The sequence below is a fragment of the Bacillus sp. TE9106W genome (assembly GCF_054062215.1).
This window is the reverse complement of the sequence record NZ_JBSSFA010000007.1, coordinates 1-57,671: the sequence shown is the minus strand read 5'-3', so window position 1 is coordinate 57,671 and position 57,671 is coordinate 1. Positions and strand designations below refer to the sequence as shown.

Sequence of the window (57,671 nt, the reverse complement as noted above, 5' to 3'; positions counted from 1 at the left end):
GTATTCCTTTGATAGTTTAGAAAAACAGATATCAAGTATGATTAAAACCGCGCAAGTAAACGATGACTTTGATGATATAGATGACGAAAAATGGCAATCATCACAAAAACAATTTGTTAATATTGATGGTGATAATAAAGAAGATCGAATTAATTGTGTTCGGAGTAAGCTATTCAAAACAATGATGGATGAATATTGTACTTTCTTAATTGAAAACCAGGACAAAATAGAAAAAAATTTAACTTTAGCAAGGGCTTATTTTTTAGGTGGGAAAGAAAAAACGAATCTTGATTCTCAAATTAATGAAAAGCAAAGGGAAGACTTCATCCAAGCGATGTTTGATACTATATTCCTACTTACACCTATAATTTCTTCAACATTTGCTTCTGTTCCAAGATTTTTAAGGGATTTGAAAACGGAAGATATTGGTTGGCTGTTTATTGATGAGGCAGGTCAAGCTACACCACAATCTGCAATTGGAGCCATTTGGCGTTCCAGAAATGTTGTAGTGGTAGGTGATCCATTACAAATACCTCCGGTTGTAACGTTGAGTGATGATCAGCTCAAATTAATAGCAAATGAAAGTGCTGGAATTACGAGTGAAAGCTCATTTTTCTATCATTTAACTAGAAGTGAAGTAAGTGTACAAGAATTTGCTGATCTTAATAACAAATTTGGCGGAACAATGAGTGACTCCAAAAATAACACAAAGTGGTTGGGCTCACCGCTTCGTGTACATAGACGTTGTGACAGCCCTATGTTTGAGATATGTAATAAAACAACATATCAAGACAAGATGTTACATGCGACTAAGAACAAAGATATGGTAGAGGATCCAATGTACATGAGTCAATGGTTTAATATTGGAGGAAGAACTACTGGTTCAGGAAACCACTATATTCCTGAGCAAGGAAAAAAAGCGATTGAGATCGCTAATAAGTTTACGCAAAATAATCCAGGGAAAGATTGCTACATTATTTCACCTTTTGTAAGTGTAGTTCAAAAATTAAAGCAGATAAACAAAAATGCAGTAGAAAACAAAAAAATAGAAATCGGAACGGTTCATACTTTCCAAGGAAAGGAAGCTCCATTAGTCATTTTAGTTTTGGGAGTAGATGATCAGCGAACAGGACCGTTAGATTGGGCGTCCAGTACTCCAAATCTATTAAACGTTGCAGCAAGCAGAGCAAAGAAATACTTTGTAGTAATAGGGAATTCAGATACTTGGGGGAAAAAGGAATATTTTGATACAGCTTTTAAATACTTATCGAAAGAAACTGTAAAGATAGAATAAGAGTAGTATCTATTTTTATTTTTAACATAGTAGGGTTACAGTCAGCATTTTTTTGGAAAAGGCTAAGAGGATGCAAGATTTTATACAGTTATTCGGTTCATTCAGTAACAAATGCGAAACCTAAAACCGCGCCATAATAGGAATGCATAAAAAGATGAATAGCTTTATGGAAAATAAAAAAGGGGATCACTTTTGTGAGTAAGGAATCCCCTTTTTCATTGCTACAGATAATGAGACGTTATGTTAACTGAGGATGTATAGGATATACAAGAAAAACTTCTTTACTATCGTATTATTAAGATGGTAAAATTTAGGGAAAGGAGGCGGGAATTATTTCGACCTTAATTAATAAAGTTATATTTAAAAGAGCTATTAACTTTTTCATATTAGGGGTAACACTAACAGTTATTGCAACCATAATAACTTTTATAATCAATCCAGATCTAAAAGAAATAATGGAAGGGGTAGGAAATAGACTACCCGATCAAGTAAAGAAATCAACAGGTATAGAAAAGGTATGGTCATTTATTGTTAATAATGGTTTTATAGTACCTTTACAAATGTTTATATTAGCCTTGATTCCAATACAATTTTTATATGTTATAAATATAATTTTAACTGTTTCACTTCCTGGGATTCTTTTTGGAATTGGATTACAAGCTGATTTTCAAAAAGGTTTTGGGATAATAATTTCTTCTATCCCTCATTACCTTTTTGAAATTTTTGCTTTTTGTTTATTTGCGGCCATTCTTTTTGAATTAAATAAATGTATTAGAATCAAATTAAAAAATTTATTCAAAAAGGATAAAGAAAGAATATCTCTTAGTAAAAAGATTTTAGAAGTAATAAAAATTTATGTTTTTTTAACTTTACCTATAATTATCATTGCTGCATTCTTAGAAACTTATATAGCTGATATCATACTTGATTTATTTTAGGAACTTTATATGCTTGATGAAGATTTAGATTTACCTAAACATAATATAAACTGTTCTTATAACTTCCAATAACGGAAATTATGAAAATGAGCAGTCCAAATGGATAGTTTATTTTATTTTTTGCTTAGTGTGTTTTCTTTAAATGCTGTTAGTGCCTTGGCTTAAAAAATGTTAGGAGTGAAACTCATGTATTGTGAAAAAGATAAAGATCTTCCACCAATGAAGTTCCAATTAGGTGAAAAAGTTTCATTTAAATTCGGAAATAAGATGCTCGTCGGAATAATTGACATTAGAGATTTTGGCGGGTCGATTGAACACGACTATCATTCCTATGATATTCTTGTCAAAGAAGAAAACATGCTATATAAACACATTCCAGAGCGTGATGTTTTCAAACTTACACATTCGGAAAATTCCCACTAGGAAAATGGATATTATAAATGGGGTTACAGAAAGAAAAGGTGTTTTCACATATAGAAAACACCTTTTCTTTCTACAACTATTTTTTAATAGGTTAATACTTTTTTCTACAGTCTAAAACATTTTTTAAATCAAACACTAGAATTATAACTTAACTCTGTATTTTTATTAGGAACAGCAAAATGTTGCTTTTCTAAGAGAGCTTTTTGGAATATAAACTTTATCGTTTTCAATTTTGTATTCAATATCATTCTCTTTTAATATTTCAGTGTTAACAGTATGTATACTATCGCCCCATCTAACGAATTCTTCATTTTGATTTTTTTGATAAAAATAATATGCTATTAACAAGCTGAAAATTAACAAGCATAAAAGAACAATAAATTTCTTTTTCAAATCTATCCCCCCAATTGATTTAAATTATAACATCGTTTATTAAATTAAACTGCCAGTTAGCGGAAGAAGGAAAACTGACATAATAACATTTTGATTCAACTTTTTTATAAACGGTACGGCTTTATTTCAATTTTACATTAAGGGGTACCAACGTAAAAACGCGGTTTTTATACGCTAAGATATTTTTATAAGTAAAAACCCTAACATAAAAAATAATTATTTTCGCCGCCTTCTCTTTGCTTTTTTTTGCCGATTTGTTTGACTATATTTTTTTATAGGAGTGCTTTTATTTTTCTTATAATCGGGTAACTTGAGTATAAGAACAGAAATCGCAGTAAAAATGCAAAATATAAGCATTGCAATGATCCAAAGGTTAATGTCATAGTCATATAACTTACTAAAATACTTTTTGTGATGAGTAATATAGCTTACATTACTGTCAATTGCTTCAAGGGTGTAGGGAATAACCCAAACGTAACCAATTATCATAACAAAGGTGCCAAGTAGGAAACTAGCTATATGTCTTATCATGTTCAGTTCTCCTTTAATTATGTCTTCTATATAAATTCATATAGAATATAACGTATTTCTGCAAAGGTTATCTTTATTTAAAACAATAATATAAATTTCTATTAAGTTGATAGTGCATGTGGTGATTTCATGAAAATGAATATCTAAATTGAATATTTTAAAAAGTGTAGAAAGATTCAATTTCTACGCTTTTTCTTCTTAATAAATATTTATCGTTGTTCTAAATCTCTTATATAAGATTTTACAGCTTGTAATAAAAATTCTTCCTGTCCCATAATTTTAATTGTATTTTTGATAAGTGTTATTGAGAGTCTTTGAGACTAATAATATCAAGGAAAGGGATTACTTCTCAATAGGGTACACTCTATTGAGAAGTAAAATATGCAATTATGTATATTTATATTTTTTTATTCTAATAGCAATAAAATCTAATATATAATTAAAAGGTTTTTTACAAGTTGATAAGGAGATGCGAGTATGAAGAAAATCATAGGACTTATATTATCATTATTTTAATTATTTTCTATCTATGCACCAATGTTTACAGAGGAAGTCGAAGTTTTAAATCAAATAGGCCGCGTCAAAGAGAAAGGGGATTGGTATCATAATGCGGATTTTACACTAAGGGATTTTTAAATAAAAAAACTTGGTTTTACTATATATTAAGAAGGTTCCATAAACGGGCTACTACATTAAAAAATGAAACACCTTATGAATTAATTATTGTTTAGAGAGAATGACTTAGGTTGTACTTATGCGAAATATCGGCATGAATAGAATTTTGATAATTATATAAAACGCCGTAAATGAAGGATAAAAAAAGTGCTGAATTTTGCAATTATATTTTTAACAATTGAATAGGAGCTATTATGAATACAATTAAGAAATTATTTTTAAGTTTTATGGTATGTATTTTATTATTCAGTACAGTAGGAACAGCGTATGCAGAACAAAATGATCAAACGAATTCATCATCTTTTATTGACGTTCCTAAAACACACTGGGCGTATAAAGAAATGATGTATATGGCAGAAAATAAGATTATAACAGGATACGGAAATGGGTATTTCGGTGCAGCCGATCCTATTACTCGCGAACATCTCGCTGCTTTCTTGTATCGGTATTTAAAACCGCAAGATAGTACAAATAATCCCTTTGTTGATATTGGTGACAGCAATTTCAAAAAGGAAATTTTGGCACTAACAGCACGTGGCATTTTCAGTGTAAATGCTGAAAAAAATTCAATCCGAAAAATAATATGACACGTGCCGAAATGGCAACTATGCTTGTCAAAACATTTGATTTAAAACCGCAAGGCAATGTTGAATTTACGGATATGAAAGGTCACTGGGCCAACGAATATGTCAAAATATTAGCCGGTAACAACATAACAAGTGGTACAGGTGACGGCAATTTTAATCCAAATGGAATTGTTACTAGAGAGCAATTTTCTATGTTCTTATATAGGACGATTATGAAAGTAACAGATATGCAAAATGATGAATCAGTTGGCTAGGTGAAGGAGAACGAGAATTGGTACTATTACAATAAAGATGGGAGTAAGCAAAGGGATAACATTACGTTAGATGGAATAGAGTACTCCTTTTTTAAAGATGGAAGGCTATTCCAAGGGAGTAAGCAGGTAGGGAAAGATACTTTATATTAGATTGGCGATCTTGAAAAGAAAGGAAAGGCACTAGAAGCAGCTGCTAAAGGTGTTCGTTCAGGAGAGATTGTTCTTGATAAGGTTCAATCATATGAACAAGCAAGAAATAAAGCAATGAGCTTATTGGGGGATTTTGGGGCAGATTCACAACCATTTATAGGAACAATGGAAAAAAGCGCTGGTTAGGGTAAAATTGTTGGCAGAGAGACAGCTGATCATAAAGCGAGATGGCGATTAGATTATGATCCTAGTAAAGGGATGCATATCAATGTAGAAGATTTTAGAAATGGAAAAAAAGATAAAGCAATTAAATATGCAATTCCTTTTGAAGGAGACGAAGAAACGTTTAAATCTTTATTAAAATATCTAAATAAATGAGGTAATAAAATGGCAACATTGTTGGAGGAGTGTATTGAGGCATTAGGTAAAGACATTGAAATTTTAGAAAATACTCAAGGGAAAATGATAGTAAAAAACTTTGAAAATGCATTTCCTATTACACAATGGGGGAGAGTAGATTGGTCCAACATTGAAAACTATGGTGATTTATATAATGAGGATGAAATAAAATTATATCTACAGAACTTTTTTGGAACATACTCTAAGACCGTATATATTATTTGGGATAATGCCAGAGTACCAGTAATTAAAACAAATTTACATCAAGTTTTAAAAGTAATATATGATGTTACAGCTGTTAGTTTTGATACGTGGATATATTCACCAGATATGGGGTTTGTTATTGAGTATCATCATGATGGTGATATACGTATTGGAGACGTGAAAAATATTATTAAATGAATAGATTTTTATAAACAAACGATAGAAGAAAATATTTTACTTACGTATAAATATCATAATTAAGCATATGTTATATACAAATATAGTGGAGGTGCAATTATGAATATTCAAAGACACGAAAGTAATACAAATCAAATTCTTATTTCAGCTGCAGCAAGTGCTATTGAGCAAATGAAGTATGAAATTGCCCGTGAATTAGGAGTCACACTAGGACCTGATACATCGTCACGTGCAAATGGATCTGTCGGTGGAGAAATTACAAAACGCTTAGTTCGAATGGCTGAAGAGCAGTTAACAGGACAATATAGATTACACTAAGTTAAAATAACAAAAGGAAAAAGGGTCCATAAAATGGATCTTTTTTCCTTTTTTACACAAAATCTGAAAACTAGTTTTTATAACTTAAGAACGACCTTTCAGATTAATTTATAAGAAGTTTTATTCAATAAGGTAATACGATAAGGGCTAAATTTAAAATAATCCATTACAAGTAGATTAAGAGCTATTTAACATATTATTATTATTATTATTATATTTTGTTATTTTTTTACTAGTTTATTAAAAACTTATAATTAGTGAAGTCATCTTTTTAATTAACCATTGATATTGATCGATAAATAGGGGTCTCCATTTCCTACAAGGTTGCCTTTAGAAAAAAGAAGCAACCTCTACTATGATTGATGTTGTATGAGCTTAGCTTGATAGCGGTGTGGCGCTACCACATTAAGAAAAGAAATAGGAGAGAGAACAACCTATTATCTCTCCGTCTCAAAAAACTCAATCCATTCCCCATCAGGACCCGCAAAGAATATGTAACGTGTTCCATCCGGTAATGTTTCGATTTCTTCTCCTAGTAAAAATGTTACGCCATGTTTCTTGAGTCTTTCGATTTCTTCTTTTAATGAATCTACTTTAAAGCAAATGTGATGTACTTTTCCTTCTGCTGGAAGAGAGGAGTTGTAACCTTCAATGAGTTCCAGTATCGTTTCCTTCGATTCTTCCACACCTAAAAAAGCGAGTTTTAAGTCTGGGTTTGGATGTCCCATTCGTTTAATAAGCTGTAAGCCAACTACTTTTTCATAAAAAGTAATAGATGTTTCTAAGTTTGCAACCATAAGTCCAACGTGTTCAATTCTTCTAACAGGCATGTAGATTCCTTCTTTCTGAAAATTATATACAATATAATATTGAAAATTAAGAAAATAAGCAAGATAAAAACCTTACAAATTTTAGCGTGTTATATGGTATAGTGAGAAAGTATGTTTGGGGAGAAGGAAGGAGATTATACGATGAATACACCTACTCAAACTCCTTCATTATCGGAAACGATGAAAGAGTGGCATTATGCATTAGCATATGAAATTAAACATTGGAAAACGATAGGTGGTAGTAAAATTTCTATCATGAACGGTCGTTTTTTATATACAGATTATGAAAGTACAGTATATGTATTTCAGCTTATTTCAGAAGTAAGCTTACCTGAAGGTTCACCGATTGGAATTGAGTTCGATGGTGAGGAAGCGACAGGGGAAGTATTATCTGTACATGGATTAGAAATAGAACTGAAATTAAATGATTATATACAAGGTGAAATACGGGAAGCTGTTTTATATAGTGAACCGTGGCAGCTTTTAGAGCAACTACAAGAGAGGTTGAAGGAAGCGCGTAAAGATAAGCTAAAACGTAATCGTATAAAGCGTCTTGTTAATGGGACGAGCAGTCCGAAACATATTGAGAAGATGAAAAACCCGAAAAATGAATTGGCGTATCGTGCGTTTTACAATCCGACAACGTACGTATGGGGACCACCTGGAACAGGGAAGTCTTACAATTTATCACGTATTATTTCGGCTCATTATCAAAAAGGAAAGTCGGTACTTGTGTTAGCTCATAGTAACGCCGCAGTGGACGTATTAATGAGTGAAGTAACGAAGCAAATTGAAAAGAAAAAGAAATGGACGCCTGGTGAAATTGTTCGTTACGGTTATAGTCAACATGAACATATACGAAATCATGAAACGTTACTTGCGTCGAAGTTAGTTGAAACGACGAACGGATCTTGGGGCGAGGAAAGACTCTATTTAGAAGAGGCACGACAAGATCTTCGTGAAAAAATCTTATCGTATAAAGCAACATCTGCTGATAAGAAACGTATGCAGGAAATTGAAAGTGACCTTCGAAAACAGAGGGCGAAAATTAAAGAAGTAGAAAAAGAATACATTGAAAATGCGAAAGTAATTGGCGCAACTTTATCAAAATGCGCCATTGATTCACTTATTTATGAGCGTACATTTGATTTAGTTGTCGTAGATGAAGTGAGTATGGCGTTCGTTCCGCAAATCGCATTAGCTGCTTCACTTGGAAAACGTATCGTCGTTTGTGGTGACTTTTTACAGTTACCTCCAATTGCGATGGCAAACCATGAACTCGTTCGAAAATGGCTCGGCGAAGATATGTTTTACCATGCCGGAATTGTTGAGTCTGTCAATAAATCAGAAGCACATCCGAACCTATTTATGTTGCAGGAACAAAGACGTATGCATGCGGATATATCGAAGTTTACGAATTCGTTTATTTATAAAAATAGGGTATATGATCATCCATCAGTTTCAGAACGTAAAGAACTTGCGCAATTGCAGCCGTTCGCAAATGAAGCGAGTGTTTTATTCGATACGAGCCAAATGGGAGCTTTTTCGTTAAAAGATGCTGCTTCAGGATCTCGTTTTAACATTATGTCTGGTTTAATAGCAATGCAAATGATGTTAATCGGACTGTTAGATGGTGTGCAATCAATTGGTATTGTGACGCCTTACAGAGCGCAGTCTCGCTTTTTATCAACGTGTATTAGAGAGATGTTACAGAGAACGAAATACCAAAACATACCAGTTTTAGCGGCGACAGTTCATAAGTTCCAAGGATCTGAAAGGGATATGATGATCTTTGATACGGTTGACAGTTATCCGCAAGAACGACCTGGTGTATTATTCTTTGATCACAAAAACCATCGCCTCGTCAATGTAGCAGTGACAAGGGCGAGAGGGAAGTTCATTCAATTATCAGATTGTCATTATATGCGTAAAAACCTTTCGAGAAAACAAGCGTTGTCACAATTAACGGCTCATATAGAACGCCACGGAGATGTGTATGATCGCACGACATCAAGACAATTGTGGGAGCGAAAAATATCGAAACGATTACGTTGGTTTATGGAAATGAATCTGGAAGAGCCGAAAGGGCTATTAAAAGATATTTTAGCTGCAAAACGAAAAATCGTGATTTCACTTCCAAGTACAAAACAAGTGGATAAACGAGTATGGCAAGCGTTAATGCGTACAAATGCGCAAATAACGGTGTATAGTGATGGACCAGTTCCACTGAAAAATGTAAAGTTACAAAGACAAAATAAAGCATTCCCGTTTATCGTAATTGATGATGAAATCTTCTGGGCAGGCGCACCGCTCACATCTCAAATGATATTTGAAGGTAGTACGGAATTTCCGTACGTATGTGCAAGACTACAAGCACCTGAGACAATTGGTGTATTAAAAGGATTTTTAGATATTCGGTAAATTCGGATAGGAATTCCTTGACTTTTATTTGGAATGAACTTAGAATGAATGTAATTTAATATAATTTTATGAAAATTCTTATCACGAGAGGTGGAGGGACTGGCCCTATGATACCTCGGCAGCGGATTCGTTATGAATACTGTGCCAATTCCAGCAAGGTAACTTGAAAGATAAGAAAGAAGCTCATTTTGACTGTATATACAGAAGCCTCTTTCTATCTTTTAGAAAGAGGCTTTTTTACGTGAAAATAAAAGGAGGAAGAAAAATGGGAGCGACAGGAGTAGCGTCACAAAGAAAAACAATTGAAGAGAGTATCGAAAGAAATAAGGAAAAGTACATAGAAACAAGTCATGATATTCATGCGAATCCGGAGATTGGTAATCAAGAGTTTTATGCATCTAGAACGTTAAGTTTATTACTAGGTAGTGCAGGATTTCAGTTGCAGCACAATATAGCTGGACACGAAACAGGATTTATCGCGCGAAAAAGTTCAGGAAAACAGGGTCCAGCAATCGCATTTTTAGCTGAGTATGACGCTTTACCAGGACTAGGTCATGCGTGTGGTCACAATTTAATTGGCACCATTAGCGTTGCAGCAGCGATTGCATTATCAGAAACACTCGAAGAAATCGGCGGAGAAGTTGTCGTATTCGGAACACCAGCAGAAGAAGGCGGGCCAAATGGTAGCGCAAAATCAAGTTATGTAAAAGCAGGTTTATTTAAAAATATTGATGCGGCGCTTATGATTCATCCGAGCGGAAAAACAGCGACAACGAGCCCTTCACTAGCAGTCGATCCACTTGATTTTTATTTTTACGGAAAAACAGCTCACGCGGCAGCGTCACCTGAAGAAGGAATTAATGCATTAGATGCGGTGATTCAGCTGTACAACAGCATTAACGCACTTCGCCAACAACTTCCGTCAGACGTGAAAATTCATGGCGTTATTACAGAAGGCGGAAAAGCACCTAACATTATTCCTGACTACGCCGCAGCAAGATTCTTCATCCGTGCAGCAACGCGAAAAAGATGTGCAGAAGTAACAGAAAAAGTAAAAAACATTGCACAGGGAGCAGCGTTAGCAACAGGCACAAAAGTAAAAATCCATCAATTCCAAAATGAAATCGATGAACTACTCGTAACAAAAACATATAACGACCTCGTAGCTGAAGAACTAGAATTACTCGGGGAAGACGTAAATCGTAAAGAAAGATTTGGTATTGGTTCAACCGATGCAGGAAACGTTAGCCAAGTTGTACCGACAATCCACCCGTACATTAAAATCGGCCCAGATGATTTAATTGCACATACGAATGAATTTAGAGAAGCAGCACGTTCAGAATTAGGAGACAAAGCTCTAATTACATCAGCAAAAGCACTAGCAAATACCGCGTATCGATTAATTACGGAAGAAGGGTTGTTAGAGAAGGTGAAGGAAGAGTTTAGAGAGGCGCAGAGAAATCAGGGGTAGGTGGTTAAAGGGAGTGGATAATCCACTCCTTTTCCTTTTTTGGAAAGCTGGTGCCTATCACTTTATTAGAACGACAATTTCTCCTCAAACTCACTCTTTAAAACAATTAAAGGAGATGATAATCCGAATTGCATTAAAGAGTCTAAAAATGCAGCGAGGGAATCCATCGAATCGCTCATGACCTTCATCATATAATTAAATTCTCCGCTAATTCGATATAAATCAGTTACTTCAGGAGTGGCATTACAATATTGGATAAAATCAGTGCATTGGCTTGTTTTAAACATGATGAATGCTTAAATGTTTTTATTAATTATAGAAGGAAAACAGCTTATGACCATCAAGCGACTGAATTGAGATATCCCAAAAAACAGATTCTTATAAATAACTAGGAAATTTATTGTAATCAAAGTTTAGATTTCTATATTAATTTGTAAAATAAATTCACTTTATGTTATTATTTTTTCTTTGGACTGACAGTTTATCGAATAAATAGTGAATAGAAGACAAGTTAAAATAGGGGATGTATTACGTTGAAATGGTTATACTGGGAGAGAAATTTAAAAACTAGATTGATTGGCGAAACTATGTTCAATACATTGTTTTGGATGTACTTTCCGTTTATGGCAATATACTATAGCGATGCTTTTGGTAAAACAATCGGCGGAATTTTAATGGCAATTATACCGCTTGTAGGCATAATAGGTAATTTATTAGGTGGATATTTAGCTGATCGATTAGGACGACGCCCGGTCATGCTACTCGGCACCATTATACAGGTAGCAATGTTTGCGGTTTTTGCTTTATCCCATTCACATTGGATTAATTATTTAGCCTATATCGGGATTGGAATTAGCGGGGCACTATACAGTCCGGCAAGTTCTGCAATGATAGCTGATATAGTGCCAGAAAAGGATAGAAGGGTCGTCTTTGCCACTTTTGTTACAGCAAATAATATCGGTGCTGTATTTGGACCAGTGTTAGGTTCATTCTTCTTCTTTCATTATCGAAGTGAACTGTTATGGACTTGTACAATTGTTACATTTATTTATTTTATAGCAATCTATTTCATAATTAGAGAAACGTTGCCAGAAGCTTCTAAAAATGATGGGGACAACAATCCAATCTCTAAAATCTTTAAAGAACAATGGAATAATTATACGAAAATCTTTAGCGATAAAATTTTCGCTCTTTATATAGTTGCGGGAGTTTTGATTATGATAGCTTTTATGCAACTCGATCTTTACCTTGCGCTATATGTAAAAGAATTTGTACCAACACAATCTCTTTTCTCATGGAATACTGGTTCATTCTCTTTGAGTAATACTCAAATTTTCGGATGGATGATGGGATTGAATGGAATCTTATTTGTTTTATGTTCTTTACCTGTTGCAAAATACTTTGAGAATTGGAGCGATCGAAATGTTTTACTTGTCTCTAATGTTTTATTTGGAATAGGTATGTTTTTAATAGGGCTAACGACGAATATATGGCTATTGTTTGGCTTTATGGCAATATTAACAATTGGCGAATTGATTCGTTCGCCAGTTGTACATAGTTTTGTCAGTAAATATGCACCTGAAAATGCTAGAGGACAATATATGGCAGCATCTAATTTACAATTTACCATCGGGCGCTTTATTGCACCTATTATGATTGTATTTTCTACATGGTTATCTCCAAGCGTTGTGTTCGGAATTATACTACTTTGTGCCCTTGTTAGTGCAGTTTTCTATGTGAAAGTATTTCGTATGATTTCAAACACAACTATGCATAATGAATGATGAATTAGTAAAGAAGCTTGTAAATTAATAACAAGCTAATAAAATACTATTTAAAAACGCTATTTTTTTCCGTTGAATCATAGGAGAGAATAGCGTTTTTGTATGTGTAATTTTGTAGAAGTGATAAAGTTCAGGATGGAATTATTTCAGGAAGGGGATTTAACGTACACATTGCTTTTAGAGTGTACCTTATATGTTTATTTGCAAATGAAATTTGAGCAAGTAGCGGTTACCCTCGTTTTTTATGAGCATAGAGCGGGAGGAAGGTTAAGGAATTGATTAGGAATAAAATTACACTTTGGGTCAAACTAAAAAATTTTGATGATTGATATTTTTAAACGATCTTATTATAAAATGAACATCGTTTTTATAATTTAACATATTATTTCAATTAACTACGTTAAAATAGGTTTTTTATATTATGAAAGTTTAGTATTATTAGTTTCTTACATACTTTTCCTATTTATAATGGTATAGTAAAATATAGTAAAAAGAGAGGGGATTAGTATGGCGATAATTGGAATTGATTTAGGGACAACTAATAGTTTAGTAGCAACATGGTCGGAAGATGGTGCAACGCTTATTCCAAATGTTTTAGGTGAATTTCTCACACCATCGGTAGTTAGCGTTGATGAAACGGGTGAAATTTTAGTTGGGCGTATTGCGAAAGAGCGACTAATTACTCATCCACAACTGACAGCAGCAACTTTTAAACGTTTTATAGGAACAGAGAAAAAATATGAGCTGGGTACATATACTTTTTCATCTGAAGAGTTATCATCTTTTGTTATTAAATCTTTGAAACAAGACGCAGAAGCGTATTTAAATGAAGAGGTTACCGGTGCTGTAATTAGTGTCCCTGCCTATTTCAACGATACGCAGAGAAAGTCAACGAAACGTGCAGCGGAAATAGCAGGATTAACAGTAGAACGTCTTATTAGCGAACCAACGGCTGCGGCAATTGCTTATGGCTTATACCAAGAAGAATCGGAAACAAAATTTCTTGTATTTGATTTAGGTGGAGGAACTTTTGATGTTTCCATTTTGGAATTGTTTGAAGGGATAATGGATGTAAAATCTATTGCTGGTGATAATTATCTTGGTGGTGAAGATTTCACAAGAAGTTTAATGACCTTCTTCCTAGAATCGCATCAACTGGATCCAGATTCACTGGATTCAAAAACATTATCATTAATTTATACACAAGCAGAACGTTGTAAGCTTACTTTGTGTAATGAATCAGCTGCGACTATGAATGTTGTGATTCAAAATCAAACATATGAAACGAGTATAAATAGGGGAGAATTCGAAAAAATTGTAACTCCACTACTGTTACGTCTTCGTTATCCAATTGAACGTGCTCTTCGCGATGCTTCGTTAAACCCGAATGATTTAGATGCTGTAATTTTAATTGGTGGAGCTACTCGGATGCCTCTTGTGAAATCTGTTATTTCTAAAATGTTTGGGCGTATGCCTTATGCAAATATAAATCCAGATGAAACAGTTGCTTTAGGTGCTGCAATTCAAGTTGCCTTAAAAGAACGAAATAAGGCTTTAGAAGAAGTGATTTTAACCGATGTCTGTCCATATTCTTTAGGAACAAGTGTTGTTCAAGAATTTGGAGATGGTAAGTCAGAGTCTGGGTACTTCTTCCCTATTATAGAGAGAAATACACCAATTCCTGTAAGTAAGGTGGAGCGACTATATACAGTAAAGGATAAACAACAATTTATAACTATTGATGTTTATCAAGGGGAAAACCGTAGGGTAGTAAATAATTTAAAACTAGGTGAGCTCAAAATTAAGATTCCTCCTGCTCCTGCTGGAAATGAGTCGGTTGATATTCGTTATACATACGACATTAATGGCATTCTTGAAGTTGAGGTAATAAGTACATCAACTGGAGAAAAGAAAAGAACGATCATACAGCAAAACGCTGGAAATCTTACAGATGCAGAAATAGAAAAGAGACTTTTAGAGTTAAGAGATATTAAAATTCATCCGAGAGATAGAGAAGAAAATCGACTTCTTCTTGCAAAGTGCGAAAGGCTTTATGAAGAGTTACTTGGTGATGAACGCAAAAAGATTTCTATATTACTGCAACAATTTGAGAGCGTGCTTACAACGCAAAATGATAAAAAGATTAAAGAAGCTTCCAGTATATTAAAAGAACATATTGAAAGTATGGAAAGGTGGGCAAATCGCTAATGAGTATTTGGAATACATTGGAGATTGAACCTACTGACGATATTTCAGTGATTAAAAAAGCTTATGCAAAACTCCTGAAAATACATCATCCAGAAGATGACCCCGAAGGATATCAAAGATTAAGAGAAGCGTTTGACCAGGCAGTGAAAAGTGCGAAAAATATGAAAGATAAGCCGTCGATTCAAATAGATGAAATGAATGCTTCTGATAGGGAACTTGTATTTTCTCCATGGACTGATAGTGATGCGGAAATTGCTACTACTACAATTGCTGAACATCCAGTCTATACATTCATGGAAAGTGTTGAGATGCTTTATGATAATTTCTTTGCACGGATAGAGCAGGGGAATTGGGAAGAAATATTACGTTCAGATGTGATATGGGATGTTCAATATGCAGCAGCACTACAAGATCAGTTAATTGAATTTTTCTTATATCATTATCACTTCCCACATTCGATTTGGGAATTAATCGATCAAGTATTTCGATTCAGCGAGCAAAAAAATGATTTAGTAAATGAATATGGAGAAAATACAATCCAATTTTTATTAGAAAGAATTAGCGGCGAAAAAGAAATGCGTTATGATATTTTTGAAAAAAATGCTGATTTAGATTTTGAGTTGTATTTCTATATACGAGAAGAAATACAAAGGAAACTGATAGCGGATGAATTAGAAGATGTAAAAGAAGAACTGGATCGTGCGTTTGCAATGTATCAAAGGGACCCTGAATTATTACGTATGCAAGGTATTTACTATTTACGTATAGATAATAAGGAGAAGGCATTACAAGCATTTAGCAATATTCTGTTGATTGATAAAGATGACCCAGATGCATTATTATATCGTGCTCATATTCAGCATAATCTTGGTCAATTTCATGATGCTATCAAAGATTGTGAACATCTTCTTTCTGTCCATCCAGAGCATATGGATGCGATGCTCATGATGACAAAATGTTTAGAAAAAGTGGGAGAAATAGATAAAGCTGAAAAAATAGTGCAGGATGCTTTACAAATAGATATAAACCATGTTGAATTTCTCTCATATTTCAATTCATTTATGGCACAAAGGGGAAAGAAACCAAATAAACCAGGATTTACAATGGCTTATGTATTTAGTTGGATATTGATGTATAGTGGCATGTTTTTAAGACGTACTTGGGTGTATATTTTATTTTTTATTCTTGCTATTATTACGCGATTACCTTTCAAATATATCCTTCTTCTTCCAGTTGTTTGGGAAGCGTGGAAGTTTTATAGACTGAAAATCAAAATATAAGGAGGAGCTTAAGTGTTCGTTTCAAGAAAGAAAAAACAGGTAGAACAATATTTTCGATGCATGTCTACAATATGTATGGATACTTATCTTCTTATTCATTATTTTACAAAATATGAATTTACATTTATAAGAGACCGTATACTTGGGAAAAAGTTTTTGAAAGCACAATTACGAAGATTTGATTGTACCGAACCGGAACAATTAAAAGAAATGATTGAGTGGCTATTAAAAGAAGGATCGCGCCAAGAATTTCAAACTATGCACAATCAATTAACTCCTCTTTCAGAAGCACAGCGAAAGCTATTACTTCCAAGACAATCAAACGATGAAAAAATGTACGTTGTGAATTACTCATTGCACATGCTACCTGATGCTGGGATTGCTGCATTTGATTATGCATGGTGTATTTGTTTAAGTCGAATTGGTAAAAGATTAGGTTATTTATCTAAAAAAGAAGCGGAGCATTATATGATACAAGCGGCAAAACTTGCTCAAAACTCCTATTCAGATTGGCATGAGTATTTTCTTGCTTTTCATATCGGTAGTCACTTTAATAAATTGGACATAAAATTCACGAACGAAAATAAATACAATATTTGTTACAACTTGGATATGTTTAGAATTAGAGGTTCTTATCTGAATACAATTGCATGGAAGAATGACCTCCTTACAGATTTAAAGGAAGGATAATTTTTGAGGGGAACCTTATACTAGACCGGATTATATTAAATTTGTTAATAAATAATACTTTACCAAATGAAGAAGGCGCAGTATGGTTGTTTGAAGATCTAATTTTAGTTCCATAACAGAACTTTATGTTAAATCAATTGAGAAATGAGAAGGTTCTTCAAAGGGTCTTTATTTCGTATAAAAATAGTACGTTATCCTATTTATGAGAATCATAGTAAGGATAACGTACTATTTTTTCTATTATGTAAATACATTCAGATACAATGATTTACTTGTTAAGGAACTACAAGTATATTATCTACAAGATGGGAAAAGAGGGGACTGAGATAATAGAAGGATGAAGCGTTTAATAGAAAGCAGTTCATCTCTATTTACTATTCGATAACTTTTAAATTTTGTTATGGGAAAGAAGAGAATGTTATATTAATCAAAAAAACTTGATTAATAAGTTGCATAAAGACTGAATCAACGTATATACTATAAACATCAAAAAAACTTGATGAAGGGAGAGTGAACTACAGTGACGCAAGATTTTCAGCTCTATGAGAAAAAATTTAAAGCGTTGGCTGATCAAAAACGTTTAGAGATTATGTATGAACTTTGTCAGCGAGGCCAGACTTGTGTATGTGATTTAACAGAGATTTTTGAAATGACACAATCTAAGTTGTCCTATCATTTAAAGATTTTATTAGAAGCAGGTTTAATTGTAAAAGAAACAAAAGGTACGTGGAGTTATTATGATTTAAATGATGCGGAAGTGAATAATTTATTATCGGAAGAATTGTGTTGTATCTTTAGAAAAACAGGCAAAGGTAGCTGTTGTTAAAATTTTGCACTATTAATCAAAAAAAGTTGATTAAATATATATAAAGAGGAGGAATAATATATGAGATATGTTCACGTTGGTATAAACGTTACGAATTTAGAGAAGTCTATTGAATTTTATGAAAAGGTATTTGGTGTTTCACCAGTTAAGGTGAAAACGGATTATGCAAAATTTTTATTAGAGACGCCAGGTCTTAATTTTACGCTGAACGTACGAGATGAGGTGAATGGAAATCAGGTAAATCACTTTGGTTTCCAAGTGGATACAGCTGAAGAAATCACATTACATAAAGAAAGATTAGAAAAAGAAGGTTTCTTTGCGCGTGATGAGATGGATACAACTTGTTGCTATGCAGTGCAAGATAAGTTTTGGGTAACAGACCCTGAAGGGAATGAGTGGGAATTCTTTTATACGAAAGCACATAGTGATGTTCACAAAATTGAAGTGTCATCATGTTGCACGACTGCAAATGAGGTAGCTAAAAATTCTTGTTGTTAATAGGAGATGGAAAATAAAATGAAACGCTTATCCTTTCTAGACCGATATTTAACACTATGGATTTTTCTAGCGATGGCTGTTGGGATTGGTTTAGGGTTTGTATTGCCTAGTGTAGTAGACGGACTGAATACATTACAAGTTGGAACGACGTCTATTCCGCTTGCAGTTGGTTTAATTGTAATGATGTATCCACCATTAGCGAAAGTTCGCTATGAGGAAATGGGCCGAGTATTTAAAGATGTTAAAGTGTTAGTTTTATCATTAGTACAAAACTGGATTATTGGTCCGGTACTTATGTTTGTTTTAGCAATTATTTTTCTTCCTGATAAACCAGAATACATGGTTGGTCTCATTATGATTGGATTAGCACGTTGCATTGCAATGGTCATTGTTTGGAACGATCTTGCCGATGGGGATAAAGAGTATGCGGCAGGTTTAGTCGCTTTTAATTCGGTATTCCAAATGCTCTTTTTCTCGGTTTATGCATACGTATTTGTAACATTCATTCCAGAATGGTTAGGGATTGAAGGGGCTATTGTCGATATTACAATGATAGAAGTAGCAAAATCAGTATTTATCTATTTAGGAATTCCTTTTATAGCAGGTATGTTGACGCGCTTTGTACTCGTGAAGTTAAAAGGAAGACAGTGGTATGAAAAGGTGTTTATACCTAAGATTAGTCCACTTACATTACTGGCATTACTATTTACGATCATCGTTATGTTCTCTTTAAAAGGAGAGATGATTGTTAGTGTGCCACTAGATGTGGTAAGAATAGCAATTCCATTACTCATTTATTTTATTGTAATGTTTTTTGTTTCTTTCTTTATGGGAAGAAAGATTGGTGCAAACTATCCGGTGACTACAACATTAGCATTTACAGCAGGTAGTAATAACTTTGAGTTAGCAATTGCTGTAGCAGTTGGGGTATTTGGCATTCATTCCGGTGCGGCATTCGCAGCTGTTATCGGTCCTTTAGTTGAAGTACCTGTAATGATTGCACTTGTAAACGTCGCTTTTTGGTTTAAGCGTAAATATTTTAATGATCAACTAGTATAATTTAAAAACAAAGGTGGAAAACAACATGGAAAATAAAAAGACAATCTATTTCTTATGTACGGGAAATTCATGCCGAAGCCAAATGGCAGAAGCATGGGGCAAACAATATTTAGGAGATAAGTGGAATGTGTATTCTGCAGGAATCGAAGCACATGGAGTGAATCCAAACGCCATTAAAGCAATGAACGAAGTAAATATCGACATAACGAATCAAACATCAGATATAATTGATGCAAACATTTTAAATCGTGCTGATTTAGTCGTTACGCTTTGTAGTCATGCAGATGCTGTATGTCCATCTACTCCGCCGCATGTGAATCGTGTTCACTGGGGATTTGATGATCCAGCAGGAAAAGAATGGTCTGAATTTCAACGTGTGCGTGATGAAATTGGTGAGCGTATAAAGCGATTTTCTGAAACAGGGGAATAAATAAAGGAAAGTGTCAATCTTCTATTGCATAGGGGATTGGCTTTTTTTATACATAAAGCCGACTACATTGATTTACAAAAAATACTAAATCAAATGGAGAATATTCTGATGAAATGATAAAGTTAGAATAGATTGGTTTCGGAAAGGTGGTTTAACTTATGATTTCTGAATTAAGTAAGAATGATTTTTATAAATGTAGTAGTTTAATAAATGAACGAGGTCAATTAGAAGTCAAAGCTGTAATTGCAGGGGTGAATCCTGGTCGTATATTTGTAGATAACATATCTTCCCTAATTCGGGGCTTATTTGGTTAGGCAATAATGATGGCTTCTTTTTTATTGGAAATGCTGAAAATGAAGAGTTTAATAAAGAAATGAATCGTTTTATTAATAATGTACTAGTACCTGAGGCGAGGAAAGCAGGACTAGATTGCTTTGAAGCAATTGGTAATCATTCGAGCTGGAACAAAACAATTGAAAGAATATTTCAGCACCGTAACTTAAAGAGTTGGAATCAAAGAGTGTATATGCTAAAGGAAGAGGATTATGAAGGTAATCATGAACCTAAAATTGAACAAGGGTACACAGTGCTGAAAATGAGCAAAACGCTTTATGAAAATCAAAGAGACTCATTGAAGAACATTGATTTTTTACAATCAAAAATTTTAGAGTTTTGGTCTTCACCAGATTGTTTTTTCAATGAGGGAATCGGTTATTGCATTGTCTATGACGATCTAATTGTGAGTGTTTGTTTTTCAGGATTTGTATTTGAAAATATACACTGCATAGATATTGAAACAATAGAGGGGCACCAGGAGAGGAAATTAGCTCAAAAGATAGCTCATAGCTTCGTAAAAGAGTGTTTGGAGAATAATATCATTCCATATTGGGACTGTATGGAATTAAATAAGCCTTCTGTGGCCGTCGTAGAAAATGTAGGTTTTACAAATGTGTTTAATTACGTAGGATATTATTTTCCTTTTGAGTAAATTAAGTGTATTTTACAAACCTATCATCGGGGATTTTTACATGTAAGGAGAATCGGATGAAACACATCATAAGAAATGTAGTAATGAATTATTTTAAAGAAATTCATACATTAGTAGTGGAAGAAGAATTACATAAGAACAGTTGGCATACAGATTTACACTATAAAATCATCGTAAATGGAAAGCGGTATTCCGCAAGATTTATAAATAGCAAGCGAACAATCAATCCAGCTTTTGGGGCGTTATCAAACGAACAACTGATAGAGCAAGTAAGGTTTACGTATTATTTACGCGAGCATGGGATTCCATTTATGCAGATTAAGGAGAATAGGGCCGGAGATTCATTTACAATTGTCACTTGGAATGATAAACAATACCGATTTGTATTGTCTAATTGGATTGAAGGAGAACATATTACGCATTGTACAGAAAATATTGCAGAAGCCTTCGGAATGGAAGCAAGAAAGATTCATGATATTTCTAATGCATTTCAAAGCTCGATTTTTCAAAAGAAATCTCACTTGGATGGGTATGCCCAGTTTATTCATATGTTAGAAAGTAAGGCAAGCGCATGTAAAGAATTACGAGAGTATATAAATCTAGCTACATATCATATAGAGTGCGCATATACGAGTGAATTAGAGTTTATCGTACAAACAGATTTAAATCCTTTGAATGTTTTATGGGAATCAAGTGAACAGATAAAAGGAATTGTAGACTTTGAATCTATTAGTTATGTAGACCGTATTGAAGGATTGTCCTTTTTAATAAAATGGTATTCTCGAACAGAAGGCGTACATTCGCATGAAGTCAGTCTAAGTGTTGCTAGTGCATTTTTAGAAGGATATAAGGCTCATAATATTGTAACATCAAATGATTATAAAAGGCTTTCTTCATTACTTTGGCTATCTGGTAGTTTGAATTGGAATTTTGTGAAGAAAACGTTAAGTGTAATAAGTGATGAGAGGGAATTAGAAGAACATTTGGAAGTTTATAGAGTGAGGGGAGAAAGGTTGTCTTCATTATTAATTTGTACATAACATGTATTCTCCTAATTTGGGATTCAAATAAGGAACCATATGAGGTGTTCTAAAAATGAAAATACAAATTATATTGTTTGATGGTTTTGGAGAGCTCGTCTCCTTTGCACCTTTTGAAGTATTAAACAGAGCCATAGAAGAAGGAGCTCCGTTTACAGTTGAACTCGTATCAAGTGAACGAAAGCAAGAAGTCACTACTTCATTTGGAGTTACAGTTAAATTACATGATTTTTTACGCATGGATAATCGTCCAGATTTGTTAATTGTACCTGGTGGTGGCTGGAATCATAAAGCAAAGCACGGGGCACGAAAGCAAGCAGAGATTGGTACTTTGACCAAAATGATTAGAGAGATGCACAATGAAGGAACGATTGTTGCTGGAGTTTGTACAGGAGGTATGCTACTAGCTGCATCTGGTATATTGAATGATAAAAAGGCAACGATGCATCATTTGGCGCAGAGTGAAATGAGGAAATATGGAGCAGAACTTCTTCCTTACAGAATTGTAGATCAAGGCGATATTATTACTGTAAGAGGAGTTACTTCAGGCGTTGATTTAGGTCTTTGGATTACGGAAAGGTTCGCAAGTTCTAAAATTGCAGCTGCTGTTGAACATAGAATGGAATATGAGCGGCGGGGAGTTGTTTGGAAGTGATTTTTTATTCACTGAATCCTATTTTTTACTGTAGAGCGTATTGCATATTCTTAAAGAAAAAGAGCCTACTCGTATGAGTTGGCTTTTTCGTTTATACACGATTATTTTTTACAGTAATATTCTCTCCGAAAGATCATAAAATGAACCATGTACTTTGTTTCATAGTGATAATTATTTTCATTATATATTCATAAATTAGTAAAAATCAGTTTACAAATTTGTATCTAACTTATATAATTTGACTCATATAAAAAAGTTTCCCTAAGGAAACTTATGTGCGAATTAAAAATTCGTGATATATTTTTTTGTTCAAAAGTTGCCTTAATGCAAAATAATTACATATATGAAAAAAAGAAAGGGGAGTGCATAAAAAATGGGCAAGGCTATAATTGTCAAAGATTTGTTTGTATCCTATCAAGGGAATCAGGTAGTTCAAAATGTTTCTTTTGAAATTGAACAAGGAAAACTCGTTGGAATTATTGGTCCAAATGGAGCGGGGAAATCTACTTTAATGAAAGCTGTATTAGATTTAATTCCGACTGATAAGGGATATGTTCAAATTCTTGGGGAGGGTATTCGAAGCGTTAGAAAGAGTGTCGCATATGTACCTCAAAGAAGTGATATAGATTGGGACTTCCCGATAACAGTTTTAGATGTAGTGCTAATCGGCACATATCCATCTTTAGGGATGATGAAAAGGCCGAAGAAAGGGGAGCGGGATTGGGCATTTGAATGTCTAAAGAAAGTCGGAATGGAAGAGTTTAAACATCGCCAAATTGGTGAGCTTTCAGGTGGACAACAACAACGTGTCTTTTTGGCGAGAGCTTTAGCGCAAAAGGCGGAAATATTCTTCTTAGATGAACCGTTTGTTGGAATAGATGTAACAAGTGAAGAAACCATTATTAAAATTCTTAGGGAGTTACGTAAAGAAGGAAAAACAATCGTTGTTGTACATCATGATTTAAGTAAAGCAGAATCGTATTTTGATAAATTACTATTATTGAATAAAAGCTTAATTCATTATGGAGAAGTACGACAAGTGTTAGAACCAACTGTTATGTCAAAAGCATATGTGAATCAAGGAATATTGTTTAATAATACGGCGGAGGTACATTCATCATGAAGATTGTAGAATTTATAGATGCATTAACGCAGTACAGTTTTCTGCAGAAGGCGTTATTAACTTCCGTTATGGTAGGAATTATCTGTGGTGTCATTGGGTGTTTTATTATTTTACGAGGTATGGCATTAATGGGTGATGCCATTTCACATGCCGTTCTTCCTGGAGTAGCGCTTTCTTATATGATTGGAATGAACTATTTCATAGGAGCTGTTTTAACAGGTGTTATTACTGCAGTTGGAATTGGTTTTGTAAGTCAAAATAGTCGTATTAAACATGATATGGCGATAGGGATTATGTTCACATCTGTATTTGCTGTAGGGATAATTTTAATTACCTTTATGAAGAGTAGTTCAGATTTATATCATATTTTATTCGGGAACGTCCTATCAGTTCGTTCTTCCGATATGTGGATGACACTTATTATCGGAGTTGTCATTATCGGCCTTGTCATGTTGTTTTACAAAGAATTACTCGTATCCACTTTTGATCCAACAATGGCGCAAAGTTATGGATTGCCGAACAAATGGATTCATTATGGCTTAATGATTCTTCTTACAATGGTGACAGTCGCATCCCTTCAAACTGTTGGAATTATTCTAGTTGTTGCCATGCTTATCACACCGGCGGCTACAGCGTATTTATTAACAAATCGTTTATGGGTCATGATTTATTTAGCGGCAGGCATCGGTGCACTTTCATCTGTAGTAGGGTTATATTTTAGTTTCTCTTATAATCTTGCTTCAGGTGCGACAATTGTTCTTGTTGCAACATTCTTGTTCGCATTAGCATTCTTTTTCTCACCGTCACAAGGTTTGTTTTGGAGAGCTATCAAAATTAGAAAAAATAGAGCAGAGTTGTCATAATTGATTGGAGGATAAAAATGAAATTTAAAAATGTTGTATTATCGATACTTTGTATTTTCGTATTTGCATTAACAGCGTGTTCTAGTAACACAAATGGAAAAGAAGAGGGCAGTGGAAAATTAAAAGTTGTAACTACATACTCCATTATATATGATATGGTGAAGCAAATTGGCGGAGAGAAAGTTGAGATTCATAGTCTTGTTCCAATTGGAGCTAACCCGCATGAATATGATCCACTACCAAAAGATGTTATGAAAATGACAGATGCAGATATGGTACTTTACAATGGATTGAACCTAGAAGAAGGTGGAGCGTGGTTTAAAAAGTTATTAAAAACGGCAAATAAATCAGAGAAAGATGCACCGGTTTATAAAGTAAGTGAAGGCGTAGAAGCTATTTATTTAGAGACAAAAGGATTAGAAAAAGAACCAGACCCGCATGCATGGATGAACATTAAAAATGGTATTTTATATGCTGAAAATGTGAAAAAGGCATTAATTAAAGAAGACCCTAAAAATAAAGAGTTCTATACTAAAAATGCTGACAACTATGTAGCAGAACTTCAAAAGTTACATGATGAGACAGTAAACAAAATTCATCAAATCCCTGAGGAGAAACGGTTCTTAATCTCTAGTGAAGGTGCTTTTAAATACTTTGGAAAAGCATATAATATTAAGACGGGATACATTTGGGAAATTAACTCAGAAAATCAAGGTACACCAGATCAAATTCGAGATGTTGTAAGTGTAATTCAAACAAACAAAGTTCCGGCTCTATTTGTAGAAACTAGTGTAGATCGACGCAGCATGGAAACTGTTTCAAAAGAAACAAACGTGCCAATTGCAGGTACAATTTTTACAGATTCACTAGGTAAATCAGGTGAGGATGGAGATACGTATTTAAAAATGATGAAATGGAATATAGATACCATTATTAATGGGTTACAAAAGTAAAATCTAGCTTGTGTAACTGTTGAAGTTTTATAAGGTAAGGAAGAGCCAACTCATGTGAATTGGCTCTTTCTTTTCTTAATAATTTGGCTGAATATATCCTAACTTTATTCCCTTCGTGACAGCTTCTAAAGAAGATGAAACATTTAATTTATCAAATACATGCTGAATATGATTGGAAATTGTACGTTCGCTAACGTATAACATAGAAGCAATTTCTTTGCGCTTATAGCCATCGCATAGTAATTGTAAAATTTGTTTTTCACTATGAGTCAATTCTTCAATTGTTTCTGTAGAGGTTGGAAAATGAAACGCCCCTTTATTAATGTCATTTAATATTTGTACCAATACTTCAGGTAAAATATTTTTATTAATAAAACCACTTACACCTAGTTTTTGAGCTTCATACTGGTAAACAGGTAAATCATAACCGGTTAATATAACAATTTTTGTATCACATTTACTATCCAATATTATTTTTGCTATTTCTAAACCATCTTCACTACTTATATTGCTTAAATTAATATCTAATAAAATAATATCTGGTTTAAACTGGTTGATAATTGTAACGACATTTTCAACATTTTGTAATGAACGGAATTCATCTATTTCAGGATAATCTTCTAAGGCTATTTCCAAGCTTTTTGCAAACAAAGCATGATCATCTATTAATAAAATGTTTATAGGAATCGTCTCCTTTCATAGGAATGATAATAGTAATGCATAAACCAGAAGGATTACTATTTGAAATGGTCATTTTACCATGTAATAAAAATAGCTGTTCTTTAATCGAATTCAACCCTTTATGACCATTCAAAATATCTGCTTCGGTAGTTGTTAAACCTTTGCCATTATCTTTCACAATAAGTTTTATTTCCCCATTTTCTTGTACTACATGTAAATGTAACTTTGAACAATTTGAATGTTTGAATGCATTCGTTACTAGTTCTTTTAAAATTCGATATACAACAAGGTGATAAGGTTCTACTAAAAACAAGTCGTCGTTACACGTAAAGGATATATTAACATGTTTCATTTCATATTTTTTTTGTATCATTTTAAGTAAATTACGATAATTTTCTTTTAATGTAAGTGTTTTTAATAGAGTTGGATGATACTCTTGCATTTCGATACGTATTGTATGACTTAAGTTGTCCAGTGTCGCTACGATCATGTCATGAATTTCTTTTTTGTTAGATTTGTTCATCATATTTTTAACAGCTAATATGTCTTGTAGTATTTCATCATGTAAATAATTAGAAAATCCACTTTTTAATTGTTCTTCTTTTACGATTTGTACTAAGTTATGAACATACGAACTGTCTGGCAAAGTTTTTAATTCTTTTGTATTCAAATTGGAGATAGTGTTTTTTGTGTCTTGAAATAATAATGTGAAATAAAGCTGAACGAACCAAATAATTGTATGTATAAAAATGAAATAAGTAATCATATTAAATTGAAATAGTACCCCAAGTGAACTCATAAAAATAAAAATGCATACAAACATAAAAGCAATTGCACCTTTTTTTAAGGGGAAATATTGTTTCATAGATATATGATTTTTAAAGGCTATTGCATGAATACTAAATAGGGGGAACAGAATTATTATGTACCATCCTAAGTTATTTACATATTCGGGACTCCTCCCAAATAAGGTAACATATACGATAAAGGGGAAGATAAGAATTGTAGTAGATGTAAGTAAATGCTTTTTTTCAGTTTTAAAGACAAATTTAATTCGTTTGTCATGTTGTAGGAATAGAAAAATAATACAACTAACACTGATAAGCCATTGAAATGAAAATAGAACAGAAAATATTCTATCGTTTATTAAATATGCACCTAATGTTAGTAAACATGTAACTCGTAAAATCCAATCTTTTTCTTTTTTATAACTATAAATAGAATCTTGGAAAAAGTATAGGAGTATAAATTGCACGATTTTATATAGAATGAATACACTTAGTAGTGTACTGAATGTACGAAAAATCTGGTTGTCATTCAGTGTAAGTAAAAACTGCCAAGAAGTAAAAAGTAGTAAACTAGAAAACTGTGATAATAGAGTATTGTTTTTTAAGTTGATAAAACTAATATATGATCCATAAATGGACATGACTGTTATAAGCAGTAAAGGGAGTAATTTTGCTGTTCCTATAATATTGTCTATTGAAAATTCGTAGCATAAAAAAATAATCATACAAAGTTGATTAATTAAAATTAAAATTTGTTTTTGCTCATAATACTTTTTCATAAAATCACTTACCTTTGTTAGATTACATACAGATAAAGCTGATGTTTTTGATTTATCATCAGCTTTATTTATAGTTTTTTAATTTTTATTGTTAAATATAATTTTATAACAGGCTTTTTTTGTTAACAAATAATAAACGATATATACAACAGTAAAAATGATTACTGCGAAAAGAATTGGTAATATAAACGCACTACTTTTTCCTAATAGATCATCCATTAACGCGGTTTTATAGGCAACTAATGCAAAAATGCTATGCGCTAATCCTATTATGTAAGGAATGCTAAATAAGGTGAAAATTTCTTTGCTTATTATTCTTTTTATCTTCTTTTTGTTATAGCCCATTCTATTTAAAATAATAAATTCATTTTTATTTGCCATCATACTTGAAAGGTTATGGAAATAGAGAATACTGCCTGTTGCAATAAAGAAGATGATAGTAACAAAACTAATGAGCAAGAATGTTGAGCTATTTTGCTGAATAATATAATCATTTTTCTGGTAACTGCTTGTAAAATAACTATTATTTTTAAATAGTGGAGCTAAGTTTTCATAAACTGCTTTATTATTCCTCATATCTAATCCATTAAAACTCACTATCGTTTTTTGGGGTAATTCTAAAGCTTTTATTTCTTTATACAGTTGATCCGAGATAATAAGTGTTCCGACACTATTTGCAAACCCAATCGAATTAAGTAATGTAGTGTCTTTTACTTTAACATCTATATTAGTTGTAGGCGTTAAATTTAAAGTATATATTTTCCCTTTATCTAGATTTTCTTTTTCAGGTCGATATTTTACTAGGATGCTTTCATTTTTAGCTAGATGATTAAATTCTACATTTTTATCTTGAATATGTATTAACTTTCTGTAATCTGACTCAGAGATAAGGTCAAATCCATGTTCTGTTTTTATACTATATTCTTTAGGTAAATTATTAGAATTAGATTTCCTGTTAATAATGGTTGTTTCTGTATATCTTGTATTTTCTTTACCGACAGTATTTTGTACAGTTTGTAGTGCTTTATTCGCTACATCCTTATCGTCTAAAGGGAACTCAATAGCTGAAGGTACGATCCGTTCTGTAGCGGCAACTGGATAGTAAAGAGTCAGTAGAGTAGAACTGAATATAGCTAAAGTTCCTGCGGTTAATAAGGTTAATAAAATGAAAGTTTTTGCTTTCGAACGAATTTTAAATATAAAGTTTGGAATGACAATAATATTGGATTCTTTATAAAACCATATTTTATTTTTCTTCAATTTTTGAATCGCATATGGTAAAAAGGAATGAATAAAGAAAATCGTCCCTAATATTACACTAAACATTGTTAAGAGGGCGATGGGGGAAAAGCCAATTGTTTTCCACAAGGATTTCGTGCCTCTTGTAATATCGATTGCTAAGAAATAGCCAATTAAAATGAAAAACAATCCTAGTAGTGAAAAAATTGTATTGATTTTTATCTTTTTTTCTTCCTTTTGTTCCATACGTACTAAAGTTAGTAAGGAACTTTTTCGAAGAATAATCCAATTTGATAAAGATAAAACAAAAAGAACAGCAAAGATAAAAACAAAGGTGAATAGTACTGCATCAAGATTAATAAATGGTACTTTAGAAGTATCGATTTGTAATTTTAGTATTTTAATTATTGCTTCCACAATTACTTTATGTGCAATAGCACCAAATGTGATTCCTACAAGAAGGGCAGCAAAGCAAATGATAATATTTTCAAAAGTTAACAGTTTTAGCATCGTTGATTTTCTATACCCTAAAAGGGAATAAACGCCTAGCTCGTTCATTCTTTTTTTCATGAAAAATGTATTAGAGTATGACATATAGAATAGTACAAATGCCATAACAAAGATTGCCACTGTTTTGGACATTGTTTCTACTCTACCGTCAGACGAAATCTTTTCCATCACAATGTCGTTCATGGAAAAAGAGATAAAGGAGAAAAATACCATCAGTACAAAAGCTACTGAAATAAAATAGAATGAATAGAAGGAGAAGTTATTTTTTAAATTCTTTTTTGCGATTGTAAATAAACCCACAGTTCAATCTTCCTTTCATGCTCTTAGTTATATCGATTTTCATCAATTTTAGAGAGTTCTTTTAATATTTCTTCAAAAAATTCTTTTCTATTTTGTTTGTTTTTCTTTAATTCTTTTATAATGTTTCCGTCTTTGAATATTAAAATTCTACTAGAAAAACTGGCTGCATAGGCATCATGAGTTACCATTAAAATTGTAGTTTGAAGTTCCTCATTTACCTCTTTTAATTTTTGAAGTAGTTCTGTTGCAGAATTTGAATCTAATGCGCCTGTTGGCTCATCTGCAAATAAAATACTAGGCTGCTTCGCAAGGGCTCTTGCAGCTGCAACCCTTTGTTTTTGCCCGCCAGATAGCTGACTAGGATACTTACTTAATTGCTCAAATATTCCAAAACGCCTTGCTAAACTTTCTATTATTAATTCAATTTCCTTTGGTGATTTTTTTAACAGAGTAAGTGGAACAGCAATATTCTCCTTTACTGTTAAACTATTAAGTAAAAAATACTCCTGAAAAATAAACCCTAAGTAATTCTTCCTAAAATCAGCAGATTTATTATTGTTAAGCGTTTGGATATTAATCCCGTTTATAAAAACATCGCCATCTGTAGGTGTGTCGATAGTGGATAAAATATTTAATAAAGTTGTTTTTCCGGATCCAGAGGCCCCCATAATCCCCACAAACTCACCCGCTTGAATATCAAAAGAAACTTTATTAAGCCCTGGTAATTGATTCTTGTTATAAATTTTTGTCACATTCCTTGCAGATACTAATGCATTCATTTTATTTACTCCTTTTCATCTATTTATATATGAAGTGTATCTTTTGATATAAAAAGAAGCATGAGTAAAAAGCGCAATCTTGTGCTCATATGCTGTTACTTTGTATTACGAAATTGTGCAGTGGATAATAAATGATGAAAAAGATTTTTTCTTTTATGGAGTTGCATAAGTAATAAAAAAATATAGCTACATTGTGATAGAGAGATGAATAAATAAAGTATGGCCTTCAAAAATCCCATCAGCCGATAAAACGAGGGAAGTCCAACATAATGGACATAAACGGTGCTAATACATGTAAAGTAAGATGTCACGAAAAGGAATAAAGACTGCTAATTTTCATACGCTTTGATTATGTAAAAATAGAGGGGATGGCATGAAAGACAATACTCCTTAGAAAGTTTTATTTATTTTGGTAATTAAGGGGTTCACGTGAAGAATGTAATTATAGTATGTCATTCATGATAAACGAATCATACAATTATTAAATTATATTCATTTCATGGGCGTGAAAATGTAGTCTAACCGTATTAGCATCGATAAACATGAAGTTAAGTGTTTGGTGCTTTTAACTAGAGTGAACTCTCGCATTTTATAAAAATCATTTACGAAAAAGGGATTTGGATAATTTTCTTGAATTTTTTTATTCAGAAAAAACAATTTTTGTATTGGAACTAATTTACATATGATCATTAGAGGAGATTAAAAATGAATCACTTTTTTGTAGAATTTGGCGAATACCAAGCAAGTGTTTGTGAATGGGGGGATAAAAATAACCCTCAAATCATTTGTTTTCATGGTTTAGGAAGTACAAAGTTAAGTTTTATAGAAATAGCGGAATTTTTAAAAGATAAATATCATGTTGTATCGTTTGATCTACCTGGACATGGGAAAACATCGAATTTTGAGAAGGATGAAGATTACAGTGCATCCTATTTAACAAGTTGGATAGTAGCATTACTTGAGCACATAGGAAAAGAAACATTTCACCTATTAGCACATTCATGGGGAGCAAGCGTTGCGCTTCACTATGCAGCAGAACGTCCAGAAAAAGTGAATAAAATGGTTTTATTAGATGGTGGTTATCATCATGGCAAAATGAATGCGGACTATTTTGCGCAGCTATATAAAGATGCGAAAGAAGGAGAGTGTCCACCACGATCATTAGAAGAAGAAATCACTCATTACGAAAAAGATTTTGATGAATATATTTTTGACAGTAAAGAAGCGTTCATCCAATCAGAAAAACGGGCTTACAGCAGGTGGTCACCATTAATAGAACGTGCAGTTTATGACTTAATGCGAGAAGAAGATAGTAAAGTGAAATGGCACGCTACTGGTGATACCGCTAGAGGTGTAATTAAGTTTCAATATACGGTGTATAAAAGATTGAAATCGCATAAAATTAAAAGCGATATTTTATTATTGTATTGCGATCTTCCACATAACTATTTAAAAATAAGAGAATTGCAGATTGCGGAATTTCAGAAGCATATTGATATTACGACTAAGTTTTACAAAGATACAGGACATTTAATGCATTGGGATAGACCAGAAGAGATTGCTGAAGATGTTTTAAAATGGTTCATATAAAGAAAGTCCGTTGTTCGAATGTGAGCAACGGACTTTCTTTTGAAAAACTGAATTCAAGAGTGATAGAGGGATAAGCAAAAGCATTACAGTTCTATCACCAATTCATTTTTTGCTATAATAGATGCGTGGCAGAAAACAGATAGAAAGATACTGCTAGTAATTTATACTTAAAATGTAGGGAGATTGAACTGAGTTATGGGGACAGAAAAAGAAATTAGTTCCGCTAAATTAATATGGAAGATGACGCGCCCGCATACGTTAACGGCGACGTTTTCTCCTGTAATTTTAGGAACAGTGGCATCACTTTATGTTGCCAAAATTGATTGGCTGTTATTTATTGCGATGATGGTTGCATGTTTAGCATTGCAAATCGCAACGAACTTATTTAATGAGTACTATGATTTCAAACGTGGATTAGATACCGCTGATTCTGTTGGCATCGGTGGCGGAATTGTCCGTCATGGATTGAAACCAAAAAATGTGTTAACAGTTGCGCTTTTATTGTATGTAGTAGCAGCAATTATTGGAGTTTATATTTGTATGAATAGTAGCTGGTGGTTAGTCGTCATCGGTTTAATTGGAATGGCGGTTGGCTATTTATATACAGGTGGTTCATTACCAATTGCCTACACTCCGTTTGGAGAATTAGTTTCTGGCTTGTTAATGGGGACATGTTTTGTACTCATTGCTTTCTTTATTCAAACGAATACGTTAACGATTGAAAGTGTATTGATTTCCATTCCAATTGGAATTTTAGTCGGTGCAATCAACATGTCGAATAACATCCGAGATATCGAAGAAGATATTAAAGGTGGAAGAAAGACGTTAGTAATCCTTCTCGGGAGAGAGAAAGCAGTGGTAACACTTGCTGTAGCCTTTTTCATTGCTTATTTATGGATCGCGGTGATTGTATTAATGGGTTATATAAGCCCTTGGGCATTAGTGATGTTCCTAGGTTTGAGAAAGCCAATTTCTGCAATTCAAAGTTTCCAAAAAGGAGCAAAAGATCCCGGATATATGCGCATCGCAATGAAATCAACAGCGATGACAAATACGATTTTCGGCTTCTTATTATCAGCAGGATTACTAATAAGTTACTTGTTTTAAATAAAAACCCCCAGTTTCTCAATTTTAATTTAGAGAGATTGGGGGTTTTATTTTGACTTTGCTTCATGTTAAAAACAGTTTCATTTGAAATGAAAATACCAATACATTGCAACTTCATCATTTGTCATATCCAAACCTTTATAAATAAGAAAATCAAATCCACCAATTACAAATCCACATTTTTCATAAAATTTACATGCTGCGACATTATTATTTTGCGTTTCAAGCATAATACCTGCCATATTGCCTTCTTTTGCCCACTGCTTTGCTTGATCAACTAATCTTTTACCAACTCCGAGTGTACGATATTTTTTATCCACTGTTATATCTTCTATGTAAGCATAGTGATTCCAATTCTTTTTCAATACTATGAATCCAATGATTTGGTTATGTAACAGTGCTATGTAAATTACTTGATTCGGTTTATTTATATAGTCATTGTAAGCAAGTTCTTCATTATCATATTGATTTTGTAAATAACTTTTTTCATAACTTGGAACGTCTTCTACTGTATATTCTATGCGTCTATTTACTTTGGAAAGAGAAAGAATTAACCGAGCATTCACTATAAAACTATCATCAATCTCCGGGAAATTGCCTACATCATTTTTTTCTAACTTTCTAATTAAAAGGTTCATCGTGATACCTCCAAATCATATTATTTTTTCTGGTTTTTTATGTGATTCAAATTCATTCCAATTACAAAATTATAATAGAATTTCAATAGTAAGGCTATCATTACAAGTTATTCCTGAAATCATTAAATTTTATAAAGAGAAAGGGTATGAATTTGGGGTATATAATGACGAGGATCATTTTTTTCTAAACTTCCAGAAAGATTAACGTCTATAGTATAAACATAGTTATTTTAAAAAGGGATTTTTATTACTAAATGAACAACTAAGCCAAAAGCCGATTTCCTATACGATAAAGAAATCGGCTTTTTTATGAAATTTTGCTTCGTGTATGAAGTTTGTGCTTTAAGATGAATATATTGATCTTATTTTCAAATGACATTCGTATCACAAACTGTTTATAAAGGGATAGCGCCACACCCAGCAAGCTGAGGAAAACAAAAGGAACTGAATTCTTATAGATGACTAACTGTGGCGAGATAAAATGAGGGTACACAAAATAGTAGCTTGATGAGTATGGACTAATGCTGAATTCTTAAATCGATGGATATGTGGTGGTACGCGACTTATAAATATAATGAGGGAATAGTGTGACATGAAAGAAGAAACAAGGTCTAAATTATATAAGAGCGTGTACCTTTTTAAGAGAACAGTGTTTTCCAAAAATACATATTAAAATAGGGGTTTTTGTATAATAAAAGGAGTTCATTACCTGCTATATACAGGTCATGAACTCCTTTTTAACCCCTTGGTATAAAATTATACTTTCAATTAATAAATATATGGGAGCCTAGTAAATAAAAATCATAAAATAATTCATTATTAGCTAGCTGCATCAGGTTGTTTCATATTAAATAATTCATCCCAATTGTTAATATTATTGGCCTCTAAAATTACTCCGTACTTATCAACTATCATAGCTTTAGGAGCTTGCCGGATATTATAGTCTGCTATAATTTTATCTGAATGGACATATGAAATGTTATTTTGGGTGAGTATTTCAATATAATTATCTTCTATTTTTCCTAGACTGATAAATAATAAATTTTTATAAATGGGTAATTCAGGCGTATATTTAATAGCAGTTATTAATTGCTTACAAGTAGAACAAGAAGCAGATATAAATATTATGGTTATGGGTTTTTTCATAGCTGCGTTTATCTGTATATCGTGATTGAATTGGTCTTTTATTCTAAAAGGAATAGCTGAAGATCCCTTTTGAATTTCTTGTCTAAAGCTAATACTTTCTATCTTATATAGCTTAGTCACAAAAAATTTTAAAGTTTGATATAATTTGTAGAGTATTATACTTTCAACCAATACTAATATGAATAGAAAAATAATGTTAATTAACCAGTATGTATTCATAGTACACCCCTCAAGTATTTCTCTTATCTTCAATTAGCTGTACCTTACTCATAAAAATACGTAATGACTTCACAAAGCTATAAATGAAGTAACCTTGAACAGCAATAATAACCCACAGTAAAAAATAAGCAATAACCCAAATTAATTCCAAATTTATTCCCCCTTAGTCAATAGTTTTATGTTCTGTTTTAAATCAAACATTTCTTTGCTAGTAAGAGTCACAAGGATTCCTAATATATACACACTGTTCATCAGGAAGAATTTATAATCAAACGCCATTGCAAATAATGAGAAGGGTTGGACTGTAAATCCTCCTATTAATACAAATATCAAAAGTACATTTCTAAAAACTAAATTTTTAGACAATTTATGTGCACCTACTAAACCACCACATCCACAATCAAAATCAACTCTACCTTTTACAAGGTTTATTATTATAGCAATTGTATAAATGATTAATAATAGAATTGCACCAGGTATGACATAGAAGGTTGCAAAGCCAAGAAGGAAGCCAATGCCTATAAAAAATTCGAATAGAGTCTCTAGCCATATAAAAATGCGTATAAACTGTTTAGGTATAATCTTATATAGAATAACTGTGTTATAATGATCTTCCATGTTTTTAAGTTTGTTTACACTTGAAAATAGGAATAAATATCCATAAAAAAGATATACAATAGTTAATATTTCTGACATATTTTTCACACTCCATAGACACTTTCCTTTTTTTCATACATATTAGCTTGTTGAGAATAGAGCTTGTAATAATGCATTTTTTGATCTATCAGTTCTTCGTGTGTTCCAATTTCTACTATTTCACCTTCTTTCATTACAATAATGCGGTCAGCCATGTGACAAGCATACATTCTGTGTGAGACAAAAATTGAAGTCTTGTCTTTGGAAATATCTATTAATTTCCTAAAAAGGTTAGCTTCAGTAATAGGGTCTAAAGAAGATGAGGGTTCGTCTAGAATAAGGGTTTGTGCATTTCTAATCATTGTTCGTGCAATTGCTACTCTTTGCCACTGGCCACCTGATAAATCTTGGCTATTTTCAAACATTCTTCCCAATATTGTATCGTATTGATTTGGTAAGTTTTGAATAAAGTCATGTGCCCCAGCTTTATCTGCTGATTTCATAATAGAATCAGTATCAGCGGTCTTTATATTTCCTAGACGTATATTATCACTTACACTAAATTCATAACGTACATAATCTTGATGAACAACAGAAATATTTTCATATAAACTCTCCCTATTAATGTCCTTTATGTTGATATTATCAATTAAAATAGCTCCTTCCTTAATTTCATATAATCCTGTTAAACATTTTATTAATGTTGTCTTACCGGAACCGTTTGAACCAACAATAATAATATTTTCATTCGGCCTGATGTCTAAGTTTATGTTACTTAAACTTTTCTTATTTGCTCCTGCATAGGTGAAGGATACATTTTTAAATTGTATTCCCATTTTTTGAGGCACAGGGAACAGAGTATTCTTCCTTTCAATGTCAGCAGGTGTATCTAAAATAGTGAAAACATCCTCTAAAAATAAGGTGCGTTCTCGTAAAGAAGATATTAATAATGTTATCTGGTTTATTGAACCCTGTGAACGCTGTACGGCCTCTGTCACAGTAACAAAGTCACCGATTTTAACAGTTTTTTTTGTTATCATCCACAGTAAATAGATAGCCAAATAAACATAAACTGATGCCGTAAGAATATCTAATAGCAGCGTTCTTTTTTGTTGTGAAGATAATTGTTTAAGAATAGCTCTATTATTTTCTTTTAGACTAGTTCTCCAAAATTTAAATAAATAATTGTGAGATTGGTTTAATCTAATTTCTTTGTTAGATTGGCGGTTAGTAAATAAATTAAAAATATAGTTTTGTAGTCTTGCATTAGGAGTTTGGAATTTCATTAAAAAGTATTTTTGTTCTCCAAATTTAAATTGCATTAATAACATTGGTATTGCTGAAAGTATTGTAAGGAATGTGAATAGCCAATGAAACTGCAACAAAAATATTTGGACAGAGATTAGGATAATACTATTTTTAAGTATATCTAGAAGTTGGATCATTGGATTAAGGAATTGAGATCCTAGGTCGCCTTGGAATCTTTGAATTAAGTTATAGAATTCGTGATTTTCAAAGTTCTCATAGTTTATGTTAACTACTTGTTGTGTTAATCTCCCTTTAACATCCATTTCAATATTTTGTTGCATCCGGGTAAATAAATACAATTCTACCTTTTCTAGTAGTGACGTGGAAATTGTTAATATGAATTGTAAAATTAAATAGAACATGACTTCTTTAGTTGAATTATGGGTTGTACTCACAAGTGTTTGTAAGCCGTTTAAAATTCTTTGCGTTGTGAGTAGCAAAAGTAGCGGCGTAAAACTTTCGATTATTTGTATAATGATATACAGTGTCAACTCTAATTTACATACACATCCAACTAATTTTATAGATCTTGTTAAATAGGTATTAATCATTAGAAATCCCTCAATATATTGTATTTGATTTCAGAAATGTAATTTATTAACAGTATAATATCATTTTAAAATGAGATATGGAAGAGTAATAATTTAATTTTTTAGAATTATTAAAAAATATATTTTCCATAATATAACATTATGTTAAAATGTACGGTGGAAGGAGGATAGAGTACGAGAGTATAAATGCTAATTTAAAATGATACTATAGTAAAAGGGGATGTTTTGTTGTTATTAGTATTTCCATTTTCATTTGTAATTATTTTGTTATATGTAACGAATCGGACGCGCGTGCAGTTATTACAAACTTTAGTAGACCTATCAGAAAGGGAACAAGGATCCCAAATAAAAAGTGGACCGGGTCTAGTAGGGGAAGTAGCCCCAAACTTTAGCCTCCAATCTATTTCAGGGAAAATATTTACCTTAAGGGATCTATTAAAAAAGCCACTTATTCTGTTAATCGTTGATGTACATTGTCAGTACTGTTCACTAGATATTAAAGAATTTAGTGAAGAAGCTAGTTTGTATAAAGACGAATTCAATTATGTATTAATCGTCAATAATCCAATTAACCAAAAATTAAATATAGAACATTTTGAAGAATCACCCTTTCTAACGCTCTTAGGGTCTCCAGAGTTTATGAAAGATTATAACATTCAGTTGTTTCCTACATTTCTTTTGGTGAACATGCAGCAGCAAATTGCTGGACTACCAAGGTTCACTGCGGATTTAAGAGGTTACTACGGATAAATTTTTGAATTTTTAAAAAATAAACTATTTACAATATAAAGAAAATTTGGTATTTTTTTAAAAAAAGGGGGGTGTTAAAATGAGTGGTTTATTAGGAGCTATATTATGTGATTGTAGTGGTAGATATTATTGCAATCCTAATTCTAAGTGTACATCTTATATGGGTAATCATACTTATGATGTTTGGGATTGTAAGACTGGAACATCATGTGGGTCTACTGTGGTCTTTAGATGTTCATGTACAGTTGGTAAGCCGATTTAAGATGGTTCATTAAAATTAGTAGTTTATTGAAAAACAAAGGGATGTTAAACACATCTCTTTGTTTTTATTTTTATATAATAATATCGCTATATCAATTGCAATAGTTTACAAAACTAATAAATTGGGAGAATAAAGGTTTTCCTGTTAGAATTTTTTGATTAAAGGAGAGGATTAGATGGATATATTGAAGGCGGTTAAAAATAATATTGCTCAGATTATTGTTGGAAACGATGCTGCAATTGAACTAGTCATGATTGCTTTGGTAGCAAACGGGCATATCCTTTTAGAGGATGTTCCTGGAACAGGAAAAACATCATTGGCAAAAAGTTTAGCAAGAAGTATAGATGGTAAGTTCCAACGTTTACAATTCACATCTGATACATTACCAGGTGATGTCATTGGTCTCGAATACTTTGATATGAAAGAATCTGATTTTAAAACTCGAATGGGTCCTATTTTCGCAAATATCGCACTGGTAGATGAGATTAATCGTGCGGTACCTCGTACACAATCAGCCTTATTGGAAGTAATGGAGGAGCGTACTGTAACTATTTCTGGTCATACTTACAAATTGCCGAGCCCGTTTTTAGTATTAGCTACACAAAATCCTTTGGAATCATCTGGTACATTTCCACTCCCAGATGCACAATTGGATCGTTTTTTGTTAACTGTTCGACAAGGGTATCCCAATAGGGAAAATGAAAGAGAAATGCTACGTAGATTTCGTCTAGGGAATCCAATGGAGTCTTTACAAAGTGTTTTATCATGTGAAGAGATTCTAGATTTACAACAACAAGCTCAGAATATTTTAATCCATGAAGAAGTAGAAAACTATCTATTAGATATTGTTAAGGCTACCCGCGAACATAATTTGGTGGAAATTGGTGTTAGTCCACGAGGTTCTTTAGCTTTTATGCGTGCCGCTCAGTCACGAGCATTATTAAATGGACGTAGTTATTGTACACCAGAAGATTTTCGATTTCTTGCAAAACCAGTTTGCTCACATCGATTAACGTTAACGATTGAAGGAGAAATGAAAACAACTAAGACACAAGTTATACAAGAAATTTTAGAAACTGTATCAGCCCCAGTGGAGTCAGTATGATGGAGACTATCGTTATAAAACATCGTATAGCAGAGTTATCTAGTATTATAGTATTTATAATTATAACTGTTATGCTTTGGTTAATTTATCAAAATTTCGTTGTATTTCTTTTGTTGTTTTCTTATTTTTTATTAATTGGGTTTGCCCATTGGTATGTTAGTAAAATCTCTAAAGTAAAATGGAGAATTGTACAGTATCATGAGCGGCTTTTTATTGATGAAAAGGGACATTGTAAAATATATATTCAAAATGATATGAAAATGCCTATTCCCTTTCTCAATTTCTGCTTTCGTTCACAAAGAGGGATAGACTGGCATATAAAAGAAAACTGGGTAAAGCATGGGAATCTTTATAGTATTCCATTATCTCTTTCGAAAAATGAGGAGATTGTCATTGATTTGTATGCGCAAGCTAAGCAACGTGGTAAATGGAAATGGGATCATATAGAAATTATAATGAGTGATCCTTTTCGCCTCGTTACTTTACATTATACATACAAATATAAACAAGTGCCTTTATTTCATGTTTATCCAAGAATCGCGAAGGTAACTATCCCAGAAACGAAGCGATGGCAACAAGGGTACCGTACAGCAACGGTTTCGCCTTTATATAACGAAACAAAAATTATAGGTGTAAAACCATATGAAGGAGAAGCGTTTCGGTCTATTCATTGGGGAGCAACTGCAAGGACAGGCGTATTAAGTGCTAAAAAATACGAACCTTCGCAAGGGGACCGTTATGCGGTTTATCTCAATCTTGTTGGTAAGAATTCTTATACATGGCGTACAGATATAGAATGGTTAATTGAGGTAACGACTGGGGTGTGTAAGCAGTTACTTGTACAAGATTGCTCTTTTGAACTATGGGTAAATAGTGTACATAATAACGGTATTTTACAAATCCAGTCGGGAGGAAATCGCTCACAGTTATATAAAGTTTTACAATTGTTGTCTACAATTACGGAAAACGACCAGCCTGTGTCCTCAGAGGTATTTTATAAAACCGGTTTCCGAAAGCAAGAACCGGGTGCTATCCCACTTATAATTGGATATCCACCACAGCAGCAAACAAACTGGTTGCAGGTTGTAAAATAGAAAGGAGATAGTATGGACAAGTGGATGGTTGCTAGGTTTCGCTTAATTGTATTTTGTATTACTATAATTGTTGCCTTTTTTCTAACACAAGGAGCCCTATATTCACGTGAAATATTTCAGGAATGGATGATTAATAACACAAAATTTTATCTTATAGATGGTTTTGCAGAAACGTTGACCAGTGGAAAGAGTAAGGAAGACTTTTATGGTGAAGCGAGTAATAAATCAGATGACGAAAAGGGCGGGAAATTATGGATTGATGAACCTAGAGAAACAGAGGATGAAAGTTCACACATTCCGCTTGTAAAAGGAGAAATCACATCTAAGAATAATATAATAATTTACTTTTGTATTATAATATTATGTATTGTTGGGCTCATTTATAAGTCCAGAAGAAATAAAGAACAATTACTACAAGATAAGATAGATGAAAAAAAGCTTCCGTTCCAAATAGATCAATCTCCCATCGGAACGAAAAAAATAAATGCATTGCCTCATAATCCTATACGTGCTGAATTAGTGAAATGGGAACGGAATTTACCAGTATCTAAACAAAGACGTTCCTATGAAACGATTCAACAATGGTTAACACGTATCGGTTGTTCACATGAAATAGTAGAAGTGTACGAGAAAATTCGTTATGGGGATCTAGCCTTTACTCCAGATGAAAAACAATTTATACATGAATGGATACAAAAACATATATAAGCTGTAGAATGATATAATCGCATCAACTTAAGTCAGAAAAAAAGATGGGAACAGATCGTATGCCATCGTTTGGGGAGTACAACCTTTAGTGATACAGTTGATTCAACAGTAGCAGAGCTATTAAAAAGAGAAAGAGTCTACTCATCAGAGTAGGCTCTTTCGTTTATGTATTATGTCACAAGAAATCCCTTACTTTCTCCGGAATGTCCTTTTCAGAAATGTATGCAACAGAGTCTTTTGTTGAGGATAATCAAAAAACGTATATCGTAATATGAAAATTCATTTTAATACTAAAGGATACCTTACAACGATTCCTATAAATTGTTCTCAATAATTGAAAATAAAATCAATCCAGATTATTATATTGTTATTGTAAATTTATTTTATTGAAGGAGGATACATAAATGAAAAACTCAAAAGGCTCTATTGAGTCAGAGATAAGTAAAGCAATTACGCACTGGGAAAAGGACTACCTAGGACGCGGGTCTATATCCGTTAAGACAGATATATTACGGGATATGATTATCGTAAATTTACAAGGGGTTTTAACACCGGCTGAATATACTGTTTGCGAAACGAAAGACGGTATGCTAACGATAAAGAAAAATCGTTCGGAGCTAGTTGAATCTGGGATTGACGATTTAAAAGAGATCATACTAGAATTAACTGGAGAAGAAGTGAAAAGTTTTCATACGGATATAAGTTCGCGTACTGGTGAACGAGTAATGATTTTTAAATTGTTTCATAATCTTGAGGAGAAATTTTAAAAATTAAAACCACTGTAAGGGTAGTGGAAGATACACTAAAAATGCAGTGAGATAATTAAGAAATCTACAAGTTATGTACTTTATTTTATCTTATTAACATGGTAATGATTAGAAAATAAGAAAACTTGAAATTATTTATGTATAATAAATTTTGATTCGAAAAAAGAATAAATAAATTGACAAACTACTTAATATGGTTTATCTTATAATTGTTTTAAAAATTAATAGATGCTTATTTTAACTGTTTGCTATAATTAAGGCTTTAGCATTTTTTTAATATGTAATATTGACTAAATGAAAAAGTTTCTTAATTGAAAGATAGCGCATAACATAAATTGATATATGGATTGCATAATCTAGGAGATCAGAGATATACTGTTATTTTTAATAGGATTAATACATACATTATTATCCTCTATAAAATGGGAGCTCTTCAAAAAACTTTATTGAAGTTAGTTGAAGTGAAACCGACAATCTCCATAATTCAATGATGATATAAAATCATTGAATTATGGAAGTTGTCGGTTTTTTTTATGGAAAAAACGATGTACGAAAAAGAGTGAATAAAAATTGAAATTAAAAAAACTATCGTAATGAAAAGGAATTTTTATAGGTTATTTTCGTTTGGAAGGGAGTATTTTACATGTTAATTTCGCTAAGTTCATCAACACTGTTAACATTATTTTTTATCGCGCTTAGTGCTTCTTGGCTAAGTGGATTATTGTTTTTACATGCAAGGATGCCTTTACGTTTTGTTCATATCCATATTGGTATTGCTGCTTTGCCTTCATTGGTTTCTTTACTTGCACTTGTTAATAACAATGGAGATAGAGTTGTGGGGCCTTGGCATCTAGATACTTTAGCTTGGTTAATGGCTCTCTTCGTTCTTACAATTGGTTTAATCATTCAGCGATTTTCTGTACGTTATTTAATGGGAGACCGCTCATATCGAAAATACTTTGCACTTTTTACATTTACTACAGGTGTATCTTCAGTTGCATGGTTAAGTGACGATCTTCGCTTCATGATTATGTGTTGGGGCGCAACTCTTATAGGGTTGGTTCTACTCATCGGGCTAAATAAAGGGTGGAAGGTAGTTAGTGAAGCAACAAAAATCTCAGGCTATTTATTTACAATAAGTTGGATTGCCTTACTGTTAGCTATCATTTGGCTGTTTCAAATAACTGGACAGTGGCAGTTAACATTAGTTTTAACGAATGAAAATGTAGCCCAATTTGGAACATTGGAGAAAACAGGAATTAACTTATTGATTATAGTAGCTGTGATGATTCCAGCAGCACAATGGCCTTTTCAAAGATGGTTAATTGAATCAGCTGTTGCTCCAACTCCTGTTTCTGCTATTATGCATGCGGGTTTAGTAAATGCTGGCGGTATCATGTTAACTAGATTTTCGCCACTTTTTCATGATGATATTGCACAAATCATTTTACTAATTTTCTCTAGTATTTCTGTCTTAATAGGAACAGGAATTAGTTTAGTTCAAGTTGATTATAAACGTCAGCTAGTAGGATCCACTATTGCACAAATGGGATTTATGCTTATTCAATGTGCATTAGGCGCTTATTTAGCAGCTGTTATTCATTTAATTTTACACGGTTTATTTAAAGCCACACTGTTTTTACAAGCTGGTTCCTCAGTACAACGTGTTGAGGTAGTGAAGCAGTCTAATGAAAAGATGTCCAATTTATGGATGATAGTCGGGCGTGTTTTAGGGTTATTTATAGCAATTGTTTTCTGGTTTATAACTTCTGGAGAGGGGTATCAATTAGTTAGTGCGTTAATCTTAGGCTGGTCATTATACTTTTCATGGAAACAGCTTGTTGTTTTTGGAGAGGGAAGAATGGGACGAATTGCTGGCTTAATTGTTTTGATTGGATTTTCTCTTATTTACTTTACCGTTCATAATTCTCTTTATAAATGGTTGCACACTGACATGTATCAAAGTGTTCAACCTTCAGCTCCAGCCGTTATCTTTGTTATATGTATCTTACTATTTAGTAGTGTTATTTGTACTTTCGTTACTCGTAATCAATCTTCTACTTTATCCGCTGTACTTTATCTTTGGTCAGTTCGAGTAGGTGAGGCGAGACGAAAGTCAGTAGAAAGTCATCCAAGCTATCTGAAACATGATGTATCAAAGGGAGGTAATTCGTGATGAGCATACCGTCAATATTAAGGAAAGAGACTTTAAAAAAGAAAGATAAAAATATTGATCTACAAGAAAATAATATAAATGATTTAGTTGCATCTGCTAGCCGAGTGATTGCACCACTTTGGCCTATCTCTACATTTGCAGCTCATCACCCTTGGATGGGGCTGGAAAAGCAATCATTTGAACAAGTTGCAAATTGGTTAAAAGAAGCTCGTAATGTAGATATTTATCCTAGTGCTTCCATGATTCATTCGGCAAAGGCGAAAGGTGAGATTGAGGAATCATTTTTACAAATTGCCTTGTCTCGTTGGCTTGATTCACAATCTTTTCATATGCCGCGAGAGACAGCGGAGCGTTTTTGTCAAGAAGCTTTAAAGTTAGAAAGATTACCTTCTAGTTTATTATCATCGCCAGAATTAAATAAATTGGGAGAAGAAATAAATTATGTAAATACAGGGAGTATGAAAGACTCTTCTATGCAACCAATAAGCTCGCTTATAGAGAATCAAAATGGTGACAACCTATCGGATATTCTTAATTATCATATTATTAAATGGTGTAAATTATATCTTGATGACGCCGGGGCAAGTTGGGCGATGCCAAATCGAGAGAAAGGTTTTTATCGTGCGTGGCAACACCTTATTACATTTGATCCAGCGCTCAGTAAAACTGAACGTAAAGTTTTAAAAGATTGGCCAGAAGATGCCCTTATAGCTTTAACAAAAGCATTATCTGAATTAGGAATTTCTGAATCTAACATGCAAGCTTACCTTGAAGGGCACTTACTTTCTTTGCCTGGATGGGCAGGAATGATACGATGGCGCTCGCAACAATCAATTGAGGAACAGGAACTTCTCATAGAATATTTAGCAGTTCGACTTTCTATGGAGCTAGCCATTGTAAAACCGTATTTACCTTTAAAAAATCAAAAGGCTGAGAAAAAAGTTTCGATCGTCCCACTTATAGCTTCTTGGATCTATTGGGGGGATATTTCAATAGAGAAATGGTTACAAATGTCTGCAACTGAACAAAGTGAATTATTAGCATTTGCTTATCACTTTGATGAAAATACTCGCAAGAAACTTTGGCTAGAAGCTTGGGAACAGACGCATGCAGAGCAATTAAGGGAGAAGATTGCTTCTAAGCAACGTGCAACTCATGATAAAAAGCGTGTAGTAGCTCAATTAGCATTTTGTATTGATGTACGTTCAGAACCGTTTCGTCGTCACCTTGAAAAATTAGGTCCGTTCGAAACGTTTGGAATAGCTGGTTTCTTTGGGTTACCAATTGCGACTACTGAACTAGGTAGTAATGACAGCCATCCTTCTTTGCCAGTTATATTAAAACCGAAACATCAAATAAAAGAGCTCACAGATGAAAATGAATGTAAATCTTATGAACAACGTAAGATGGTAGGCAGTTCGGTACGTTATACATTTAAAACGATGAAACAGAACGTACTGACAAGTATGTTGCTACCAGAAGTAAGTGGTCCTTTACTTGGTTTACAAATGGTGACAAGGAGTTTTGTGCCAAGAAGAGTAGGTGGCTTCATTCGTAACCTTCGTAAAAATATGTTGCAAAAGCCTGATACAACTTTCTCGCTTAATCATGTTCATGATACAAACTGTGAGATACCGATCGGTTTTACGAAAGAAGAAAAAGTGAACTATGTGCGTCAAGCTTTAAAAATGGTGGGATTAACAGAAGGTTTCGCTCCTTTAGTTGTAATGTGCGGCCACAGTAGTCAAAGTACGAACAATCCTTATGCTGCAGCGCTTGAATGTGGTGCGTGTGGCGGAGCAGCGGGAGGATTTAATGCAAGAGTTTTCGCTACTTTATGTAATCTTCCAGAAGTGAGAGAGGCGTTGTCTGCTGAAGGTATTAAAATTCCCGATGACACCATTTTTGCAGCAGCTGAACATAAAACAACAGTGGATGAATTAGAGTGGATTTACGTTCCAGAACTTTCGGAAACTGCGCAAGAAGCATTTGATTGTATTGAGGCCATTATGCCAAATGTGAGCCAACATGCAAATAGAGAGCGTTTAATGCAATTACCTCATTTTAAAACGAAAATAAAAAATCCGAGTAAAGAGGCACACCGATTTGCAGAAGATTGGAGTGAAATACGTCCGGAATGGGGATTAGCACGTAATGCATCTTTTATTATCGGACAGCGTGAATTGACTCGGGATTGTGACTTAGAAGGTAGAGCTTTCCTTCATAATTATGATTGGAAACAGGATGAAAGTGGCGATATATTAGCTAACATCATAGCGGGACCGGGAACAGTAGCTCAGTGGATCAATCTACAATATTACGCTTCAACTGTAGCCCCTCATTATTATGGTAGTGGAAACAAAACAACACAAACCGTTACGGCAGGTCTTGGTGTTATGCAAGGAAATGCAAGTGACTTGTTGCCAGGCTTACCTTGGCAATCCGTTATGCAGTCGGATCGTGAGACGTATCATTCACCACTTCGTTTATTAATTGTAATTCAAGCGCCTACTAAATATATAGAACGTTTGCTAAATAATAATTTCACATTTCGAGAAAAAGTTCAAAATGGGTGGGTTAGACTTGCCAGTGTTGATCCAGAGGGACGTTGGAAAAATTGGTAACAATTATGTAATGAATACTCAACAATTGTTACTAGTTTAAAAGTTCCATAAATACAATCATGAAAAAGGAGTGCTATATATGAATGCAAAGAATAAAAAGGTTTTATTGTTAACAGACATGGAACACGGAATAGAGCCTATCATACAACAAGTAACTAACATTCAACGAGAAAATATGTTGACTATACACAGCTGCGATTCTGTAATTGTACATCCTTTTGGAGATATAATGAGGTCTATTATTATCGCTATTTATCAAGAAAATGTGAAAGAAATTTTTGTTGTCGGAATAGAGGATAAAAAAACAGATGTAGTTAATTTACAAATTCAACGTGATTCCATAAAAAATAACAAGGAACTAGATTATCTCTTTGAAAATTGCATGCCTGAATTTTCAAATGGTAGCCTTGAGGAATGGCTAAGTGGAAAAGAAAATGTTAGTGAAAATATTGAGAAGAGCATAGATATGATTCGTCATCATCCATTAGTACCTTCTGATGTTAAAGTTCATGGCTTCATGATTGATAAAACAGGTGGAAAAGAAACGGTGGTTAAAGTTTCTGCTAATAAAGTAGCTGAATGCATGAATTAATTTATAGTATAAATTAAAGACGTAAATGAAAACTTGAGCATAATAAAAATGCTCGAGTTTTTATGTTTATTAATGGTAATCTAAAATATAGAATATATACATCTTAGGGAGGACATATATGTGAAGAAGTGGATGAAAATTGTTCTGTACTCTTTACTAGGTATTCTAATTATGGGAAGTATTAGTTTTTTTGTTTGGTCTCAGTTTAGTTATAAACCAACGAAAGAGGCTATGTCGTTAGTGGATGATAAAAAAGATGAAGATCATATAGTTTTTGGAGAGAAAGATGCGAAAATAGGGGTTATTTTTTATCAAGGAGCTAAAGTAGAAGCAGAGGCTTATAGTTACTTAGGGGAAGCTCTTGCAAAAAGTGGACATTTTGTAGTAATGCCGAAGTTACCATTAAATTTAGCGATACTAGGAATCAATGAGGTAGACAGTGTCATTGAAAAGTATCCTGAAGTTCAAAAATGGTATGTTGCAGGGCATTCAATGGGTGGAGCTATGATTTCTAAGTATGCCTTTCAACATGAAGATAAGGTAGATGGGATTATTTTCTTAGGTTCTTATCCTGCAGAGGATTTCTCTATGAAATCGATTCCAATGTTATCTATTTATGGGGAAGTAGACGCTTTAGCAACTGTAGAAAAAATAGAAAACAATAAAAAGTTCATGTCAAAGAATACAACTATGCACATGATAAAAGGCGGAAACCATGCTCATTTTGGCATGTACGGTGAGCAAAAGGGTGATAATGCGAGCTTAATTACGCCAAAAGCACAACGAGATGAAACAGTGAAAGTAATGGAAGAATGGTTATTAAAACAATGATAGACGGGAGAGCCAACTCATACGAGTGGGCTCTTTTATTTAATTTCTATCTTTAATTTTCCTCTTATTTTCTCCGGAATATCCTTTTCAGAAATAGCCTTGTACGAGTAAACATACCTACCTTTTACATGAATTTTCAAGTAAGTTTTTCTTATAAAATCATTAGGAGTATTCGTTCCTACTGTATACTCTTCTTCATTTCCAGATTCATCAATGCCTTTTAACGAGTACATAGCTCTACCGTTCGTATGATAATCGGGAACACCATATCCTTCCGCAACGGCATATACATTTTTCTCTTCAGCAAGTGGATTTAATATGTCTAGATCCCCGCGTAACATGAAGGGGAGTAAGTATATAAGAAGGCCTATTCCTATTATGCAAAGTATAAATTTCTTCATGATTGTTTCTCCTTTTGTTCATTTACATGATTCAGTATAGAAAAAAATTCTTATAAATATAGAGGGGAATTCCTTAAGGTTTTCTTAATAAAGTTTAACCTTGTGAAAAAAGATTAACTTGAGTATTAAGCTTACGGAATGAATAGCCAAATAACCTGTTTTTTTATTTTGATTTAATTAACGAAAAAAGTATCTTGTACTCCTTTTGTAACTTTTTCTAAATCGAAATTTTCTATAAAATAAGGGGCTTGTCTTCCCAAGAAATCGTTATTTGTAACACTTTTATGAAAGCAAAGTTCCCATGACATTGCTTTGATATTCAAAAACATTAATAACCTATTGTGTGAAGTTTTTTGAAAATTTAGGTTTAACATCTTTAAAATAGGTGTATTACATATTACATAACAACTAAATAAGAAAATAAAAAATCTAAAGGAGGAAAAATACAATGCGTAAGAATGAAAGAAAACCGGTGGTTCATGAATATGATAATGAACAGGAAGTAGTTATGAAAGTAAAAGAGCTAGAATTGCAAGGGTTTCGCCACGATGACATTTATGTTTTAGCACATGAAAAACATATAACAAAAAGGATTGCGGATGATACAAACACAAATACGATTGGAGTAAAAGAACAAGGATTGGGAACAAGTATTATCAACTTTTTCTCCAAAAAAGGGGACGAACTTCGAAATCAAATGGAAGAAATGGGGTTGTCGAAGGAGGAAGCTAACTTATATGAAGAAAAACTAGATCAAGGGAAGATTTTACTCCTAGTAACAGCTGAAGTACCAATGGCGAATGATAGTCAGTCGAAAAACTATCATTCTCTGTAATAGATTGCAACATTTGATAAATACGTAAGGTAATTATTTTAGGTTGTAGCATGGAAGAAATTAAAAGTAGAGAAGGATGAGAAAGATGAAACATACAATATTTAAATATGCTGTGATTGGGATTACGACCGGAGTCATAGTCTCCCTATTAAAAAAAGAAAATCGGAAAGCTATACAAACAACAGGAAAAAACGTAAAAGACAAACTACAAGAAGGAAACATAAAGGAAACATTAGAGAAGGTAACTGAGACAAGTAAACAATTCTCTGTAACTGCAGCTAATGTTGCAAAGCAAGCATTACCACAACTGCTTACAGCCACACCAGTTGTTATTTCTACCATTAAAGATTTAACAGAAAACGAAAATAATAAAAAGAAAAAAGATGAAAAGGATTACGAAAAAAATGAAAATAGTAAGGAAATAGACGGGGAAAAAACGAAAAATGAAAAGAAATATGTGAAAGAAGGGAAAGAAGAGAGTGCTTAGATTTAATTCTAAAAAGAGAAAGTGAGGAAAAAAGTATGAAACCTTTGTATGCAATTGATGTAGGAATCGGCTTTACTAAGCGAGCATATCGACAGGATGAAGATTCTGAGGTGACGGTTAAGAGTGAAGTTTCCACACTAGCCCCTGTACCTAATCATGATGAAAGTGAAGATTTAACAAAGGTAAGTTTTATAGACTTAGACTTTGCATACTACATGGGAAATGAAGCGCATCAATCTGATGCTTCATTTCTTCCTCCATTTGAAGAAGAAATAGAAAATTATTATGAAAGCGAACAGTTTAAACAACAAATATTTGGTTGCATTGCAAAGGATTATAAAGAAAATGTCGTGTTACCTTTAGTTGTTACCGGGCTTCCTGTCACTTATTTTGGTAGTCAGCATGAGCAATTACAACGTGCACTAAAAAAAGAAACTTCCGTACAAATTGATGGCAAATTTATTCATATTACGGTGGAAAATGCTTTGATTCTTCAGCAACCGGTCGCTTTGCATGCTTATTTCTTAAAAGAGGGAATCATTCAGGAACGAGATCGTATCTTAATTATTGATGGTGGATTTCGTACATTAGAAATGACAGATATGAAACAGAATGTCATTTTAAATCATTATGAGACGGAACTAGGATGTAGCAAGCCTTTGAAAAATATTAAGAATATCCTGCAGAATCATGCGGGTGAAAGTAATCAATTGCATATTAACGACATGCCAAACATATTAGAAAAAGGATATGGAGGTCGAGAAGAAAATCCTCAGGCAAGTCAGGTTGATACTTTGATTCAAAAAGAGTTGGATACACACTTCCAAGACGTTATGTGTGTATTACAAGAACAATTTAAGTTAGACCAGTATGACACTATTATTTGGACAGGAGGAATAGTAGATCTCCACAAAAAACGAATTGAAAAAATGCAAGGTGAAATTTCTTCTTTCCGTATGGTAGACGCTTCGAAAGAGGCTGCACTTCATGGGTACTATATGATTGGAAGTCAAGTATTTGACGACATCACCAATCAATCTGTATATGAATCTAAATTATAATAACGACCGAAATGGAGTTCGTTGAATAGACGTGCCAAATTATGTAGCTTCTTTTCCACATATAAAAAATGCTTTATAAGAAAAGATAAAAAGTGCTTATATAGAGGAAATGTTTAAAATTGAGAATAAAAATAGCTAATATATAGGGGGTCTTCCTTTTAACAGAATAAGACCCCCTATGCCATTTATTTTGTAATTTAGTTGCTCTAAAAACTTTTCCTCCAAGACATGAATACCTACATACAAATTACATATTACGGATATGATTCAATCAAACATAAAACTATTCAGAAAGGAAGAATAATATGGAATGCATAAAAATGCCGAAATGGAGTTGGTATCATGTAAGAACTAGTGAACTTGAAAAACTTTCTTCTATAATCCCTCGTGATGTAACATCTTATTTCTCTCAATTTGTAAAGAAAATAAGTTCTCCTTGTGAGAATGGATTATATGTTTATACTTTATCACCAAGTCAAACTTGTGTATATGGTTCGTTTTTATATGATCAAGATAAAAAGGACGCCAAAATTCAAAAATTTCTTCATTATTTCGTAGCTCATGGAATACTCATAACGGTCCAGGAAAAAGAGGAAGAGGATTTTCAAAAATTAATACATAATTCCTCTTTTAGTGTGAAAAATTGTAATAGTTCCGCTGAAGGATTATGTGCTATCTTATCAATCTTTATATCTCACTACTTGCGAAAGGTTGACTATTTTGAAAACAATTTTAGAAATGTATTATGGGATTTTTATCATCATAATAACATAGCAGTTTTAGAAAGAATTTATCATATTCGTCATGAATTATTTATGAACACACATGTGTTTCGCTTAATACAAGAAGTGTTACAAGGCCTGAAAGAAGCTTGGTTAGAAAACTTAACAAACACCCTTTGTTATAAACAAACACACGTAAAATTAGAGCGTGGATTACAACTTGTTAAAGAGTACCAAGAAGAATTAGATACTATGATTCATTTACAAGAAGTTGTTTCTTCACATCGTGGGAATGAGATTATGAAAGCCCTTACTGTATTAACTGCTGTAAGTACGCCTTTGACGGCCTTAGGAGCATTGTGGGGGATGAATTTTAAATATATGCCTGAACTAGAATGGAAATATAGCTATTTAATCGCTCTCTTATTTATCGTTTTTACAACAGGTGGTATGTATTTGTATATAAGAGTAAAAGGATGGACAGGTGACTTATTACGAGTAAAGAAAAAGAAATCTTTTTTTAAATCTAATTAATCTTGTTTATAAAAAATATGATAGATATATGGTTAGTAATATTTATTAATTGGGGTAGTATCATTTCGACTTTACAATAGGGATAGCGCTGCTTTTAGCAAAACAGACTTCAGAGGCGATTTAGCCAAGATTAATATACCTACCCTTGTTATTCATGATGATTCAGATGCAACTGTACCATTTGAAGATAGTGGGAAATTAACATATGAAGCAATTTCTAGTTCTAAAGTAGCGTTAATAAAGGGTGGTCCACATGGGCTAAATGCAACGCATGCTAAAGAATTTAATGAAGCACTCCTATTATTTTTAAAGGACTGATTACAACTATATACTTGTTAATTGATACATTATAAATAATTTGCAATTCTATCATATTTTTTCTAATAAATGGAAATACCTAAAGGTGAATAATTTTGAGGAGGTTTTCAATTATGGAAGAAAACCAGGACATGAATTCTCTAGATGAACAAGACGTGAAACGTGAGACATTGACAACACGACAGGGGCACCCTGTGAAGGATAATCAAAACATCCGAACAATTGGGAATCGTGGTCCAGCAACACTTGAAAATTATCATTTCATCGAAAAAATTTCTCATTTTGATCGAGAAGAGGTTCCGGAACGTGTAGTACATGCGCGAGGAGCTGGAGCATTTGGGTATTTTGAAACGTATGGAAAAGTTGGAGATGAGCCGGTAGAAAAATATACTCGTGCGAAAGTATTTTCAGGGGCTGGTAAACAAACACCGTTAATGGTTCGTTTTTCTACAGTAGCTGGAGCCAAGGACTCACCAGAAACGGCAAGAGATCCACGAGGTTTCGCAGTGAAAATGTATACGGAAGATGGTAACTGGGATTTAGTAGGGAATAATTTAAAAATTTTCTTTATTCGTGATGCGATGAAGTTCCCAGATATGATTCATGCGTTTAAGGTTGATCCGGTTTCGAATGTGGCGAATCCTCAGAGAATGTTTGATTTTGTTTCTCGTACCCCGGAGGCAACGCATATGATTACATTTTTATTTTCTCCATGGGGTATTCCAGCAACATATCGCCATATGCAGGGATCTGGTGTAAACACTTATAAATGGGTAAATGAAAAAGGCGAAGCGGTATTGGTGAAATATCACTGGGAGCCGAAGCAGGGAATTCGAAATTTAACACAAGAAGATGCAAACAGTATTCAAGCAATGAATGTTAGTCATGCAACACAAGATTTATATGAAGCAATTGAGCGCAAAGATTATCCAGAGTGGGAGCTATTTGTACAAATTATGGAGGATGATTATCATCCAGAACTCGATTTTGATCCTCTTGATGATACGAAGCTTTGGCCAGAGGAGCAGTTCCCCTGGTTACCAGTAGGACGTATGGTTCTTGATCGTAATCCAGTTGATTACCATTCAGAGATTGAACAAGCTGCTTTTGGTACAGGAGTACTTGTTGATGGCATGGACTTCTCAGACGATAAAATGCTACAAGGTCGTACTTTCTCTTATTCAGATACGCAACGTTATCGCGTTGGTGCAAACTATCTGCAATTACCTGTAAATGCACCTAAAGCACCTGTTCGTACAAATCAACATCGTGGTCAAATGGATATGCGTAATCCGAAAGAGTCTGGAGAAAATCCGCATATTAACTATGAGCCATCTATGCTGGGTGGTTATAAAGATGCAAAACAAGAAAAGCACCATCCACACCAACCAACTTACAATGCGGCTGCTATGAGTGCACCAATCGATCGTCCTAATAATTATGGTCAAGCAGGTCACACGTATCGTAGTTTTGAGGAGTGGGAACGAAATGAGTTGGTTAAAAATCTATCTGAAGCACTTGCAGTATGTGACAAAAGAATTCAGAATGTGATGATTGAACACTTCACACAAGCTGATAAAGATTATGGCCGTCGTGTGAAAGAAGGTATTGAAAAGAAAATGAAAGAAGCTAAAACGGAAAACAAACTTCCAGGCCGCGAAGTAAGTAAATCAAAATATGGCCAAGGTTCATTAGCTGCAAACGAAGCAACAAAAGATGCAGTGAAGAAAAGCCATGAATCAGATCCTTATTAATTAGACGTAAGCATAATAGTATACTTAGAGGTGCCGTTAAAACGGTTAGGTAGCCTTTCATACGATTGCTAAAGTGATTTTGTTTAAAAATATGAGAGGTACTAAATATCATAAGATAGTTGATAAACAAGTAAAAATAAAGCTTTATAAAAGATGCTCTTGGATAAATCCAGGAGCATCTTTTTAAATGTGGAGTAGTGGGACACTGTAATCAATTTAAAGAATCGAAATCTTCCATAAGGAAATTTTTGCTCATTTTATATAAATTATATTTTGATAATAAGGGGTTAATTGATTTGTTTTAGTAGTCTTATATTTATGAGTTATTTGAAATTCTAGCGGTTTTGTATACATAGTTTTTTCAGCCTTAATTGATAGCACATATATATGACGGTTATTTTAACCAAAATTTTCATAGAAACACCTTTAAAAAGAACTAACGTTCGTATATAACAAGAACAAACGTTCTTTCATGAGGAGTGATAACCTTGTATGATTATTCTCTTTTACCGAACCGTATTATTCTTTGTGTAGATCTTCGTAGCTTTTATGCAAGTGTATCATGTATTAAAAAAGGGCTGGATCCACGATATACAAAATTGGTTGTCGTAGGAGATGTAAACCGCAGTGGATCAATCGTATTAGCAGCAACACCGCCACTGAAAGCGTTAGGAATTAAGAAAATGGCTAGGTTGTACGAAATACCGAAGCGGGCAGATATTATTATTGTGAATCCGATTATGCACACATACATGAAATGTTCAACTTACATAACAGGTTTAGCTTTACAGTATGTTGCACCGGAAGATTTCCATCAATATAGTATCGATGAGTTTTTTATGGACATGACCGCAAGTATTCATTTGTTTGCGAGTAATCCGTGCGAGTTTGCATTAAAGTTCAAGCAAGAAATATATGAACGTACACGGATCGAAAGTACGATTGGTATTGGGCCGAATTTACTATTGAGAGTTGCTTTGAGACTACCCAAAATCAATCTGTACATAAATAAAAAGCGCCTATTAGCAGTATTTAATTATTAATTATGGAGTGTACATTATATATGTACATTATTTAATGCTTCAGCAAAAGAATTCGATTCTGGATGAGCATAGATAATTAAAATATTCATTCTTTCATCGCATTCATTTCAATTTGTTTTTTATATTGGCGTATTGGCAAATAATCTATTAGCTAGTATGAGCAAAGCCCTGAAATATCCTTGCCCCATATTTTCATTTAGAAGGAAAATACTGTTAAAAAACTGGTTCGAGAGAAAATAGAAAGCTTTAGCTTTTTATTTTAAAGATTATTAATAAATCGATGAATACGTTTTGTTTCTTCTTGTAGTATTATTTTCTTCTCATACCTATGAAGTTTTCGTCTATTTTGCTGTAGGAGGTTAAACAGACGAAAGAGAATCATTGATAATTCCTTCTGTGTCTTTTGGTATGGATTGACACAGAAGGGAAAAATAGTATTTAATTATATACGTTTTTATATCTTCTTTATAAGAAGTAACTTTCCCATTTGAAACATAATAGAGGAACATCACCTTTTTTAACAATTCATCATAAGGTAGCTTCATCTGAAACATCTCTTCCTATAAAATAATTTATCTCCATACTGTGTTCTAGTTTTTCTTAATCATGTCTTTTCAAGGTGGTGGGCAAAAACAACAAAGTACAGACATCTGAAATTTTCTATCTAAATAAAATGTATCCCCTATTTTGGAGATACATTTTACTTAGATAGTTCTCTTACTATTAAAACAGATACAACAGGAGTAATAGGAGAAATTTATATATCCATTAAATTTTCTCTCTTTATATGTATGCAAGTATATGTGGATTGTTCTTTTAAATAATAGAACTGGTTTTATGCCTTTATCATAGACGTAGTTTTTAGGTAAACCTTGGTATAAATAAGCTATTAAATAAAATATTTAATAATCTATACGAATGACTTCGAATTCAATATTCATTTAATTAGGTAAGAGGATGTATATTCAATAATTGGGAAATAGGTGAAGGGAGTTTAAATAGATTCTTTAATATAGGTATTTTATTTAAACAATAAATTATTACAAGCATATAGTGAATATAGAAGGCATGAACATAATTTAAATTATATTATTAGTAATGTTTTTCTATTCTAAGAATCATGTAGGTTACGAAAAAATTATATAATTATAGTTTTGGAAATTCTTGGGATATAAAATTACTCAAAATCCAAACAGATAAGGAGGATATATGTGAAACATAATGATTGCTTTAACCATAATCATTGCAATCAATTTGCTTTTATACCAGATTGTTGCAATAATCCACAAACAGTCCCGATTACTAGTCAACAAATAAGCCAATTAATTTTTTTGCTAAACTCTTTAATAGCAGCTATTGCAGCATTTTTTGCAAATCCGAGTGATGCAAATCGATTAGTATTAATTAATTTATTTAATCAACTTTTAGTTTTAATCCAGTCCTTAGCTCCTTCCCCAGAAGGTAACTATTTAATCCAATTAATTCAAAGTATTTTATTGCTACTACAATCACCTATACCAAACTTAACTCAAATAGCTATATTACTACAGCAATTTTACAGTGCTCTTGCAACATTTTTCTTCACTTTAATTATTGATTCTTCACTATTACAACTCTTATTAAATTTAATAATTCAATTAATAAATGTAACTCCAATTCCTACAGGAGCAACAGGAGCAACAGGAGCAACAGGAGCAACAGGAGCAACAGGAGCAACAGGAGTAACAGGAGCAACAGGAGATCCAGGGCCAACGGGGCCAACAGGAGATCCAGGGCCAACGGGGCCAACAGGAGATCCAGGGCCAACGGGGCCAACAGGAGATCCAGGGCCAACGGGGCCAACAGGAGATCCA

The 57,671-nt window shown here is 33.1% G+C and carries 52 protein-coding genes, 7 pseudogenes and 1 riboswitch (1 of these 60 running past the window's edge); of the genes and pseudogenes, 43 read left to right on the top strand and 16 right to left on the bottom strand.

All coding sequences use genetic code 11. The features are described from left to right. From ACVWY7_RS14745 to ACVWY7_RS14735, 3 genes are all read left to right on the top strand, one after another. Nucleotides 1-1,294: the 3' end of an AAA domain-containing protein gene (locus ACVWY7_RS14745; protein ID WP_456523851.1), read on the top strand. 1,523 nt of this gene lie to the left of the window's left edge; the window shows 1,294 of its 2,817 coding nt (coding positions 1,524-2,817); the start codon falls outside the window, past its left edge; the stop codon is at nucleotides 1,292-1,294. A 329-nt stretch (nucleotides 1,295-1,623) separates the two neighbouring features. Next, a complete protein-coding gene (locus tag ACVWY7_RS14740; protein WP_033682288.1) occupies nucleotides 1,624-2,232 on the top strand; it encodes a stage II sporulation protein M in 609 nt (202 codons plus the stop codon). Between the two features lie 186 nt (nucleotides 2,233-2,418). Continuing rightward, entirely contained in the window at nucleotides 2,419-2,655 is a 237-nt protein-coding gene (locus ACVWY7_RS14735; protein WP_000271563.1) for a hypothetical protein, read from the top strand. A 165-nt stretch (nucleotides 2,656-2,820) separates the two neighbouring features. Here the strand turns inward: ACVWY7_RS14735 and ACVWY7_RS14730 are convergent, their stop codons facing one another. After that, on the bottom strand, nucleotides 2,821-3,048 hold the full coding sequence (locus ACVWY7_RS14730; protein WP_000726231.1) for a hypothetical protein: 228 nt from the start codon (nucleotides 3,046-3,048) through the stop codon (nucleotides 2,821-2,823). A 216-nt stretch (nucleotides 3,049-3,264) separates the two neighbouring features. Beyond that, nucleotides 3,265-3,579, bottom strand: coding sequence for a hypothetical protein (locus ACVWY7_RS14725; protein WP_000617995.1), 315 nt, complete (start codon nucleotides 3,577-3,579; stop codon nucleotides 3,265-3,267). An 869-nt stretch (nucleotides 3,580-4,448) separates the two neighbouring features. On the opposite strand from ACVWY7_RS14725, the pseudogene ACVWY7_RS14720 reads away from it, so the two are divergent. From ACVWY7_RS14720 to ACVWY7_RS14710, 3 genes and pseudogenes are all read left to right on the top strand, one after another. Continuing rightward, nucleotides 4,449-5,242, top strand: a pseudogene (locus ACVWY7_RS14720) (S-layer homology domain-containing protein); the annotation flags it as partial. 390 nt (nucleotides 5,243-5,632) lie between these two features. Beyond that, the gene (locus tag ACVWY7_RS14715; protein WP_000212606.1) at nucleotides 5,633-6,046 is read left to right on the top strand and encodes a CDI toxin immunity protein; all 414 of its coding nucleotides are present in this window, start codon (nucleotides 5,633-5,635) and stop codon (nucleotides 6,044-6,046) included. Nucleotides 6,047-6,145: 99 nt separating this feature from the next. Further along, a complete protein-coding gene (locus ACVWY7_RS14710; RefSeq protein WP_001025759.1) occupies nucleotides 6,146-6,364 on the top strand; it encodes an alpha/beta-type small acid-soluble spore protein in 219 nt (72 codons plus the stop codon). A gap of 437 nt (nucleotides 6,365-6,801) precedes the next feature. On the opposite strand, the gene ACVWY7_RS14705 is transcribed toward ACVWY7_RS14710, so the two are convergent. Continuing rightward, the gene (locus tag ACVWY7_RS14705; protein ID WP_001145296.1) at nucleotides 6,802-7,194 is read right to left on the bottom strand and encodes a VOC family protein; all 393 of its coding nucleotides are present in this window, start codon (nucleotides 7,192-7,194) and stop codon (nucleotides 6,802-6,804) included. A 111-nt stretch (nucleotides 7,195-7,305) separates the two neighbouring features. Here ACVWY7_RS14705 and ACVWY7_RS14700 point away from each other — a divergent pair, with 111 nt between their 5' ends. Then, on the top strand, nucleotides 7,306-9,615 hold the full coding sequence (locus tag ACVWY7_RS14700) for an AAA domain-containing protein (protein WP_033682294.1): 2,310 nt from the start codon (nucleotides 7,306-7,308) through the stop codon (nucleotides 9,613-9,615). A 75-nt stretch (nucleotides 9,616-9,690) separates the two neighbouring features. Then, nucleotides 9,691-9,792: riboswitch (SAM riboswitch) on the top strand. An 88-nt stretch (nucleotides 9,793-9,880) separates the two neighbouring features. Next, entirely contained in the window at nucleotides 9,881-11,086 is a 1,206-nt protein-coding gene (locus ACVWY7_RS14695; protein ID WP_073525124.1) for a M20 family metallopeptidase, read from the top strand. Between the two features lie 65 nt (nucleotides 11,087-11,151). On the opposite strand, the pseudogene ACVWY7_RS14690 reads toward ACVWY7_RS14695, so the two are convergent. After that, nucleotides 11,152-11,409: pseudogene (locus tag ACVWY7_RS14690) on the bottom strand (Lrp/AsnC family transcriptional regulator); the annotation flags it as partial. A 210-nt stretch (nucleotides 11,410-11,619) separates the two neighbouring features. Here ACVWY7_RS14690 and ACVWY7_RS14685 point away from each other — a divergent pair. From ACVWY7_RS14685 to mntA, 14 genes and pseudogenes are all read left to right on the top strand, one after another. Continuing rightward, nucleotides 11,620-12,870: an MDR family MFS transporter gene (locus tag ACVWY7_RS14685; protein WP_033682583.1), complete on the top strand. Its 1,251-nt coding sequence runs from the start codon at nucleotides 11,620-11,622 to the stop codon at nucleotides 12,868-12,870. A gap of 507 nt (nucleotides 12,871-13,377) precedes the next feature. Beyond that, nucleotides 13,378-15,078 (top strand): molecular chaperone HscC, encoded by a 1,701-nt coding sequence (gene hscC, locus ACVWY7_RS14680; RefSeq protein WP_000974591.1) that lies wholly within the window; start codon nucleotides 13,378-13,380, stop codon nucleotides 15,076-15,078. Continuing rightward, a complete protein-coding gene (locus tag ACVWY7_RS14675; RefSeq protein WP_002080255.1) occupies nucleotides 15,078-16,358 on the top strand; it encodes a J domain-containing protein in 1,281 nt (426 codons plus the stop codon). Before hscC ends, ACVWY7_RS14675 begins: the two co-directional genes overlap by 1 nt. Nucleotides 16,359-16,370: 12 nt before the next feature. Continuing rightward, on the top strand, nucleotides 16,371-17,048 hold the full coding sequence (locus ACVWY7_RS14670; RefSeq protein ID WP_073525122.1) for a DUF1266 domain-containing protein: 678 nt from the start codon (nucleotides 16,371-16,373) through the stop codon (nucleotides 17,046-17,048). 520 nt (nucleotides 17,049-17,568) lie between these two features. Continuing rightward, nucleotides 17,569-17,874 carry an arsenical resistance operon transcriptional regulator ArsR gene (gene arsR, locus ACVWY7_RS14665; RefSeq protein WP_000189771.1) on the top strand — a complete coding sequence of 102 codons (306 nt, stop codon included), beginning with the start codon at nucleotides 17,569-17,571 and terminating at the stop codon, nucleotides 17,872-17,874. Nucleotides 17,875-17,934: 60 nt separating this feature from the next. Beyond that, nucleotides 17,935-18,372: an ArsI/CadI family heavy metal resistance metalloenzyme gene (locus tag ACVWY7_RS14660; RefSeq protein ID WP_456523850.1), complete on the top strand. Its 438-nt coding sequence runs from the start codon at nucleotides 17,935-17,937 to the stop codon at nucleotides 18,370-18,372. A gap of 18 nt (nucleotides 18,373-18,390) precedes the next feature. After that, entirely contained in the window at nucleotides 18,391-19,431 is a 1,041-nt protein-coding gene (gene arsB / locus ACVWY7_RS14655; RefSeq protein ID WP_456523849.1) for an ACR3 family arsenite efflux transporter, read from the top strand. A gap of 25 nt (nucleotides 19,432-19,456) precedes the next feature. Then, the gene (gene arsC, locus ACVWY7_RS14650; RefSeq protein ID WP_456523848.1) at nucleotides 19,457-19,861 is read left to right on the top strand and encodes an arsenate reductase (thioredoxin); all 405 of its coding nucleotides are present in this window, start codon (nucleotides 19,457-19,459) and stop codon (nucleotides 19,859-19,861) included. A gap of 158 nt (nucleotides 19,862-20,019) precedes the next feature. Continuing rightward, a pseudogene (locus ACVWY7_RS14645) lies at nucleotides 20,020-20,849 on the top strand (GNAT family N-acetyltransferase). Between the two features lie 56 nt (nucleotides 20,850-20,905). Beyond that, nucleotides 20,906-21,889 carry a phosphotransferase gene (locus ACVWY7_RS14640; RefSeq protein ID WP_000680505.1) on the top strand — a complete coding sequence of 328 codons (984 nt, stop codon included), beginning with the start codon at nucleotides 20,906-20,908 and terminating at the stop codon, nucleotides 21,887-21,889. Nucleotides 21,890-21,944: 55 nt separating this feature from the next. Continuing rightward, nucleotides 21,945-22,544, top strand: coding sequence for a DJ-1/PfpI family protein (locus ACVWY7_RS14635; RefSeq protein ID WP_000701545.1), 600 nt, complete (start codon nucleotides 21,945-21,947; stop codon nucleotides 22,542-22,544). A gap of 373 nt (nucleotides 22,545-22,917) precedes the next feature. Further along, nucleotides 22,918-23,667, top strand: a complete 750-nt coding sequence (locus ACVWY7_RS14630) for a metal ABC transporter ATP-binding protein (protein WP_000513555.1) — start codon at nucleotides 22,918-22,920, stop codon at nucleotides 23,665-23,667. Further along, nucleotides 23,664-24,530 (top strand): metal ABC transporter permease, encoded by an 867-nt coding sequence (locus tag ACVWY7_RS14625; RefSeq protein WP_000706182.1) that lies wholly within the window; start codon nucleotides 23,664-23,666, stop codon nucleotides 24,528-24,530. The genes ACVWY7_RS14630 and ACVWY7_RS14625 overlap by 4 nt, the downstream gene beginning before the upstream one ends. A gap of 17 nt (nucleotides 24,531-24,547) precedes the next feature. Then, the gene (mntA, locus tag ACVWY7_RS14620; RefSeq protein ID WP_000669593.1) at nucleotides 24,548-25,483 is read left to right on the top strand and encodes a manganese ABC transporter substrate-binding protein/adhesin MntA; all 936 of its coding nucleotides are present in this window, start codon (nucleotides 24,548-24,550) and stop codon (nucleotides 25,481-25,483) included. A 75-nt stretch (nucleotides 25,484-25,558) separates the two neighbouring features. On the opposite strand, the gene ACVWY7_RS14615 is transcribed toward mntA, so the two are convergent. The 4 genes from ACVWY7_RS14615 to ACVWY7_RS14600 form a co-directional block, all read right to left on the bottom strand. Beyond that, nucleotides 25,559-26,164 carry a response regulator transcription factor gene (locus tag ACVWY7_RS14615; RefSeq protein WP_139242331.1) on the bottom strand — a complete coding sequence of 202 codons (606 nt, stop codon included), beginning with the start codon at nucleotides 26,162-26,164 and terminating at the stop codon, nucleotides 25,559-25,561. Then, nucleotides 26,142-27,731, bottom strand: a complete 1,590-nt coding sequence (locus ACVWY7_RS14610) for a sensor histidine kinase (RefSeq protein WP_456523847.1) — start codon at nucleotides 27,729-27,731, stop codon at nucleotides 26,142-26,144. Before ACVWY7_RS14610 ends, ACVWY7_RS14615 begins: the two co-directional genes overlap by 23 nt. A gap of 78 nt (nucleotides 27,732-27,809) precedes the next feature. Next, nucleotides 27,810-29,780, bottom strand: coding sequence for an FtsX-like permease family protein (locus tag ACVWY7_RS14605; protein WP_456523846.1), 1,971 nt, complete (start codon nucleotides 29,778-29,780; stop codon nucleotides 27,810-27,812). Between the two features lie 23 nt (nucleotides 29,781-29,803). Further along, nucleotides 29,804-30,559: an ABC transporter ATP-binding protein gene (locus ACVWY7_RS14600; protein ID WP_000993168.1), complete on the bottom strand. Its 756-nt coding sequence runs from the start codon at nucleotides 30,557-30,559 to the stop codon at nucleotides 29,804-29,806. Nucleotides 30,560-31,264: 705 nt separating this feature from the next. On the opposite strand from ACVWY7_RS14600, the gene ACVWY7_RS14595 reads away from it, so the two are divergent. Both ACVWY7_RS14595 and menA read left to right on the top strand, forming a co-directional pair. Then, nucleotides 31,265-32,149, top strand: coding sequence for an alpha/beta fold hydrolase (locus tag ACVWY7_RS14595; protein WP_001015270.1), 885 nt, complete (start codon nucleotides 31,265-31,267; stop codon nucleotides 32,147-32,149). A gap of 195 nt (nucleotides 32,150-32,344) precedes the next feature. Further along, nucleotides 32,345-33,256, top strand: coding sequence for a 1,4-dihydroxy-2-naphthoate polyprenyltransferase (menA, locus tag ACVWY7_RS14590; protein WP_000536380.1), 912 nt, complete (start codon nucleotides 32,345-32,347; stop codon nucleotides 33,254-33,256). 80 nt (nucleotides 33,257-33,336) lie between these two features. On the opposite strand, the gene satA is transcribed toward menA, so the two are convergent. Then, nucleotides 33,337-33,894: a streptothricin N-acetyltransferase SatA gene (gene satA, locus ACVWY7_RS14585; protein WP_001050475.1), complete on the bottom strand. Its 558-nt coding sequence runs from the start codon at nucleotides 33,892-33,894 to the stop codon at nucleotides 33,337-33,339. Between the two features lie 97 nt (nucleotides 33,895-33,991). Between satA and ACVWY7_RS14580 the strand changes: the two are divergent. After that, nucleotides 33,992-34,099 (top strand): annotated as a pseudogene (locus tag ACVWY7_RS14580) (polysaccharide deacetylase family protein); the annotation flags it as partial. A gap of 614 nt (nucleotides 34,100-34,713) precedes the next feature. On the opposite strand, the gene ACVWY7_RS14575 reads toward ACVWY7_RS14580, so the two are convergent. From ACVWY7_RS14575 to ACVWY7_RS14560, 4 genes are read right to left on the bottom strand one after another with little or no spacing between them, the layout of a single operon-like run. Further along, nucleotides 34,714-35,259 carry a hypothetical protein gene (locus ACVWY7_RS14575; RefSeq protein WP_001099733.1) on the bottom strand — a complete coding sequence of 182 codons (546 nt, stop codon included), beginning with the start codon at nucleotides 35,257-35,259 and terminating at the stop codon, nucleotides 34,714-34,716. A gap of 10 nt (nucleotides 35,260-35,269) precedes the next feature. After that, entirely contained in the window at nucleotides 35,270-35,410 is a 141-nt protein-coding gene (locus ACVWY7_RS14570; RefSeq protein ID WP_158007638.1) for a hypothetical protein, read from the bottom strand. Nucleotides 35,411-35,412: 2 nt separating this feature from the next. Beyond that, complete coding sequence (locus ACVWY7_RS14565) at nucleotides 35,413-35,955, bottom strand: MauE/DoxX family redox-associated membrane protein (protein WP_001289821.1); 543 nt, start codon at nucleotides 35,953-35,955, stop codon at nucleotides 35,413-35,415. A 5-nt stretch (nucleotides 35,956-35,960) separates the two neighbouring features. After that, on the bottom strand, nucleotides 35,961-37,484 hold the full coding sequence (locus ACVWY7_RS14560) for an ABC transporter ATP-binding protein (RefSeq protein ID WP_456523845.1): 1,524 nt from the start codon (nucleotides 37,482-37,484) through the stop codon (nucleotides 35,961-35,963). 498 nt (nucleotides 37,485-37,982) lie between these two features. Between ACVWY7_RS14560 and ACVWY7_RS14555 the strand changes: the two genes are divergently transcribed. The 10 genes from ACVWY7_RS14555 (at nucleotide 37,983) to ACVWY7_RS14510 (ending at nucleotide 48,663) form a co-directional block, all read left to right on the top strand. Next, nucleotides 37,983-38,504: a redoxin domain-containing protein gene (locus ACVWY7_RS14555; protein WP_000927824.1), complete on the top strand. Its 522-nt coding sequence runs from the start codon at nucleotides 37,983-37,985 to the stop codon at nucleotides 38,502-38,504. A gap of 107 nt (nucleotides 38,505-38,611) precedes the next feature. Then, nucleotides 38,612-38,779 carry a hypothetical protein gene (locus ACVWY7_RS14550; protein ID WP_175556164.1) on the top strand — a complete coding sequence of 56 codons (168 nt, stop codon included), beginning with the start codon at nucleotides 38,612-38,614 and terminating at the stop codon, nucleotides 38,777-38,779. Nucleotides 38,780-38,941: 162 nt separating this feature from the next. Next, nucleotides 38,942-39,871, top strand: coding sequence for an AAA family ATPase (locus tag ACVWY7_RS14545; protein WP_000353257.1), 930 nt, complete (start codon nucleotides 38,942-38,944; stop codon nucleotides 39,869-39,871). Continuing rightward, nucleotides 39,868-40,965 carry a DUF58 domain-containing protein gene (locus ACVWY7_RS14540; protein WP_139242330.1) on the top strand — a complete coding sequence of 366 codons (1,098 nt, stop codon included), beginning with the start codon at nucleotides 39,868-39,870 and terminating at the stop codon, nucleotides 40,963-40,965. The genes ACVWY7_RS14545 and ACVWY7_RS14540 overlap by 4 nt, the downstream gene beginning before the upstream one ends. Before the next feature lie 126 nt (nucleotides 40,966-41,091). Next, on the top strand, nucleotides 41,092-41,673 hold the full coding sequence (locus tag ACVWY7_RS14535; protein ID WP_429661677.1) for a hypothetical protein: 582 nt from the start codon (nucleotides 41,092-41,094) through the stop codon (nucleotides 41,671-41,673). A 404-nt stretch (nucleotides 41,674-42,077) separates the two neighbouring features. Continuing rightward, nucleotides 42,078-42,440 carry a DUF2294 domain-containing protein gene (locus ACVWY7_RS14530; RefSeq protein WP_000798169.1) on the top strand — a complete coding sequence of 121 codons (363 nt, stop codon included), beginning with the start codon at nucleotides 42,078-42,080 and terminating at the stop codon, nucleotides 42,438-42,440. A gap of 643 nt (nucleotides 42,441-43,083) precedes the next feature. Continuing rightward, nucleotides 43,084-44,616, top strand: coding sequence for an NADH dehydrogenase subunit 5 (locus ACVWY7_RS14525; RefSeq protein ID WP_000908910.1), 1,533 nt, complete (start codon nucleotides 43,084-43,086; stop codon nucleotides 44,614-44,616). Next, the gene (locus ACVWY7_RS14520) at nucleotides 44,616-47,240 is read left to right on the top strand and encodes a DUF2309 domain-containing protein (protein ID WP_456523844.1); all 2,625 of its coding nucleotides are present in this window, start codon (nucleotides 44,616-44,618) and stop codon (nucleotides 47,238-47,240) included. Before ACVWY7_RS14525 ends, ACVWY7_RS14520 begins: the two co-directional genes overlap by 1 nt. Before the next feature lie 79 nt (nucleotides 47,241-47,319). Continuing rightward, nucleotides 47,320-47,832: a carbonic anhydrase gene (locus tag ACVWY7_RS14515; RefSeq protein ID WP_000992257.1), complete on the top strand. Its 513-nt coding sequence runs from the start codon at nucleotides 47,320-47,322 to the stop codon at nucleotides 47,830-47,832. A gap of 120 nt (nucleotides 47,833-47,952) precedes the next feature. After that, nucleotides 47,953-48,663, top strand: a complete 711-nt coding sequence (locus ACVWY7_RS14510) for an alpha/beta hydrolase (RefSeq protein WP_456523843.1) — start codon at nucleotides 47,953-47,955, stop codon at nucleotides 48,661-48,663. Between the two features lie 35 nt (nucleotides 48,664-48,698). On the opposite strand, the gene ACVWY7_RS14505 is transcribed toward ACVWY7_RS14510, so the two are convergent. Both ACVWY7_RS14505 and ACVWY7_RS14500 read right to left on the bottom strand, forming a co-directional pair. Next, on the bottom strand, nucleotides 48,699-49,064 hold the full coding sequence (locus tag ACVWY7_RS14505) for a YxeA family protein (protein ID WP_000713518.1): 366 nt from the start codon (nucleotides 49,062-49,064) through the stop codon (nucleotides 48,699-48,701). A 173-nt stretch (nucleotides 49,065-49,237) separates the two neighbouring features. After that, complete coding sequence (locus ACVWY7_RS14500) at nucleotides 49,238-49,393, bottom strand: hypothetical protein (RefSeq protein ID WP_033682599.1); 156 nt, start codon at nucleotides 49,391-49,393, stop codon at nucleotides 49,238-49,240. 119 nt (nucleotides 49,394-49,512) lie between these two features. Here ACVWY7_RS14500 and ACVWY7_RS14495 point away from each other — a divergent pair, with 119 nt between their 5' ends. The 7 genes and pseudogenes from ACVWY7_RS14495 to ACVWY7_RS14465 form a co-directional block, all read left to right on the top strand. Then, a complete protein-coding gene (locus ACVWY7_RS14495) occupies nucleotides 49,513-49,899 on the top strand; it encodes a general stress protein (RefSeq protein ID WP_001230621.1) in 387 nt (128 codons plus the stop codon). Between the two features lie 85 nt (nucleotides 49,900-49,984). Next, nucleotides 49,985-50,386, top strand: a complete 402-nt coding sequence (locus ACVWY7_RS14490; protein WP_073525102.1) for a peptidase U61 — start codon at nucleotides 49,985-49,987, stop codon at nucleotides 50,384-50,386. Between the two features lie 35 nt (nucleotides 50,387-50,421). Beyond that, complete coding sequence (locus ACVWY7_RS14485) at nucleotides 50,422-51,447, top strand: ParM/StbA family protein (RefSeq protein WP_000803717.1); 1,026 nt, start codon at nucleotides 50,422-50,424, stop codon at nucleotides 51,445-51,447. A gap of 305 nt (nucleotides 51,448-51,752) precedes the next feature. Continuing rightward, nucleotides 51,753-52,703: a magnesium transporter CorA family protein gene (locus ACVWY7_RS14480; RefSeq protein WP_000388904.1), complete on the top strand. Its 951-nt coding sequence runs from the start codon at nucleotides 51,753-51,755 to the stop codon at nucleotides 52,701-52,703. A 63-nt stretch (nucleotides 52,704-52,766) separates the two neighbouring features. Beyond that, nucleotides 52,767-53,021 (top strand): annotated as a pseudogene (locus tag ACVWY7_RS14475) (alpha/beta fold hydrolase); the annotation flags it as partial. 113 nt (nucleotides 53,022-53,134) lie between these two features. Further along, entirely contained in the window at nucleotides 53,135-54,775 is a 1,641-nt protein-coding gene (locus ACVWY7_RS14470; protein WP_000392243.1) for a catalase, read from the top strand. 488 nt (nucleotides 54,776-55,263) lie between these two features. Further along, a pseudogene (locus ACVWY7_RS14465) lies at nucleotides 55,264-55,743 on the top strand (Y-family DNA polymerase); the annotation flags it as partial. Nucleotides 55,744-56,077: 334 nt separating this feature from the next. On the opposite strand, the pseudogene ACVWY7_RS14460 reads toward ACVWY7_RS14465, so the two are convergent. Then, nucleotides 56,078-56,326, bottom strand: a pseudogene (locus ACVWY7_RS14460) (hypothetical protein); the annotation flags it as partial. 703 nt (nucleotides 56,327-57,029) lie between these two features. On the opposite strand from ACVWY7_RS14460, the gene ACVWY7_RS14455 reads away from it, so the two are divergent. Then, on the top strand, nucleotides 57,030-57,671 hold a 642-nt coding region (locus ACVWY7_RS14455), incomplete at its 3' end, for a collagen-like repeat preface domain-containing protein (RefSeq protein ID WP_456523842.1).

Excerpts from the sequence above, each read along its gene's own strand:
- arsB (WP_456523849.1), top strand. The coding sequence starts at position 18,391 with ATGAAACGCTTATCCTTTCTAGACCGATATTTAACACTATGGATTTTT.
- ACVWY7_RS14575 (WP_001099733.1), bottom strand. The coding sequence starts at position 35,259 with ATGAATACATACTGGTTAATTAACATTATTTTTCTATTCATATTAGTA.
- ACVWY7_RS14725 (WP_000617995.1), bottom strand. The coding sequence starts at position 3,579 with ATGATAAGACATATAGCTAGTTTCCTACTTGGCACCTTTGTTATGATA.
- ACVWY7_RS14500 (WP_033682599.1), bottom strand. The coding sequence starts at position 49,393 with ATGTTTTTGAATATCAAAGCAATGTCATGGGAACTTTGCTTTCATAAA.
- ACVWY7_RS14695 (WP_073525124.1), top strand. The coding sequence starts at position 9,881 with ATGGGAGCGACAGGAGTAGCGTCACAAAGAAAAACAATTGAAGAGAGT.
- ACVWY7_RS14630 (WP_000513555.1), top strand. The coding sequence starts at position 22,918 with ATGGGCAAGGCTATAATTGTCAAAGATTTGTTTGTATCCTATCAAGGG.
- ACVWY7_RS14715 (WP_000212606.1), top strand. The coding sequence starts at position 5,633 with ATGGCAACATTGTTGGAGGAGTGTATTGAGGCATTAGGTAAAGACATT.
- ACVWY7_RS14565 (WP_001289821.1), bottom strand. The coding sequence starts at position 35,955 with ATGTCAGAAATATTAACTATTGTATATCTTTTTTATGGATATTTATTC.
- ACVWY7_RS14625 (WP_000706182.1), top strand. The coding sequence starts at position 23,664 with ATGAAGATTGTAGAATTTATAGATGCATTAACGCAGTACAGTTTTCTG.
- ACVWY7_RS14520 (WP_456523844.1), top strand. The coding sequence starts at position 44,616 with ATGAGCATACCGTCAATATTAAGGAAAGAGACTTTAAAAAAGAAAGAT.
- ACVWY7_RS14495 (WP_001230621.1), top strand. The coding sequence starts at position 49,513 with ATGCGTAAGAATGAAAGAAAACCGGTGGTTCATGAATATGATAATGAA.
- ACVWY7_RS14470 (WP_000392243.1), top strand. The coding sequence starts at position 53,135 with ATGGAAGAAAACCAGGACATGAATTCTCTAGATGAACAAGACGTGAAA.
- ACVWY7_RS14530 (WP_000798169.1), top strand. The coding sequence starts at position 42,078 with ATGAAAAACTCAAAAGGCTCTATTGAGTCAGAGATAAGTAAAGCAATT.
- ACVWY7_RS14560 (WP_456523845.1), bottom strand. The coding sequence starts at position 37,484 with ATGCAACAAAATATTGAAATGGATGTTAAAGGGAGATTAACACAACAA.
- mntA (WP_000669593.1), top strand. The coding sequence starts at position 24,548 with ATGAAATTTAAAAATGTTGTATTATCGATACTTTGTATTTTCGTATTT.
- ACVWY7_RS14600 (WP_000993168.1), bottom strand. The coding sequence starts at position 30,559 with ATGAATGCATTAGTATCTGCAAGGAATGTGACAAAAATTTATAACAAG.
- ACVWY7_RS14535 (WP_429661677.1), top strand. The coding sequence starts at position 41,092 with ATGATTAATAACACAAAATTTTATCTTATAGATGGTTTTGCAGAAACG.
- satA (WP_001050475.1), bottom strand. The coding sequence starts at position 33,894 with ATGAACCTTTTAATTAGAAAGTTAGAAAAAAATGATGTAGGCAATTTC.
- ACVWY7_RS14515 (WP_000992257.1), top strand. The coding sequence starts at position 47,320 with ATGAATGCAAAGAATAAAAAGGTTTTATTGTTAACAGACATGGAACAC.
- ACVWY7_RS14545 (WP_000353257.1), top strand. The coding sequence starts at position 38,942 with ATGGATATATTGAAGGCGGTTAAAAATAATATTGCTCAGATTATTGTT.
- ACVWY7_RS14700 (WP_033682294.1), top strand. The coding sequence starts at position 7,306 with ATGTTTGGGGAGAAGGAAGGAGATTATACGATGAATACACCTACTCAA.
- ACVWY7_RS14525 (WP_000908910.1), top strand. The coding sequence starts at position 43,084 with ATGTTAATTTCGCTAAGTTCATCAACACTGTTAACATTATTTTTTATC.
- ACVWY7_RS14675 (WP_002080255.1), top strand. The coding sequence starts at position 15,078 with ATGAGTATTTGGAATACATTGGAGATTGAACCTACTGACGATATTTCA.
- ACVWY7_RS14735 (WP_000271563.1), top strand. The coding sequence starts at position 2,419 with ATGTATTGTGAAAAAGATAAAGATCTTCCACCAATGAAGTTCCAATTA.
- ACVWY7_RS14640 (WP_000680505.1), top strand. The coding sequence starts at position 20,906 with ATGAAACACATCATAAGAAATGTAGTAATGAATTATTTTAAAGAAATT.
- ACVWY7_RS14490 (WP_073525102.1), top strand. The coding sequence starts at position 49,985 with ATGAAACATACAATATTTAAATATGCTGTGATTGGGATTACGACCGGA.
- ACVWY7_RS14635 (WP_000701545.1), top strand. The coding sequence starts at position 21,945 with ATGAAAATACAAATTATATTGTTTGATGGTTTTGGAGAGCTCGTCTCC.
- ACVWY7_RS14540 (WP_139242330.1), top strand. The coding sequence starts at position 39,868 with ATGATGGAGACTATCGTTATAAAACATCGTATAGCAGAGTTATCTAGT.
- ACVWY7_RS14660 (WP_456523850.1), top strand. The coding sequence starts at position 17,935 with ATGAGATATGTTCACGTTGGTATAAACGTTACGAATTTAGAGAAGTCT.
- ACVWY7_RS14710 (WP_001025759.1), top strand. The coding sequence starts at position 6,146 with ATGAATATTCAAAGACACGAAAGTAATACAAATCAAATTCTTATTTCA.
- ACVWY7_RS14610 (WP_456523847.1), bottom strand. The coding sequence starts at position 27,731 with ATGAAAAAGTATTATGAGCAAAAACAAATTTTAATTTTAATTAATCAA.
- arsC (WP_456523848.1), top strand. The coding sequence starts at position 19,457 with ATGGAAAATAAAAAGACAATCTATTTCTTATGTACGGGAAATTCATGC.
- ACVWY7_RS14505 (WP_000713518.1), bottom strand. The coding sequence starts at position 49,064 with ATGAAGAAATTTATACTTTGCATAATAGGAATAGGCCTTCTTATATAC.
- ACVWY7_RS14705 (WP_001145296.1), bottom strand. The coding sequence starts at position 7,194 with ATGCCTGTTAGAAGAATTGAACACGTTGGACTTATGGTTGCAAACTTA.
- ACVWY7_RS14480 (WP_000388904.1), top strand. The coding sequence starts at position 51,753 with ATGGAATGCATAAAAATGCCGAAATGGAGTTGGTATCATGTAAGAACT.
- ACVWY7_RS14595 (WP_001015270.1), top strand. The coding sequence starts at position 31,265 with ATGAATCACTTTTTTGTAGAATTTGGCGAATACCAAGCAAGTGTTTGT.
- ACVWY7_RS14485 (WP_000803717.1), top strand. The coding sequence starts at position 50,422 with ATGAAACCTTTGTATGCAATTGATGTAGGAATCGGCTTTACTAAGCGA.
- hscC (WP_000974591.1), top strand. The coding sequence starts at position 13,378 with ATGGCGATAATTGGAATTGATTTAGGGACAACTAATAGTTTAGTAGCA.
- menA (WP_000536380.1), top strand. The coding sequence starts at position 32,345 with ATGGGGACAGAAAAAGAAATTAGTTCCGCTAAATTAATATGGAAGATG.